General features: G+C 59.2%; 47 protein-coding genes and 12 pseudogenes. 28 read left to right on the top strand and 31 right to left on the bottom strand.

What is annotated here, in order from left to right; translation table 11 throughout:
* Positions 1 to 118: 118 nt before the first annotated feature.
* The 3 genes from IEY28_RS11585 to IEY28_RS11595 are packed head-to-tail and all read left to right on the top strand — an operon-like array spanning position 119 to position 2,330.
* Positions 119 to 1,000, top strand: coding sequence for an ABC transporter permease (locus tag IEY28_RS11585; protein WP_220639446.1), 882 nt, complete (start codon positions 119 to 121; stop codon positions 998 to 1,000).
* The gene (locus IEY28_RS11590) at positions 997 to 1,752 is read left to right on the top strand and encodes an ABC transporter ATP-binding protein (protein WP_188997607.1); all 756 of its coding nucleotides are present in this window, start codon (positions 997 to 999) and stop codon (positions 1,750 to 1,752) included. Before IEY28_RS11585 ends, IEY28_RS11590 begins: the two co-directional genes overlap by 4 nt.
* A complete protein-coding gene (locus tag IEY28_RS11595) occupies positions 1,749 to 2,330 on the top strand; it encodes a DUF8130 domain-containing protein (RefSeq protein WP_188997610.1) in 582 nt (193 codons plus the stop codon). The genes IEY28_RS11590 and IEY28_RS11595 overlap by 4 nt, the downstream gene beginning before the upstream one ends.
* Positions 2,331 to 2,769: 439 nt before the next feature.
* On the opposite strand, the gene IEY28_RS11600 is transcribed toward IEY28_RS11595, so the two are convergent.
* Positions 2,770 to 3,663, bottom strand: a complete 894-nt coding sequence (locus tag IEY28_RS11600; RefSeq protein ID WP_188997612.1) for a prohibitin family protein — start codon at positions 3,661 to 3,663, stop codon at positions 2,770 to 2,772.
* A gap of 281 nt (positions 3,664 to 3,944) precedes the next feature.
* On the opposite strand from IEY28_RS11600, the pseudogene IEY28_RS20985 reads away from it, so the two are divergent.
* Positions 3,945 to 4,180 (top strand): annotated as a pseudogene (locus tag IEY28_RS20985) (ATP-binding cassette domain-containing protein); the annotation flags it as partial.
* Here the strand turns inward: IEY28_RS20985 and IEY28_RS20655 are convergent.
* The 8 genes and pseudogenes from IEY28_RS20655 to IEY28_RS11640 form a co-directional block, all read right to left on the bottom strand.
* Positions 4,170 to 4,382, bottom strand: a pseudogene (locus IEY28_RS20655) (thioredoxin reductase); the annotation flags it as partial. The pseudogenes IEY28_RS20985 and IEY28_RS20655 overlap by 11 nt on opposite strands.
* 3 nt (positions 4,383 to 4,385) lie before the next feature.
* A complete protein-coding gene (locus tag IEY28_RS11610) occupies positions 4,386 to 5,618 on the bottom strand; it encodes an ABC transporter substrate-binding protein (RefSeq protein ID WP_188997614.1) in 1,233 nt (410 codons plus the stop codon).
* Positions 5,615 to 6,796 carry an ABC transporter substrate-binding protein gene (locus IEY28_RS11615; RefSeq protein WP_188997616.1) on the bottom strand — a complete coding sequence of 394 codons (1,182 nt, stop codon included), beginning with the start codon at positions 6,794 to 6,796 and terminating at the stop codon, positions 5,615 to 5,617. Before IEY28_RS11615 ends, IEY28_RS11610 begins: the two co-directional genes overlap by 4 nt.
* Positions 6,797 to 7,104: 308 nt before the next feature.
* On the bottom strand, positions 7,105 to 8,235 hold the full coding sequence (locus IEY28_RS11620; protein ID WP_188997619.1) for a FecCD family ABC transporter permease: 1,131 nt from the start codon (positions 8,233 to 8,235) through the stop codon (positions 7,105 to 7,107).
* Positions 8,236 to 8,237: 2 nt separating this feature from the next.
* Complete coding sequence (locus IEY28_RS11625; protein WP_188997621.1) at positions 8,238 to 9,167, bottom strand: NAD(P)/FAD-dependent oxidoreductase; 930 nt, start codon at positions 9,165 to 9,167, stop codon at positions 8,238 to 8,240.
* 2 nt (positions 9,168 to 9,169) lie between these two features.
* Positions 9,170 to 10,423, bottom strand: a complete 1,254-nt coding sequence (locus tag IEY28_RS11630) for an ABC transporter substrate-binding protein (protein ID WP_188997623.1) — start codon at positions 10,421 to 10,423, stop codon at positions 9,170 to 9,172.
* A gap of 2 nt (positions 10,424 to 10,425) precedes the next feature.
* Entirely contained in the window at positions 10,426 to 11,673 is a 1,248-nt protein-coding gene (locus IEY28_RS11635; protein WP_188997625.1) for an ABC transporter substrate-binding protein, read from the bottom strand.
* A gap of 59 nt (positions 11,674 to 11,732) precedes the next feature.
* Complete coding sequence (locus IEY28_RS11640; protein ID WP_188997627.1) at positions 11,733 to 12,743, bottom strand: HEAT repeat domain-containing protein; 1,011 nt, start codon at positions 12,741 to 12,743, stop codon at positions 11,733 to 11,735.
* A 124-nt stretch (positions 12,744 to 12,867) separates the two neighbouring features.
* Here IEY28_RS11640 and IEY28_RS11645 point away from each other — a divergent pair, with 124 nt between their 5' ends.
* Positions 12,868 to 13,065, top strand: a complete 198-nt coding sequence (locus IEY28_RS11645) for a hypothetical protein (protein ID WP_188997629.1) — start codon at positions 12,868 to 12,870, stop codon at positions 13,063 to 13,065.
* Positions 13,066 to 13,260: 195 nt separating this feature from the next.
* Here the strand turns inward: IEY28_RS11645 and IEY28_RS11650 are convergent.
* A pseudogene (locus tag IEY28_RS11650) lies at positions 13,261 to 14,027 on the bottom strand (transposase); the annotation flags it as partial.
* Positions 14,028 to 14,124: 97 nt separating this feature from the next.
* On the opposite strand from IEY28_RS11650, the gene IEY28_RS11655 reads away from it, so the two are divergent.
* On the top strand, positions 14,125 to 15,135 hold the full coding sequence (locus tag IEY28_RS11655; protein ID WP_188997631.1) for a hypothetical protein: 1,011 nt from the start codon (positions 14,125 to 14,127) through the stop codon (positions 15,133 to 15,135).
* 155 nt (positions 15,136 to 15,290) lie between these two features.
* On the opposite strand, the gene IEY28_RS11660 is transcribed toward IEY28_RS11655, so the two are convergent.
* Positions 15,291 to 15,719: a DUF7970 domain-containing protein gene (locus IEY28_RS11660; RefSeq protein WP_188997633.1), complete on the bottom strand. Its 429-nt coding sequence runs from the start codon at positions 15,717 to 15,719 to the stop codon at positions 15,291 to 15,293.
* Positions 15,716 to 16,555: a ParA family protein gene (locus IEY28_RS11665; RefSeq protein WP_188997635.1), complete on the bottom strand. Its 840-nt coding sequence runs from the start codon at positions 16,553 to 16,555 to the stop codon at positions 15,716 to 15,718. Before IEY28_RS11665 ends, IEY28_RS11660 begins: the two co-directional genes overlap by 4 nt.
* Before the next feature lie 352 nt (positions 16,556 to 16,907).
* Between IEY28_RS11665 and IEY28_RS11670 the strand changes: the two genes are divergently transcribed.
* Together IEY28_RS11670 and IEY28_RS11675 are read left to right on the top strand one after the other, a co-directional pair.
* The gene (locus IEY28_RS11670) at positions 16,908 to 17,351 is read left to right on the top strand and encodes a DUF6788 family protein (RefSeq protein ID WP_188997807.1); all 444 of its coding nucleotides are present in this window, start codon (positions 16,908 to 16,910) and stop codon (positions 17,349 to 17,351) included.
* A gap of 247 nt (positions 17,352 to 17,598) precedes the next feature.
* Positions 17,599 to 17,982, top strand: coding sequence for a hypothetical protein (locus tag IEY28_RS11675; RefSeq protein WP_188997638.1), 384 nt, complete (start codon positions 17,599 to 17,601; stop codon positions 17,980 to 17,982).
* A 324-nt stretch (positions 17,983 to 18,306) separates the two neighbouring features.
* Here the strand turns inward: IEY28_RS11675 and IEY28_RS11680 are convergent, their stop codons facing one another.
* Positions 18,307 to 19,221 carry a DNA-3-methyladenine glycosylase family protein gene (locus tag IEY28_RS11680; RefSeq protein ID WP_188997641.1) on the bottom strand — a complete coding sequence of 305 codons (915 nt, stop codon included), beginning with the start codon at positions 19,219 to 19,221 and terminating at the stop codon, positions 18,307 to 18,309.
* A gap of 51 nt (positions 19,222 to 19,272) precedes the next feature.
* Complete coding sequence (locus IEY28_RS11685) at positions 19,273 to 19,896, bottom strand: TetR/AcrR family transcriptional regulator (RefSeq protein WP_188997643.1); 624 nt, start codon at positions 19,894 to 19,896, stop codon at positions 19,273 to 19,275.
* A 172-nt stretch (positions 19,897 to 20,068) separates the two neighbouring features.
* On the opposite strand from IEY28_RS11685, the gene IEY28_RS11690 reads away from it, so the two are divergent.
* From IEY28_RS11690 to IEY28_RS11705, 4 genes and pseudogenes are all read left to right on the top strand, one after another.
* The gene (locus IEY28_RS11690; protein ID WP_188997645.1) at positions 20,069 to 20,452 is read left to right on the top strand and encodes an antibiotic biosynthesis monooxygenase family protein; all 384 of its coding nucleotides are present in this window, start codon (positions 20,069 to 20,071) and stop codon (positions 20,450 to 20,452) included.
* A 24-nt stretch (positions 20,453 to 20,476) separates the two neighbouring features.
* Positions 20,477 to 20,957 (top strand): annotated as a pseudogene (locus IEY28_RS11695) (hypothetical protein); the annotation flags it as partial.
* Positions 20,958 to 21,368: 411 nt separating this feature from the next.
* Positions 21,369 to 22,562 carry an ABC transporter substrate-binding protein gene (locus tag IEY28_RS11700; protein WP_188997648.1) on the top strand — a complete coding sequence of 398 codons (1,194 nt, stop codon included), beginning with the start codon at positions 21,369 to 21,371 and terminating at the stop codon, positions 22,560 to 22,562.
* 2 nt (positions 22,563 to 22,564) lie between these two features.
* On the top strand, positions 22,565 to 23,530 hold the full coding sequence (locus tag IEY28_RS11705; RefSeq protein ID WP_188997650.1) for an aldo/keto reductase: 966 nt from the start codon (positions 22,565 to 22,567) through the stop codon (positions 23,528 to 23,530).
* A 188-nt stretch (positions 23,531 to 23,718) separates the two neighbouring features.
* Here IEY28_RS11705 and IEY28_RS20870 read toward each other — a convergent pair.
* The 3 genes and pseudogenes from IEY28_RS20870 to glnA2 form a co-directional block, all read right to left on the bottom strand.
* Positions 23,719 to 24,002: pseudogene (locus tag IEY28_RS20870) on the bottom strand (aspartate aminotransferase family protein); the annotation flags it as partial.
* Positions 23,999 to 25,228, bottom strand: coding sequence for an MFS transporter (locus IEY28_RS11715; protein ID WP_188997653.1), 1,230 nt, complete (start codon positions 25,226 to 25,228; stop codon positions 23,999 to 24,001). The pseudogene IEY28_RS20870 and the gene IEY28_RS11715, both read right to left, overlap by 4 nt.
* Entirely contained in the window at positions 25,228 to 26,589 is a 1,362-nt protein-coding gene (gene glnA2, locus IEY28_RS11720) for a gamma-glutamylputrescine synthetase (RefSeq protein ID WP_338071851.1), read from the bottom strand. The genes IEY28_RS11715 and glnA2 overlap by 1 nt, the downstream gene beginning before the upstream one ends.
* Positions 26,590 to 26,806: 217 nt before the next feature.
* Here glnA2 and IEY28_RS11725 point away from each other — a divergent pair, with 217 nt between their 5' ends.
* On the top strand, positions 26,807 to 28,672 hold the full coding sequence (locus tag IEY28_RS11725; protein WP_188997657.1) for an IucA/IucC family protein: 1,866 nt from the start codon (positions 26,807 to 26,809) through the stop codon (positions 28,670 to 28,672).
* Positions 28,673 to 29,022: 350 nt separating this feature from the next.
* Here the strand turns inward: IEY28_RS11725 and IEY28_RS11730 are convergent, their stop codons facing one another.
* Entirely contained in the window at positions 29,023 to 29,940 is a 918-nt protein-coding gene (locus IEY28_RS11730; protein WP_188997660.1) for an ABC transporter permease, read from the bottom strand.
* Positions 29,937 to 31,001 (bottom strand): ABC transporter ATP-binding protein, encoded by a 1,065-nt coding sequence (locus IEY28_RS11735; RefSeq protein ID WP_188997662.1) that lies wholly within the window; start codon positions 30,999 to 31,001, stop codon positions 29,937 to 29,939. Before IEY28_RS11735 ends, IEY28_RS11730 begins: the two co-directional genes overlap by 4 nt.
* 136 nt (positions 31,002 to 31,137) lie before the next feature.
* On the opposite strand from IEY28_RS11735, the gene IEY28_RS20990 reads away from it, so the two are divergent.
* Both IEY28_RS20990 and IEY28_RS20850 read left to right on the top strand, forming a co-directional pair.
* Complete coding sequence (locus IEY28_RS20990; protein WP_188997665.1) at positions 31,138 to 31,833, top strand: helix-turn-helix domain-containing protein; 696 nt, start codon at positions 31,138 to 31,140, stop codon at positions 31,831 to 31,833.
* A gap of 712 nt (positions 31,834 to 32,545) precedes the next feature.
* Positions 32,546 to 32,683, top strand: a pseudogene (locus IEY28_RS20850) (RNA polymerase subunit sigma-70); the annotation flags it as partial.
* Here the strand turns inward: IEY28_RS20850 and IEY28_RS11745 are convergent.
* Positions 32,678 to 33,461, bottom strand: a pseudogene (locus IEY28_RS11745) (ThuA domain-containing protein). The pseudogenes IEY28_RS20850 and IEY28_RS11745 sit on opposite strands and share 6 nt — an antisense overlap.
* A gap of 7 nt (positions 33,462 to 33,468) precedes the next feature.
* On the bottom strand, positions 33,469 to 34,611 hold the full coding sequence (locus IEY28_RS11755) for a 3-dehydroquinate synthase II domain-containing protein (protein ID WP_188997672.1): 1,143 nt from the start codon (positions 34,609 to 34,611) through the stop codon (positions 33,469 to 33,471).
* Between the two features lie 442 nt (positions 34,612 to 35,053).
* Between IEY28_RS11755 and IEY28_RS11760 the strand changes: the two genes are divergently transcribed.
* Both IEY28_RS11760 and IEY28_RS11765 read left to right on the top strand, forming a co-directional pair.
* On the top strand, positions 35,054 to 35,731 hold the full coding sequence (locus IEY28_RS11760) for an NADH-quinone oxidoreductase subunit B (protein ID WP_188997675.1): 678 nt from the start codon (positions 35,054 to 35,056) through the stop codon (positions 35,729 to 35,731).
* Positions 35,728 to 37,404, top strand: a complete 1,677-nt coding sequence (locus tag IEY28_RS11765; protein ID WP_188997677.1) for an NADH-quinone oxidoreductase subunit D — start codon at positions 35,728 to 35,730, stop codon at positions 37,402 to 37,404. The genes IEY28_RS11760 and IEY28_RS11765 overlap by 4 nt, the downstream gene beginning before the upstream one ends.
* Positions 37,405 to 37,434: 30 nt before the next feature.
* On the opposite strand, the gene IEY28_RS11770 is transcribed toward IEY28_RS11765, so the two are convergent.
* Together IEY28_RS11770 and IEY28_RS11775 are read right to left on the bottom strand one after the other, a co-directional pair.
* On the bottom strand, positions 37,435 to 37,953 hold the full coding sequence (locus IEY28_RS11770) for a class I SAM-dependent methyltransferase (protein WP_220639447.1): 519 nt from the start codon (positions 37,951 to 37,953) through the stop codon (positions 37,435 to 37,437).
* 246 nt (positions 37,954 to 38,199) lie between these two features.
* Positions 38,200 to 38,817 carry a methyltransferase domain-containing protein gene (locus IEY28_RS11775; protein WP_188997681.1) on the bottom strand — a complete coding sequence of 206 codons (618 nt, stop codon included), beginning with the start codon at positions 38,815 to 38,817 and terminating at the stop codon, positions 38,200 to 38,202.
* 221 nt (positions 38,818 to 39,038) lie between these two features.
* Here IEY28_RS11775 and IEY28_RS11780 point away from each other — a divergent pair, with 221 nt between their 5' ends.
* From IEY28_RS11780 to IEY28_RS20855, 3 genes and pseudogenes are all read left to right on the top strand, one after another.
* On the top strand, positions 39,039 to 39,797 hold the full coding sequence (locus IEY28_RS11780) for a hypothetical protein (protein ID WP_188997683.1): 759 nt from the start codon (positions 39,039 to 39,041) through the stop codon (positions 39,795 to 39,797).
* A gap of 56 nt (positions 39,798 to 39,853) precedes the next feature.
* Positions 39,854 to 41,161: a cytochrome P450 gene (locus IEY28_RS11785; protein ID WP_188997685.1), complete on the top strand. Its 1,308-nt coding sequence runs from the start codon at positions 39,854 to 39,856 to the stop codon at positions 41,159 to 41,161.
* A 257-nt stretch (positions 41,162 to 41,418) separates the two neighbouring features.
* A pseudogene (locus tag IEY28_RS20855) lies at positions 41,419 to 41,767 on the top strand (Cdc6/Cdc18 family protein); the annotation flags it as partial.
* 158 nt (positions 41,768 to 41,925) lie between these two features.
* On the opposite strand, the gene IEY28_RS11795 reads toward IEY28_RS20855, so the two are convergent.
* Positions 41,926 to 42,360 carry a PIN domain-containing protein gene (locus IEY28_RS11795; protein WP_188997687.1) on the bottom strand — a complete coding sequence of 145 codons (435 nt, stop codon included), beginning with the start codon at positions 42,358 to 42,360 and terminating at the stop codon, positions 41,926 to 41,928.
* Positions 42,361 to 42,612, bottom strand: coding sequence for an AbrB/MazE/SpoVT family DNA-binding domain-containing protein (locus IEY28_RS11800; protein WP_188997689.1), 252 nt, complete (start codon positions 42,610 to 42,612; stop codon positions 42,361 to 42,363). It lies immediately after the preceding gene.
* Positions 42,613 to 42,980: 368 nt separating this feature from the next.
* Between IEY28_RS11800 and IEY28_RS11805 the strand changes: the two genes are divergently transcribed.
* The 3 genes and pseudogenes from IEY28_RS11805 to IEY28_RS11815 all read left to right on the top strand — a co-directional run.
* Positions 42,981 to 43,730, top strand: a complete 750-nt coding sequence (locus IEY28_RS11805) for a class I SAM-dependent methyltransferase (protein WP_188997692.1) — start codon at positions 42,981 to 42,983, stop codon at positions 43,728 to 43,730.
* 128 nt (positions 43,731 to 43,858) lie between these two features.
* On the top strand, positions 43,859 to 44,734 hold the full coding sequence (locus IEY28_RS11810) for an alpha/beta fold hydrolase (RefSeq protein WP_188997694.1): 876 nt from the start codon (positions 43,859 to 43,861) through the stop codon (positions 44,732 to 44,734).
* Positions 44,735 to 45,327: 593 nt separating this feature from the next.
* Positions 45,328 to 45,616: pseudogene (locus IEY28_RS11815) on the top strand (transposase); the annotation flags it as partial.
* Between the two features lie 31 nt (positions 45,617 to 45,647).
* Here the strand turns inward: IEY28_RS11815 and IEY28_RS20670 are convergent.
* Positions 45,648 to 46,085, bottom strand: a pseudogene (locus IEY28_RS20670) (transposase); the annotation flags it as partial.
* Between IEY28_RS20670 and IEY28_RS11820 the strand changes: the two are divergent.
* A pseudogene (locus tag IEY28_RS11820) lies at positions 46,065 to 46,181 on the top strand (integrase core domain-containing protein); the annotation flags it as partial. The pseudogenes IEY28_RS20670 and IEY28_RS11820 overlap by 21 nt on opposite strands.
* Before the next feature lie 58 nt (positions 46,182 to 46,239).
* Here the strand turns inward: IEY28_RS11820 and IEY28_RS11825 are convergent.
* The 3 genes from IEY28_RS11825 to melA form a co-directional block, all read right to left on the bottom strand.
* Positions 46,240 to 47,583, bottom strand: coding sequence for a sulfatase-like hydrolase/transferase (locus tag IEY28_RS11825; protein WP_188997696.1), 1,344 nt, complete (start codon positions 47,581 to 47,583; stop codon positions 46,240 to 46,242).
* 57 nt (positions 47,584 to 47,640) lie between these two features.
* Positions 47,641 to 48,426, bottom strand: a complete 786-nt coding sequence (locus IEY28_RS11830) for an IclR family transcriptional regulator (RefSeq protein WP_420842337.1) — start codon at positions 48,424 to 48,426, stop codon at positions 47,641 to 47,643.
* Positions 48,427 to 49,109: 683 nt separating this feature from the next.
* On the bottom strand, positions 49,110 to 50,417 hold the full coding sequence (gene melA, locus IEY28_RS11835; RefSeq protein ID WP_188997698.1) for an alpha-galactosidase: 1,308 nt from the start codon (positions 50,415 to 50,417) through the stop codon (positions 49,110 to 49,112).
* Between the two features lie 301 nt (positions 50,418 to 50,718).
* Here melA and IEY28_RS11840 point away from each other — a divergent pair, with 301 nt between their 5' ends.
* From IEY28_RS11840 to IEY28_RS11855, 4 genes are read left to right on the top strand one after another with little or no spacing between them, the layout of a single operon-like run.
* Positions 50,719 to 52,041: an ABC transporter substrate-binding protein gene (locus IEY28_RS11840; RefSeq protein WP_244995634.1), complete on the top strand. Its 1,323-nt coding sequence runs from the start codon at positions 50,719 to 50,721 to the stop codon at positions 52,039 to 52,041.
* Positions 52,042 to 52,046: 5 nt separating this feature from the next.
* Entirely contained in the window at positions 52,047 to 53,207 is a 1,161-nt protein-coding gene (locus IEY28_RS11845; RefSeq protein WP_188997702.1) for an ABC transporter ATP-binding protein, read from the top strand.
* A complete protein-coding gene (locus IEY28_RS11850) occupies positions 53,197 to 54,216 on the top strand; it encodes a carbohydrate ABC transporter permease (RefSeq protein WP_188997704.1) in 1,020 nt (339 codons plus the stop codon). The genes IEY28_RS11845 and IEY28_RS11850 overlap by 11 nt, the downstream gene beginning before the upstream one ends.
* Positions 54,216 to 55,076, top strand: coding sequence for a carbohydrate ABC transporter permease (locus IEY28_RS11855; RefSeq protein ID WP_188997706.1), 861 nt, complete (start codon positions 54,216 to 54,218; stop codon positions 55,074 to 55,076). The genes IEY28_RS11850 and IEY28_RS11855 overlap by 1 nt, the downstream gene beginning before the upstream one ends.
* Before the next feature lie 22 nt (positions 55,077 to 55,098).
* On the opposite strand, the gene IEY28_RS11860 is transcribed toward IEY28_RS11855, so the two are convergent.
* Both IEY28_RS11860 and IEY28_RS20995 read right to left on the bottom strand, forming a co-directional pair.
* Positions 55,099 to 55,725 carry a hypothetical protein gene (locus IEY28_RS11860; protein ID WP_188997708.1) on the bottom strand — a complete coding sequence of 209 codons (627 nt, stop codon included), beginning with the start codon at positions 55,723 to 55,725 and terminating at the stop codon, positions 55,099 to 55,101.
* Between the two features lie 955 nt (positions 55,726 to 56,680).
* Positions 56,681 to 57,013: pseudogene (locus IEY28_RS20995) on the bottom strand (hypothetical protein); the annotation flags it as partial.
* Between the last annotated feature and the right edge of the window lie 129 nt (positions 57,014 to 57,142).

Here is a 57,142-nt window from a genome sequence, read left to right on the forward strand (position 1 = left end):
GGCGACGATGTCGGTTGATGGCAGAGGGTCGAGTTTCATTCAGATAGAACGCAAGACGGGAGAGCGGACACCGCGTACAAGAGGTAGGCTTTTGTGACGGCTATTTGTCTGTTCTGCCATGCGGTGGTCCCCGCTTGCACGCAGCGAATACCGGACAGTGCTCACCTCAAAGGGAGCGTGGATACTCGCTCTCCTCGTCGTCCTTTGGGGGTTCCGACCGACCTACGCCGGGTGGGACGCGGTCGGACGAAATATCACCATCGGATACATCCAGATCGGCGTCGACCTGTTCCTCCCGATCGGTGCCCTCCTCCTGTCGTATCAGTCACTCATCGGTGAGCGAACCACTGGCAGTATCAAGTTCCTCCTCGGGTTGCCACTGACGCGGACGCAGGTCCTCTTCGGGAAGACGACTGGGCGGTTCGTGGGCGTCGGGACGGCGATCGTCGCGGCAACGCTCGTTCTCGCCGGCATCGGCCTACTCGAACACGGCACGTTCGGTCTGCTTCCCTTCCTCGGGACGCTCGTCGCGACGCTGTTACTTGCCAGCGCGATGGTCGCTGTCGGCGTGTTCGTCTCGACGGTCACTCGACGAACCGTGACTGCCGCGACAGGGGTATTCGCGTACTTCTTCGTGACGCTGTTCTGGAGTCGGATCGTCACGTCGCTCTATACTGCCGTCACCGGCATTCCGGTCAACCCATACGATGCGCCGGCGAGTGGGCCGCTCTTTCTCGCGCTTAGATTGACCCCCGATGGCGCGTACAACGTCCTAACGAACTGGTTTCTCGACGTCGGCAACTCGACAGAGCTGTTTCACATCGTCTACACCAAACTCGCTCCAGGTGTCTCTGTGAACGCTTTCGTCGTCGAGGCAGCATTCGACGGCGGCGGTCCATGGTACCTCCACCCCGCACTGAGCCTGGTCGTCCTACTCGTCTGGGTGGTGGTGCCGGTAGCTCTCGCTCGCCGTGTCTTCAACAGAGGTGACGCATTATGAGCTCGTCAGAGCCCGCAATCGAAGCCAACGCGGTGACCAAGGAGTACGACGACGTCCACGCCGTCGATAACCTCGATCTGACAGTCGAGCGCGGCGAAACGTACGGGTTTCTCGGCCCGAACGGCGCTGGCAAATCGACGACGATCGGACTGTTGCTCGATTACCTGCGACCGACTTCAGGAACGGTCCGCGTCCTCGGTCGCGATCCACGACGTGACATCGTCGAGGTTCACGACCGAGTCGGGGTGCTTCCGGATCGATTTGGCCTCTACGAGGGGCGATCCGCACGTCAGCACGTCGCGTTCGTCGCAGAGACGAAACGCGACGACGACGATCCGGCAGTACTCCTCGAACGCGTTGGACTCGGAGATGCCGTCGACGACGATGCGGGTGACTTCTCACGTGGAATGGAGCAACGGTTGGCGCTCGCGATGGCACTCGTCGGCGACCCCGAACTGCTCGTCCTGGACGAACCGTTCAGCGGCCTCGATCCACACGGCGTCCGACGGGTACGGGAAATCGTCCACGAGGAGAACCAGCGTGGTGCAACGGTGTTCTTCTCCAGTCACGTTCTCGGGCAGGTCGAACTGGTCTGTGACCGGATCGGTGTCCTCCACGAGGGGCAGTTGGTTGCCGAGGGAACGCTCGACGAACTCCGAAATCGGACTGCGTCACCCGACGACGCGACGATGGAAGACGTGTTCGTCGAACTCACCGACGCTCGTATCGACGACGAGGGCGAGCGGCGATGAAGCGCCGAACGTTCTTGACGGCGAGTACGCTGTCCATCGCTGGTCTCTCCGGGTGTGTCGGTGATACTGAATATCGAATCTCCAACACGGCGACGGAGACGTCTCTGGACCCGCTCTCGCTGTCAGTACGCCTCGCAGTCGCTGACGCGACGATCGAACAGCCGGCCGCACTCACGCTCACACTGGAGAACACGGCCGACGACCCGATTCGAATCCGTAGCTACGGCGTCTGGCCCTTCGGCGTCCTCGCACTCGCCCTGTCGCCGACGCCCGGCGAAGACACGTGGAAGACGACCCTGTTCTCTCCATCATACGAAACAACCGACCGCGTAGAAGTCGACCGTGGCGGGTCGTCGATGTCGTTGGATGGGGAGCCGATAACCCGGCCGCTCGATCCCGGCGAGAGTGTCAGCAGACGATACGAACTTCGCGGCGACGACCTCCCAAGCACAGGGACACACTACATCGTGGAGAAGTTCGATGGACGAGCCTCACGGTACTCGAGGGATGACGACTGGGAAACGCTCGAGTACCAGATCCGTCTCAGTATCGAAGAAAAACGACGATTGCCGATGTAGGAGTGGCACCTCGATACAGGGCCTGCTCCGAAACCCGAACGTTTTCGTTTCGTCTACCCGACTGCCACAGTCGAATCGACCCCACCTCTGGCGAGATGTATTCTTCCGAAAACGAGGACGCGGAGTTCTCGATGGATATCGCGGCGCTCACCCGCCCCTCCCGATCTGTACCTGATTCACGGGGGCTCGTCTTCGAGAGCTGAACTGCTGTGGACTCGGTCCGTTCGAACGTCCCCGACGCGAGCCGTGGAGACGGTGAGGAGGACCGGTCACGATCTGGCCAACGACGTCTCCGAGTCCCAGACGCAGACCGAGTACCGGCGATAGCAGAGAAATCCTGACGTCCGAGCCATCGCCACCACGTCACGAACACAACGACGATGGCCGTCGCGACCGTAACGTAGCGTCGTATCTTGACTTTCCTGCGGTAGTCTGAACGTTAGCTCTCGCTTTCGTTCGTGGAGACGCTGGTCTGGTTTGTGGTCGCGCCGTCGTCGTTCCGGTTGGCGGTCGTCTCACGGTCGTCGGTCACGTCGCGCGTGAGAGTGACGCCACCGTCTGCGGGGACGTAGATGGTGTTTTCGTTCTCTCGTAGCGCCTCGATGTAGCGCAGGTCGAGCACTTCGGGATTCTGTCGGAGCGCTTCTCCCTTGATGCGAATCTGTTCGGCCTCGGCCTCGGCTTCGATCACTTGGCGCTCCTTGTTCTTCTCGGCGACCTGAATCTCGTACTCCGCTTCCTCGATTTTCTGTTGTTTGACCTTCTTCTGTTCGATGGACTTCGCATACTCGGTCGGGAGTCGAACGTTCCGAACCTGGACGCTCTCGATGACGATACCGCTTCCCTCGGTCTCGTTCTTGAGAGCACCCTCGACGGCGAGTTTGAGTCGCGTCTGTCCCTCACCGGTGTAGATGTCCGTCACGTCGATGTTCCCTCCCTCCGTTCGCAGTACCGAGCGGACTGTTGGGCGGATAAGACGTGTTTCCGCGGTCGGGAGATTCCGATACTCTTCGTGAAAGCGTGGTGCGTCGCGAGGCGTGACGCGGTAGCGGACAGTCACGTCGACGTCGACGTGCAGGCCGTCTTGGGTGAGAACGCGGACCGAATCATCCTGGTTCGCGTTGTCGCCCTCACCGCTCTGATGACTCATCGTGTAGGTTTGCGGCCGCGTCGGAATACTGACGGTTCCCTCGACGACCGGTGTGATGAAGTGCCAGCCTGGTTCGAGAATCTTACCCGTCACTGCACCCTGGTTCTTGACGACCTTCACGTTCCCCTCGTTGACGCCTTCGAAGGCCATCACACCGCCGACCATCGAGACGAGGAGTATCAAAACGAGACCGATTACCGTGGCGGACGTAGCAAGTCCACCAATATCTAATGGAGGGCTATCGCGCATATCTCATATCGTCCTCCGAATCAGTTGCGTATAATACTGACTACTCACGTGAGATATTTCGGTAGATAACACGAAATTAACCAGCTTCCAGTTCGGGAACCGACGTACACTGCGTCCACAGTGATCGTGGGCACGACGATGCCCAACCGAAGCGGCTCCCCTTTCAGCGTCCGAAACGGATAGGAGTCGTTTCACGGACCTGTTCTGTAGTCCCCATGCCCTCCGCAAATGACGACGTTGCCATCGAAGCGATCGATCTGAAGAAGACGTCTGGCGCTGAAACTGCGCTCGATGGGGGTTCGCTAATCATCCCACCGGAACAATCGATGGCTTTCTCGGTCCGAACGGCGCCGGAAAGACGACGACGATGCGACTCCTGACTGGGCTTTCCACACCGACCTCCGGTGGGGCCCGTATCTCCGACACGTCAGTCGATAATCGGCGTGCTCTTCGAGCAGGTCGAGCAATTGCCGGCCGTTGACGCCGGCAAGGAAGCCCGGGAAGTTCTCGAGGTGGGCGTTCCGTCGGAGGGTGGGCTCGCCTGCGTCGACGACGAGCGTGTCCAGCCCGTGGCGAGCCGTGAAGACGGCTACCGAGAGGCCAGCGACGCCGCCGTCGATACCTGCAACTTCCGATGGGCTGGTTGTACTCAGTGGTCAGCTGTCCCCGTTGATGATGTCTGCGAGCCGCTGCCGGTCGAACAACTGTTCACTCTCCGAGATTTGACCATAACCAGGATACGATCCGAATTCGTCGGGGTACAGCTGCTTTGCAGCCATTTCCGTCTGGAACATGTTGATAATCGGGCCCTGATACGGAGTGCCGCCGACGTAGAGATCGTCGTTCTGGACGGCGGTCACCTCACTTCCGACTGGATGGTCCTGAAGGACCTCCCGCTGCCTTTGGATCAAGTTCTCTCCCTGGAAGTCACGATACGTGAGTCCAAAGTTGAAGATGATGACGTCCGGGTCGTACTCCAACAGTCCCTCGAAATCCACCTTGACGGAGGATTGACCGCTGTATGCGCCTTCGAAGGCGTCGACGACGTTCAAATCGCGGTATTGTTTCTTTCCCCACGTCTTTTCGACCTCCGACTTCGGATTGTAGATGACCCACCCGTCCCGGTTTTCGGGGTTGTACCGTCCGTTCACCAGCGCCAAGGACCGACGTTCGCTCTCCGGCGGCACACGCGACCGAACGTCTTCGATGAACGGTTCGTAGAGGTCAAGCAACGCGTCGCCGCGTTCCTCTTCACCAAATAGAGCGGCGTACTTCGGGATGTATTCGGACAGAGATAAATATGGATACGGTTCGCCGACCGGCCAGTAGGTCCACCCGTCGAAGCGCTTTCGTCGACTCTCGTTCCCGAACCAGGGTGCGACGTTCTCGCGAACCTCCTCCGCCTCTCCTTTATCGAGGCCGTAAATCGCGATGATGGGGTTCGGGTCGACGGCCATCAGATCTGGGTCGAGTTCGTACAACACCTCAAGATCGGTATCACGTTCCTCTGTCGTGAATTGGGCGAGGTCTTCTTTCGCGGGTACCATCACACCGTCGAGAAAGTCATAGAACCCTTGATACCAGAACCGAGGGTCAGCCATACCGACAGCACCGTCCGCTTGGCCGAGAGCGGTCAACACGTCCGCAGTGAACCCAAGACCACCAACCCACGAGGACGGTGGTTCATCGAGGGTAAGTTCACCAACCGGCGGCATCGTCGCTGTGTAGGACTTTTCATCTGTGGGCGTGCTTGTGGACTCCGGCGTCGATCCGGAGTCCGACTGACTGGCACAGCCGGCGAGCAGGCTACCACCGACGACTGCGCCGCCGTACTTGACATACTCTCTGCGCGTCGGTGCCCGACTCGTGTTAGTATCGTTACCACTCATCGGTAGACGTCTCCGTCGATGATGTCCGCCACCCGCTGGCGGTCGAACAGCTGTTCTTCTTCGGGGATCTCGGGGTACGGCCCGCCATCTGATTTCGGCCACTCGCCGAACGTCTCGGGGTAGAACTGCTTCGCGCTCATCTCCAACTGGAAGAGGTTCAGAATCGGTCCCTGATAGCGTGCGCCCTGCGGGAAGACGCGGCCGTCCTGGACTGCGGTGACTTCTGAGGCGACGGAGTGTGACTCCAGCGTCGACCGGAGGTCAGTCATACTCACGTTCGGCTGCATCCCGCTGAGGTACAGAATCACGTCCGGGTCGGCCTCCAGTAGCGCCTCGAAGTCGATGGTGGAGCCGGACTCGAACGAGCGTCCGAACGGGTCACGCGGGCCGAGCGGGCGTGTGTGTGCCGTCAGGAACCCCGGATTATCCACCCTGTACGCCCATATTTGCTTTTCGACGTCGGCGGCGGTGATCATCGCCACGGACGGCCGCTCACTCTCCGGCGGAAGGTCGGCCTCGATAGCTCCGATGACGTCTGCGTGGATGCTGGCGAGGGCTTCGTACCGCGCCTCCTCTTGGAACACCTCGGCAACCGTCTCGAACTGCTCCCACAGCCCGTAGTACTCGTAGTCGCTGGCCCACTCGCCGGTCGGCTCCTGATGACGATCGCTCAGCGAGTTCCCGAACCACGGCGCGACGTTGTCGGTCACCTCTTCGATGTCGCCCATGTCCCACTGGTCGAGTTGGACGACCCACGCGGGGTCCGCGAGGTGGACGTCGCTCTCGAGTTCGTAGAGCTGCTCCTTGCTTGGCTTCCAAGACGCGTACGCATCTGCCCAGTCGACCGAGATGCCGGGGAGTCGCTCGGTGAACTGCGCCCACGTCGCGTCGTAGTACGCCGGACCGTTGACTGCGTTGACGTCGTCGCCACGGCCGAGCGCGAACGCCATTCCGGCGTGATGTGAGAGCCGGGTGAAAATTCGCTCGGGCACCTCCTCGAACTCGACGGTGCCGACTGGCGACATCGTCACCGAATAGCTCTCGTTCTCGGTCGGTGTCGACCGGGAATCCGATTGCCCGGTACACCCGGCAAGTGCCCCGCCAGTGATGACTGCCCCGCCGTACTTCACGTACTCTCGTCGCGTCGGTGCCTCGTGTTCCGTGGCGTCGTCTGCCATGCGTTTTAGGCCCGCCTAAAGCAACATAGTGATTCCGGTTTTTAGGCCAGCCGAAAACCAATGTTCGGCGGACGGCCGCTTCGTCCGCGCGAGAGTGCCTCTGGTGGTGACTCGATCTCGCCGGCCTGTACGCCCCAGAGGGTCGCGTACATCACGCCGTGAGCGAAGTCGTTGATCGCGACGCCGCGAACCCACTGGAGCACCGCGCCGGCGACGACTGCCGTCGGTCTGGCTGGCTGGACGCACGTCGTCAGTCTCTGCTGGACTGCTGCCGTTCGTCCGTGGATCGACGGTTCGCTCCTGTGACATCAGATTTCGCCCATCTGCTCCTGCTTGCGCATCAGATAGAGGAAGTACGGGCCGCCGACGAGTCCGGTGACGATGCCGACGGGAATCTGAGTGTCGGAGCCGACGATCACGGCCATGCTGAGTCGCGCGCCGACGTCGGCGGCGACCATCAGCGCGGGACCGGCGAACACACAGCCGACGACGAGTTTCTTGTAGTCGCTCCCGACGACGTTGCGCACCATGTGCGGGACGATGAGGCCGACGAAGCCGACGATGCCCGCGACGGCGATACTCGCAGCGGCCGCGAGCACTGCGACGCCCGAGAGGGCGAACCGGACCTTCTCGACGCTCATCCCGAGCGAACTGGCAGTCCGCTCGCCGAGCAGCAGGACGTTCAGCTGTCGAGAGCTGACGAGCGCGAGCAGCATTGCCACGGCAGTCCAGGGCAACGCCATCCGCACTTGTTTCCAATCTGTACCTGTGAGCGAACCGGTGGTCCACGCTATCGCGGATTGGACGACGCCGATGTCGTCGGCAAAAAAGAATAAGGCCGTCTGGAGGCTCCCGAAGGCCGTCCCGACGATGACGCCTGCCAACACCAGCCGGACGGGCGAGGTGCCGTTCTTCCACGCGATGGCATACACGATCAGGAACGCGACCGCGCCACCGATGGAGGCGATGAGCGGCAGGAACGCGGCCAGTCCCGAGAACACGACCAGCGTCAGCAGGATCATCAACCCCGCCCCGGAGGAGACGCCGAGAATGAACGGACTCGCGAGTTCGTTCCGGGTGACTGCCTGGAAGATCGCCCCTGAAACGGCGAGGTTCATCCCGACGAGCATCCCGACGAACACGCGCGGCAGCCGGATGTTCCAGACGATGAGGCTCCGCTTGTTCATCTCGGGGATTTCCCCGCCGAGGAGCCACGCTTCCCAGGCTCGGATGTTGAGGACGACGTCCGGGTTGAACACGGCCTGCCACGCTTCAACGATACTCATCGAGAACGCGCCGAAGCTCACCTGAACGAGCCCGCCGCCGATCACGACCGCGAGACTGCCGACGATGAGCGTGAATAGCGAGCCGTCGAACCGCGAGAACCAGCGCTCGCGACGCGAGGTGGTCGAGGTGTCGGTGACTGATTCTCCGGCCATGGTCAGTTGCTCACCTCGCTCGGGTGGCGTTCGGCCTCGATCTCGCGCGCCGCATCGAGGATGAGGTCGTCGTCGACGTGGTCTAGCAGGCGCTTTTGTCCGCGCACGCCGCGCTGCTCGATTTCGTCGTCGGAGAGGTACGTCTCGAACGACCGGTCGATGTCCTGCTCGCGTAACTTGACGCGATGGTCCTCCTCTAAGTCGTGGTCGTCGGGGAGCTGCTCGTCGAACCAGTCGCGCCAGCGGTCACGGTCGCTCCACTCACCGTCGAGCGTGGACTCCTCTCGCATCCAGTCGTAGTGGTCGGCGACCGCCTCCGGGTAGCCGCGTTCCTCGCGGGCATCCGCGACGACGCGGAGCCCGACGCGTCCCCCGCGTCCGGCGGCCATGATTGCCTGTCTGTCGGCTTCCGCTGACGGTGAGGCGACGTATAATCCGTCGACCGGAGTCGTGCCGTCGTGGTCTGCGTACTCGCTGTCGAAGGTCTCGTGTGTCTCCCCGTCGTGTTCGTATGCTTCGAACATCGCCGAACAGTCGTCGAGTCCGCGCATGTACTCGCCGTCGTAGCGGGTCGCGGCGACGACTCGCTGCGCGGAGACAGGGTCGCCCTCCTGGGGCTCGACGACGAACCCGTCGCCATCGACGGCCCGGTCGACCGACTCGACGAGGTCGGTGACGATCTCACAGCCCGCCTCCTCGGCGTGGTCGTGCATCAACTCGTACAACGTTTCGACGTCGATGCCCGCCGGAAAGCCGAGGTAGTTTTCGAGGTGCGCACACCGCTGGATCGAGGAACGCCCGCGGTCGAAGACGGCCGTGTCGAGGCCGTACCGGGCAGTGAAGACGCCTGCCGAGCAGCCTGCCGGGCCGCCGCCGATAACGACGACGTCGTGGTCGTGCCCGTGTGTCGCTTCGAGTTTCGTGCCGGTCATGTTCAGATGTCGCCGTTGACGATGTCCGCCACCCGCTGGCGGTCGAACAGCTGGTCGTCTTCGGGAATCTCGGGATACGGTTCGCCGTCGACGTACCCGGGCCATTCGCCGAACTGGTCCGGGTAGAGCTGTTTGGCCGTCATCTCAAGCTGGAACAAGTTCATGATCGGCCCCTGATAGCGTGCGCCCTGGGCGTACACCTCCCCGTTCTGGACCGCATTTATCTCCGATGCGACGGCGTCGTCTTCCAGTCCCGTACGGATGTCTGCGATGCTGTGGCTCGACGCCATCGTGAACAGCACGAGGATTACGTCCGGGTCGGCGTCGAGCATCGCCTCGTAGTCGACCTGGGTCTGTGGCCCATCGAACTCGGTGTCGTCGAAGGCGTCGATGGCCCCAAGCGGCCGGGTGTGGGCGTTCAGGAACCCGTCGGCGTTCAGGTGGTACACCCAGAACGTGTCGTCCTCCCCCTTGAACGTGAACGCGACCGAGGGGCGTTCGCTTTCCGGCGGCAGTCCCGACTCGATCTCGGACCGTATCGACGAGTGGACCTCTCGGAGAGCACTCGCACGGTCACCGGCACGGAACACCTGTGCGACGCGCTCGTATATCTCCCACAGCGAGAAGTACTCGTAGTCCTCGGCCCATGCTTCAGGCGGGTCGCGCCGGCGGTCGCTGTAGTAGTTGTTGAACCACGGCCCGATCTGGTTCCGGATCTCCGTCACGTCGTCCCGGTCGAGGTTCTCAAGGGTCGACGCGTACGCCGGGTCCGAGAGGTGCACGTCACTGTCGAGTTCGTAGAACCCCTCTTTGCCGAGGTTCCACGAGTCGTTCAGCCCCTCGTACTCGAAGCTGACACCGTCCAGCCGGTCGTAGAAGTGGTTCATCAGCGTCCCGTGGTAGGTCGGGTAGTAGATCGAGTTGATCGCGTCGGCCGCCCCGGATGCGATGGCCATATCCGCGCCGTACGGGAGCCCGGTGTAGACCGATTCCGGGACGGACTCGAACTCGACCGTACCCATCGGGGCCATCGACACCGAGTAGCCGTCGTCGACCGCAGCCTCGGTTGCGGTGTCGGTCGCCGTCTCAGTCTCGGTGGCAGTCGCGGTCGCTGTGTTCGTCGTTTCCGGCGTCGCTCCGGACTCGGACTGGCTCGAACACCCAGCGATCAGTCCACCGCCGATGACTGCGCCGCCGTACTTCGCGTACTCGCGCCGTGTCAGTTCTTCGGTCGTATTGGCGTTGTTGTCGCTCATGCTCAGAACTCTCCGTTGACGATGTTCGCGACGCGCTGGCGGTCGAACAGCTGGTCGTCTTCGGGAATCTCGGGATACGGTTCGCCGTTGATGTAGCCGGGCCATTCGCCGAACTGGTCCGGGTAGAGCTGTTTGGCCGTCATCTCAAGCTGGAAGAGATTCAGTATCGGTCCTTGTCGTCGCGCACCCTGGGCGTACACGCGGCCTTCCTGTACAGCCGTGATCTCACTGGCGACCTCGTCGTTCTCGAGTCGCTGCCGAATCTCGTCGAGGTTGAAGTGCCCTGTCATGGGCCCCAGGACGAGCAAGACCTCCGGATCCGCCTCCAGGAGCAGTTCGTAATCGAGCGTGATGTTCCGCCCGTCGTCGCCGTATGCCTCGCCGACGGCGTCTGCCAGCGCGTCCTCGGCACCCATCGGTCGGGTGTGGGCGGCGTAGTAGCCGGGGTAGTTCAGCTTGTACCCCCAGCCGCTGTCCTCGTCAGCCGAGAGCAAGACGAGCGCCGCGCTCGGCCGGTCGTACGTCGGCGGAACGTTCTCCTCGATAGTCTGACGCACCGAGTCGTGTATGGACGCGAGCGCCTCGTACCGTTCTTGCTCCTGGAAGACCTGCGCTATCTTGCCGAAGATCTCCCAGAGCGAGTAGTACTCGTACCTGTCAGTCCAGCCCTCCGGCGGTGTGCGGTTCGTGCCGCTGAGGGTGTTGCCGAACCACGGCGCGACGTTTTCGCCGATCTCCCGGACGTCGCCGTCGTCCCAGCCCTCACCCGTCGTCACCTTGGCCGGATCCGCGATGTGGACGTCGCTGTCGAGTTCGTACAGTTTCTCTTTCGTCGGGGGCCACGACGAGTACAGCCCCTCCCAGTCGACGGAGACGCCGTCGAGGTGGGCCACCAACTTCTCGTACAGCGCCTGGTGGTAGCCGGGGCCGTGCATGGCGTTGATGTGGTCCCCCCGCCCGAGTGCCAGCAGCATGTCTGCGTGGTGGCCGAGGATGGTGAAGATATCTTCTGGGACCGCATCGAACTCGACCTCGCCCATCGGCGCCATCCGCACTGAATAGGAGTCGTCTTCGGTCGCGGTCTGGGAGGGTGTCGCGGTGCCGGTGCCCGTCTCCGACGACGTGGGCGCGCTCTCCGAATTGGAGTCACTGGCACAGCCAGCCAGCAACCCGCCGCCGACGACTGCGCCGCCGTACTTCACGTACTCTCGTCGCGTCGGTGCCTCGGTCGCGTTGGAATCGTCTGCCATACGGTTTAGGCCTGCCTAAATATACAAAACAGTTCCGGACTTTAGGCCAGCCAAAACCCTCAACGAGGGACTCCACAGCGTGGACACATTGGCGGACCGCCCGCCGGCAGCGCGAGCCCGCAGTGCGGACACTCTCCCTCGTCGGGTGATAGCATCTCCTCGACCACGGCGTCGGTTCCCTCCCGAATCGATTCGATCGTGCCGACGCCCGTTGGAGGTGACTCGGAGTACTCGTCGGCCACCCGTCGCCGACAGAATCGCACGCGGTCGGTCAGGAAAGACGGCGTCTCGCCGCCCTCGGCGTCGGTGTCGTCGAGAGCAGGAGTCGACTCAATCTCGACGTCCGACGCTGTGAGCACTCCGAGTGCCTCGGCCGCCCGTCCCCGAACGTACGGGCTCTCGTCGGTCAGTCGCTCACGGAGCATGTCCTCGGCGTCGGCCAGCTTCGCCGGGTGTGCACAGCCGACGACCACCAGCGCCGTACAGAGGTGATACCGGACGAGTTTATTCTCGTCGTTGAGGTGCTCGGCCAGCGAGTCGACTTGGTGGCGAAGCCGATCCGGATCGCCGAGTGCGACGTACGCCAGCGCCTTCGCGAGTTTCTCTTTGACCTCAGGTTCGTCGAACGACAGCCCGATGCGGAGATCGGCCAGCGTTCCCGGGTCGGTAACCTCCGCAGGTGAGTCGACCGCGACGTACCCCAGCGCCTCGGCACAGCGGGCTCGAACGTAGTAGAACTCCTCGTCGTCGGCTACCCGCTCGGCGAGTGCGTCACCGACGAGCAGGACGGTCGCAGGCTCGGACTGAGCCAGCGCGACGAACAGTTTCGCGGTCGTCAATCTGACAGCACGGTCCTCGTCGGTCAAGAACGTCGAAAGCGGACCAACGAGCTCTTCGAAGGAGCGTGACGGCTCCGCAGCGACAGCCCGAACCGCTTGCAGCGCACGCTTGCGAGTCTCAGCATCAGCCGCGCCGAGGCGGTCGAGACACCCCACTGCCACCTCGTGCGCTCCTTCGTTGAGGAGTTCGGGTAGGTGGTCTGGCGCTGGCGGCTGGTCTGGGTCACTCATCGGTTTGGTTGCGTATGTGGATCGCATCCACTATCAGTCGCTTCAATCCGGTGGTTCCGACCTGGCTTGTGAACTCTCTCCTGAGCATCTGTCTCGACGAACGAGGATCGCTGTTCGTGCGTTCGTGACCGTCGCCGCCCACTTCGTCGTCAAAGCGACCCACGGCTACGGACCTACCGTCTCCGCCGTTCGTCCGAAGAAGGTGGTCACCGACTCGAAACCGGAGTTGGCCGAAGACGATGAGCAGGACGAGTACAGAGGCGTTGAGTTTCGTGTTCGCGGTCTTGCTCTCTACGTCTGTCGCTCACGGAGTTCCTGTTGAAAGCTGGCGTTGACGGCGAGATCGACTACGCGCCCGTGTTGACCGCGGGTGAGTGTGTCGAAGTCGTCGTCTCGGCATTGATACCGTCTGACTGAGCGACGAATGCCCCGTTTGGGCTCGCCGATCGAGAGTGGCAACGCTCTGTAGGGGCACCAAAGTCAACACGATCTCCATGTCCGCTCAATTCCCTCGTCCCCGCTCCCTATTGGACTCATGGATGAAGCTGCGATCCCCCTCGGGCAGCCAAGTTCTCGCGTAGCCAGAGATACGTCTGGAGGTCCCAGTAGGCGTTCTCGTGGATCTCACACCCCTCACCACGTCCAGTGAGAACGCTGGGAAAGCAACACGACTTACGTGGTTAGTGACTGGCTCTGCCTGTTTCAGTACGGTCTGGTCATCTGGGTCCGATTCCGCATTCTCGTCAACGTGTCTGCGGTTCTGTCGTTCTGGCTCTCGTGGAACAGCAACACCCGCATTCTGGGCGTTGATGAGGATCGTTCGCGCTGCTGTCTCGACCGTGTTCCGGAGATCAGCAGTGAAGCGGTGATGCCAACTGCGCCACAGGGTTGATTGGTTCGGCACCGACTCCAAGCCTATCTGTTCGCAGAAATCGGGGTGTTGGGTGAGGTACTCGACGAGCGCGGTTGCGCGGTCCCAACCGTAGATTTCTTTCAGCAGGAACAGGCGAATCAGCGTCTCCATCTCGTAGCTCGTTGAACCTGCGTAGTGGTCGTGGGCATCAAACCGGACGTATGCGAGCGGTAACGAGTGGACGAATGATCGACTGCTTCGTGTTCGTCCCGCTTGAACCACGCTTCTGCGACGACGCGGACATCCGACTCTAGCGCCGGGAGCGAGGTGTGATCGAACAACGGCGTAGAACCGTACGCTGGCCAGTCGACGTACGACCGCTGGGCAATCTGTTGGAAGACAGCGCGGCGAGACTCGCGAACCGTAGTCACTACCAGATACTGGCCGCGACACGCTCAAGAACCCCTCTAACTGTTGAGTATGAAACATCAGCAGAAGACATATACCACTACAATTGGGTGCAAAAACATGGAACAGCCCTCCCGAAGACAGGTTATCTCGGCCCTCTATACAGGTGGTGGTGCCCTCCTCGCTGGCTGTACGGCCGGGCCAAAAGAACCGAATGACACGAACGAAACCGACACAACGACGACAGGGGATGGTGAAACGACGCCCTCTGGATCGAACCAATCGATTCCGGACCTTCCCGAGGATACCACCTCAAACGCGTGCCCACCGTTCGATGGCACCGAACAGGTCATCTGTTACGAGGCAGTTGATCCCGGGGAGGTGCCAATTGTACTCGTTCCAGATGCCCAATCAGTCCAACCGGATCAGCCGAGCGAGTTCACACTCAGAAACCAGAGCGAACAGCGGTTCGAGACCAACTTCTATCACTGGCAACTGTACAAGCGCGTCGACGGCGACTGGTACTATATCGCGCCCCGGTCTTGGCCGGAACCACTAACGCCGCTGGAGGCCGGCGAAGAGCACACCTGGACCGTAACGGTAGAAGCCGGTCGCATCAGTGACGGAGACCATGTCAAACGTGTAGAAGGAATGGAATCACTGACGATTGCCGGCCTCGGCGGTGGTCACTACGCGTTCGGGACTGACGGATGGTTCGCGGCCAGCTCCCACGAGGAGAGTATCGCGCTCGCGTCAGGATTCGAGTTGAACGCCGACCCACTTCAGCTAGTGCCGACGGAGGCAGTCACAGAGACAGAATGGGACGGCGAGACGCTCGTCGCACGTTCGACGCGCGGCGAACCCGATGGAGAAACTGACCAACGCGATACATACATTCTCGAACGAATTGACGGCTCCACGACTGACGCAGAGCAGATAATCATCGAGCAGGTCGTTCGCAGCGAGCAATTGCGTGACGCCATCGCTCTAAGCAAAAAACACGATGCCAGTCGGGTACGTCTAGAAGAGTTCAGCCGGTCGATACCGCCATTCAGACTTCAAGATGCCCACACGTACGCATTCCAGGGAGATCGCTACAGGGTGACGGCAATCGAGGGAGGATCTTCGTAGTATCGAGAGAGACAATCTATGGCTCAAATCGTATGCATTGAGACGGGCGATCTCAACTACCCAACCTGTCACGATAGATATAGCGTTCAGCAGTTTACAGAGGGTGAAGACATCCTTCTAGTAGCTGCCTGACGGTGAGCTGCCCAGAGAGCGACTCATTTGTTCTTCATGCCGTATCCCCACCGGCGAAGCACGGCTGCGGGCGTCGACCCTTCGGCTCCGGCGACGAGCATCGCTTCGACGACGTCTGTCTTGTAGACGTCTTCGTCGAATTCGATCTCCATCTCGTCGACAGTGTCGTCGATGAGTTCCTCGGTGGCGTCCTGCAGGAACATCGGCTGTTGGGTTCGTAACTCCTTGACGCTGTCACGGCGATACTTGTAGGGCAGTTCGGAGACTGTGTCCACCGACCCGGCCCCACGCCTGTCTGTAGTGGTCGTCTCGGCCCGTTCAGTGGCGCGCGACGGTCGGCGATCGTCGTCTCTGTCGGTCCCAACTGCCGACGACTCGGCCTGTTTCTCTGCTGACCCATCGTCTTCGACGGGGTCGTCGGCGAACGGGTCGTCACCGGTGCCCGACTTCATGCTGTCGCCTCCACGGTTCCGTGTAGCTGCCGACTCAGAGACCGCAGCCGCTCTAGCGTTTCGAGTTCGTAGTCCCGTTCACGGTCTCGGTGCTCCTCGATGTACTTGAACGCCGAGCACTGCTGGCGCCAGCACCCCTCGAACAGCGACCCGCGCTCGTTCAAGACCACCGGGACGTCGTATCCCTTGTTCTGAATCTCTTCGAGCATATCCTGCTGGTCGTTCGTCCCCGAGAAGTTGTTCGGGACGATGGCCAGTACGCCGACGTTGATACCGAGGTTCTCTTCGAGCCCGGGAACCAGGTCTTCGAGACCGTCGACGCTCTTGAAACCCTTCCCGCTGGGCTCGAACGGGACGACCAGCGAGCGCGTGGCGTGAATCGCGTTGTAGAGTTTGACGTCGGCCGTCGCCGGTGGATCGATGATGAGCGTGTCGTAGCGGTCTTGGACGTCGTTCTCCCGGAGCACGCGCAGTAACTGGACGTTTCGGTTCCAGTTCTCACCGAAATCGTTTGCTTCCTCCTCCCGTCGCTGGAGGTGTTTACCCAGCATCGAGAGGCTGTTGTGGGCGGGAATCACGTCGACGCCCTCGCTCGGCCTGATGAGGTCGTCGAACTCCCCACGCGGACGTTCGACGAGGTGACGGACCAGCGAATCAGCCGAGCTATCGTCTCGCTCGTCATCGACGTCAAGCAGGTACGAGATCGAGGCTTCCTGTGGGTCGAGGTCGATGACTAAAACGTCGCGCCCGTCACGAGCAGCGGCGACGGCGAGACTCGCCGCAAGTGTCGATTTTCCGACGCCGCCAGCTTCGGAATACGTCGTAAAGGCCAGCATACCAGTATCGTTGTACCAGGGGACTATAAAACTCAGTCAGACGGTATAGCAAGATAGTATATCTGGTCAGTATAGCTGAGCTGTATATCTGAACAATATAGCCGAACGAGGTAGCTGAATAGTCTGGCCAACCAACTCAGCCAGAATGAACGCATATACTATCTCGCTGAACGGCTCGGCTGTATCGTATCGCTGGCAGGGATATCCAAACAGAATAGCCAGACCGTATGTCTGAGACGTCCAGTTAGACATTCGACTTCGAAGAGCCAACTGGACGGTAGGAGACTGACGCCGACCGGAGCTGACAGCTAGGCACCGACGACGTCGGCACCAGGGTCGACCGCATCGAGCGATGGTTCGAAACGAGGGCGCTGAACGAAGGGTGCCTAAATCACTAAGTGAGTGCAAGAATCGGTTTCTAGGGATGGAGGATAGAGAGCGGGCAATCAAAGCGCGAACCTACCTACACGAAATGGCCACCGGGAAGCACGAGAACGAGGAAGTGCGAGACAGCTATCGACAGGCACTCACGGCGGTCGAAGCGCTGATAGATCAATTATCGGAGGCCACAACAGGACGCGAGCGGAGCGAATCGCCCGCCGAAACACCGGATAACTGGGGAGACGACAAAGACTGGGAAGAAGCGCTCGATTCGGCGTACGAGAAGGCGGGAATCGACCGTTCGACGGGGACGATCACGACGAAAACGATCGACGACCGCGACTACTACTACCTGCAGTGGCGAGAGGGAGATGCAGTGAAGAGCCAGTACGTCGGACCGGTCACTCCCGCCTGAGCGGCACAAATTACCACGCTACCCCACAAACGAGCATCTTCCATGGCGGAAAGAACAGCTACCGATCAGCAACGCAACGGCGGCCGCCTCCTACGGTGTCATCCGTCGGGACGACTGTCGTGGCTTTCGAACCCGTCGCCGATCACGTCTGCGAGTTCGCTGGTCTCGGTATGCGAATCCAGCTGCGAGGAGATACCCGGGGGCACTGTCTGAGCGCCCGCTGTGCGGCCTCGAAGCCAACGATCTGATGGAGATACCCACCCACGCCTCGGCGGGCACCGTGTGGAGTCAGGTACTCCTCGTCTCCCTCGACATGGATATTCCGGCCTCACAGAGCCGTTTGAGGACGCTCCGGACGCCGGTGACCGATATCGACAGTGTCGATTCCCGCCTCACGCACGACATCGAGGACGCCCACATCGACCGCCACGTCGTCCGGAATCCGCGCGTGGGGGGCGTGGAGCGCTGGAAACGCGGGCCACGCGTCGACCGGAGGGTCGCGAATTCGCTCCCACTGTTCGATGGACGGGTGTGCCTAGTCGGGAAGCTGCACGTGGTCACGTTGCTGGTCTTCCGAGGACCTGAGTCAGTGTCGGCGAGGTCGACATCGGCCCACCGTCGCACGATGTGACCGGCCATATCGGCGTACTTCCCCGAACCGTCGAGTTTCTCCATGTCCGAGACGAAGTGTTCGATGGCCGCTGAGAGGGTCTGTCGCCCGTCAGTCGAAGGGGAGCCTTCTGTCGATACCATCCGTGGCCACCGTACGGCGTGGGGCCCCTAAAGCCAGTGTCCATTGCGGAATAATGCATAGTAGGACTATGCCGGCGCTAATTACCAGACTGCGGTACAGTTTGGTAGTTATAAATCATATCCCGCTATACTGAGGCGTGCGATGGGAAGTTGAGACTAGCGCCCTCAATACACGAAACAGTACTGTGCACATACCACGCAGCTACTCGTCCCTCTGAAATGCCCAGACGCGGAGGTAGTGCGCCCAGTACCCTCGCATTGCTCCGTACCTTTCTCCAATTCGGGCGAGGTCGTCTTTACTCACTTCACCCACACCGAGATCATACAGTTCCGCCACGACTGAACGGAGCCGCCGCTCCGAGGACGGAACACGACTGAGTCGTCCGAACCCCCGGAGAAACACGAACTCCGATGACCACTCGCCAAAGCCCCACACTGACTCGAGTTGTGCTACTAGTTCCTCGTCCGGAAGTCCGTGGAGGGCAGTATCCGCGAATAGTTCCGCTGCGCCCAGCACTGTCTTTGACTTCCGATTGTTGTTGAGAGCCGTCTCGATTTCGGGTTGACGGGCAAGTATCATCTCGGGCGTCGGGAAGAGTCGGTGAGTCACTCCGTCGCGTTCGATCTCCCGACCAGCCACCTCCACGAGCGAGCGTTTCTGCGATTTCGCCAGACTCGTCGGCGTCTGCTGGGAGAGCGCAGCCCAACACGCACATTCGAATGGCGTCGGAAATCGAACGTGGTGGAGCCCGTACAGATCCTCGACGACAGCTTGGAACACGTCGTCACCCTCAGCGGCGTCGTATAACGGCCCCAGGTCGTCCTGCAGTGAAAGAAACGCCGTAACCCACGAATCCGCCACCGCTGGGTCGCCCGGTTCGTCGACCCATTCGACTTGTACTTCTAATTCCGTCGTTTCGGCTGGTGGCGTCTCAGGAGCCTCAAGTCGAGCGAGAAACGCCCTTCCGTCCGCAAATCCGCCGATCGTGAGTCGAGCAAGCTCACAGTGATGATCACTGGAACACGGGGTGAACCCATCCAGGAACCGGCGCGATTGAGCGAAGTCGTACGGTGCTGAGACATCGACTGTGAGTGACACGGGAAACTGGTCCGACATCACGTATAATATACGACGGCCCACACATAAACTGGCCGGTTGGCCAGTATCCTAGCTGTCGGACCCTAATGTGGCATACAGCTGTGGGAATATGAAGTGGTCAAGTGCAGCTAGTACGGTTTCGATTGCGTTCTCTTCGCCGAGCGCAAGCTCGAGGTCACGTGCATTGGCGACTGCACTGAGCAATAGAATCGTCGTCATTTCGACGTCGACCGGCCGAAATTGCCCCTGTCGGATTCCATCGCGAATAATCTCTTCACAGGTGGTCTTGAGGAAACTGAAGTTCTCTTGGAGTCTCGAACGCAACGCCTCGTTGTAGGGCGCTTGTGCCCGCAGTTCAAAGATGGCCATATGATAGGCCTCACCGTCGACGCCGTCGAGTGATGGGCCGACGGCGAGCCACTCGATCAGCGTGTCGAGGCGATCACTCGGCGATTCGTCGGCAGTTGCTTGGATCCGATCGGAGAACCGGTCAGAAAGGTATTCAAGCAGCGCGACGATGAGGTGGTCCTTCGAGTCGTAATGGTAGTGGACGAGTCCGCGACTCTTCTCGAAATCAGCAGCGATTTTCCGGAGTGTGAGATCCGCGTACCCGTGCTCGCACAGCGCCGTGTACGTAGCCCGCATCAGCGCTTCGTGAGTTTCCGGTGGTGGCCCATTGCTTGTCTCGCTCATCGGATGGCCAGTTCTCGACGCGCTCCAATAAGGGTATTCAATAGATGGGGCACTCCGGGTCGGAGACGTCAGGGGATACTGAATAATCGCCGGATTTATGACTATGCCTTCTACATACGTACTTGCCATTTGGCAAGTAACTTCCGGAGTAAAATACTATGACATGTCGAGTATGGAGAACCGAAAGTCGCATCGTCCAGTCAAGAACCAATATTACGAACGGGGGTGGGAACTTGTGACTACTATCTCTGAAAACGACGACGTAGTAACTCTGATTAACGTTTTCACTGTGGAACCAAGCGATCAGCAGCGACTTGTCGACTTGCTGGTGACCGCCACCGAGGAGGTAATGCGGCACCGACCTGGCTTCGTATCGGCAAACATTCACGCCAGCTTCGATGGCAAACGCGTAGTCAACTACGCCCAGTGGGAGAGTCGGGAGGACTTCGAGGCCATCTTCGAGGACGATGATGTCGAGTCACATATGACCGAGATCCAGGCCATCGCAGACGCGGATTACCACCTGTACGAAGTCAACCAGATAGAGTCATCGTGAATTTCTGATTTAATTCACATATTAGTACTGATGATGAGGGAGCTTCACAGTTGGGAGCATGAGACAGCACTCCTCAAGTACCTCGAAAACCATCCCGATCTCTGTGAGCCTCTCGAATTGGGTACTATCCCCGATCAATCGACACTCTGGCGCAGTTGGCACATGCGCTTCAGTAGTGTTACGCGAGAACCTCGCTGCTAACGAGGGTGCTCGCAGTTTCGTCCACGAGTCAACACGGAAGCGAACACCACTTGGACACGCCCATCGCGAGCACATTCGAGACCTTTCGATACCGGTAATTCGAGAGATGTACCGACAGGCAATCCGGCGCCTCATCGACGAGGTCGCCGAGACGGAGGAGTTCTTCCGCGCAGGCATCGTCGCTATCGATATCACTGAGGCCGACCCCTTTACCGGCGACCGCACGGGCCACGAGGACGAAATAATCGGGACGAAAGAGAGGAACGACGAGTACGCCTACCAGTGGGCGACAGTCCAGCTGATCGATCTCCTCCGCGAAGGCACGCACGAGGTGGCAGTGGCGTGCCTCGACGGCGCGGCTGATGCTGAGGCCCGTAAGCCTACACTACAGGCGGTCCGAAACGTAATCCAAGAGCGACCGAAGATCTTCGAGGAACTCACTACTCCCTTTTCGATGTTCCTGACCGACGAGGACCGCGCGGTCAGGCTGACGACCGCGAAACGGTTCGTCACGCTGGCTCAGTCGGAACTGGCGGCCGTCTTGCCCGCTGTCGACACGCTCGCCGACCGCCTGGCCGACGACGGGGAGTGTCCGCACTGCGGGCTCACGCTCCCTGACAGAGTCCGATTATCCACGCTGTGAAGCCCCCTGCTGATGGATTCGGTTGGCCTAAAATTCGGAACTGTTTTGTATCTTTAGGCTGGCCTAAAACGTATGGCGGACGAATCCAGAGAACACGAGGCACCGACGCGGCGTGACTACATAAAGTATGGCGGCGCAGTCATCGGTGGAGGGCTACTCGCCGGCTGTACTGGTGACAGCGACGGTGGCTCTGGGGCGGACAGCTCGACAGAGACGACAACGGAGGCTACAGCTGGTACGACGGAGACCACGACGACCGAAGACAACGCCTACTCAGTGACGATTGAGCCGGCAGGCGAGATATCGTTCGACGCGGTCCCGGAAACGTGGGTCGCCGAGAACGCGAGCTGGGGCGATATGGGTGTCGCCCTCGGGTTGGACAAGCCAAGCGCCGTCGTTCTCACCGGCGAGTACCGAACGTGGCACTACGAGGATATCCCCGGCCTCACGACGAGCAAAGGGGACATGGTCTCCCTCTGGCAGGACGGCATCTCGAAGGAACTCTTCCTGGAGATCGATGCGGGGGTCCACTTCATCGATCCGAACTATATGATCAACCTCATTCCGAACTGGGAGCGTTCGGACGTCGACGAGATGAGCGAGCGGGTCGCGCCGTTCTGCGGGAACACGAGCTTCTCAGCCTACCCATGGCACGAGAGCTATCCGTACTACTCACTGTACGAGGCGACCGAGAAGGTCGCCGAGGTGTTCCAACGAACGGACCGTTTCGAGGCGCTCCGAACGCTTCACGACGAGACCATCTCAGGTATACAAGACCGACTGCCACCCGAGAGCGATCGTCCGGAAATCGGGCTGCTGTCCCCTGGCTCGACCGAGCCAGATAAGTTTTATCCGTATCGAATCGGTGACATGACAGCATACAAACACTGGCACGACCTCGGGGTGAGCGACGCCTTCGAGGGCTCGAATATCAAGAGTTTCACGTCGGATCGCGGCTCGATCGACTACGAACCGCTTCTGGAGATCGACCCGGAAGTCCTGATGTTCTACACCGACAAGCACTGGACGCGCTCGGATTTCCGCGACACGTATCTCGCGTTCTTACAGGACCACGACACGGCAAGCCAACTCACGGCGGTCCAGAATGGCGATGTCTACCCAGCGGGGGGGATGTATCAGGGCCCGATTATCAACCTCTCGAAGACTGAGCGCGCCGCAAAACAACTATTCCCCGACGAATTCGCCCGAGACGAACGACTCTACGATCGTCAGCGCATAGCGGACATCCGAAGCGGCAACGTCTAACAATGGAGTACACCTCGCTCGGAAACACCGGGCTCTCCGTGAGCCGTATCTGTCTCGGCTGCCTGGGATTCGGCGGCGGAAAGGAGTGGATGCTCGACGCCGACGAGAGCCAGGCGATCATCGACCGGGCAATCGACCTCGGAATCAACTTCTTCGACACCGCCAACGTCTACTCGGACGGCGGTAGCGAGGAGACACTGGGAGAAGCTATCAGCGACTATGACCGCGATAGTCTGGTAATCGCAACGAAGGTATTCGGCGAGATGGACGAGTCGAACCCGAATGCACGCGGACTCTCGCGTAAGGCTATTGAACAGGAGCTCGAAAATAGCTTAGACCGTCTTGGAGTTGACACGATTGACCTGTACCAGACCCACCGGTGGGACGACGAGGCGCCGATCGAGGAGACGCTCCGGACGTTCGACGACGCCGTCCATCGTGGTTCGATCCGCTACGTCGGCGCCAGTACGACGCTGGCTTACCAACTCGCCGAAGCACGCCGGTTGAGCGAGGACCGTGGGCTCGAGCCGTTCGTCTCGATGCAGAACCACTACAACCTCCTATACCGGGAGGAAGAACGCGAGATGCTCCCGTACTGTCGCGAGAACGGCGTAGGGGTGCTTCCGTGGAGTCCACTAGCGAAGGGATATCTGGCGAGACCCCACGAAGAGCTGACCGATACTGCGAGAGGGCAACAGAACGATTACACCGACCTGTATCCGTACCTGGAAGGTAACGGCCGCGAAATAAACGAGCGGGTCCAAGAGATCGCTGCCGAAAAGGGCGTGACAATGGCACAAATAGCGCTCGCTTGGCTCCTCCAGAAAGACGTCGTCGACGCGCCTGTCGTCGGTACGACGAGCGTCGAACATCTGGAGGAGGCCGTCGAGGCGTTGGAGATTTCGCTGTCGGACTCTGACGTTGCGTACCTCGAGGAGCCCTACGAGCCACTTCGGCACACGCTCTGACATCTGGGTGCGTCTTTTCGATCGCGGTGTGAGGGTGTCCGGGGTCGTCATACTGGTGGCTGTAACAAACTGCAGTAATTCGCCACCCCGGGGTGGCGAATATCTTTGCGAACTTACAGCCACCAGTATCAGTCGTCCACGGTGTGGTCGACTTCGTCCGGGTCGGACGACGCTCGGCCCGGCGCGTCGCTGACGAACGACGTGGGCGAGAAGTCCCGAGATACCGTGTCCTCGTCGAGCGTGTGAAGCGGCCGGTCCGCCGCGAGGAGCCGCTCCAGTTCTTCGGTCACTTGATGGTGATTGTGACCGAGTGCGAGGGTCCCCGCGCCAGCGAGGCAGTCCAGGTACCGTTGCCGTCGGCGTCGGCGACATCGAGCCCCTGTGCGTGTGCGATCGCGAACGGGAGTGAGCGGGGATACGTCCGTACACTCGATTCCCTGGCGCTCTGGCTCGCCCGCAATTGGCGTCTCAGCCACTCGTCACGTCCGGGATCTCGTCGTACGTGGTGTAGAGACCGGCCATGACCGCGGTGGCGGCGACGACCGGAACGAACGCCGTTAGTCGGTACAGGGACGGGAACCCGATGAGTCCCGCGAGCGGGAGCGAGACGAGTAGCCCGACCGAGGCGCCCAAGTCACCCAACGCGTTGTAGGTCCCCGTAGCACGACCCATCCGGCTGTCGGCCGTCAGGTCGCCGAGGAGCGAAACGAGCGGGCCTCCGACCCCACCCTGTCCGGCCCCCAACAAGAGGACGGCCGTGAGGAGGACCGGGAACGTCGTTCCCACTGCCAGGAGTACCATTCCCGCGGACAGCCCACCGAAGCAAGCCAGTATCACGGGAAGTCGGTGTCCCATAACATCGCTCACCTTCCCACCGGCTACCGAGAACACCGAACCGGTGAGAACGCTGGCGCCGATGAGTACGCCGGAGGTGCCCTGCGCCCCGACGGCGACGCCGCCCGCCGGGACGGTATCGAGAAACGAGACGAGCGTCGCGAACACGACGCCGTTATAGGTCAAAAGGAGCGCGAAGTTGGCGCCGCCGGTGATCAGTGCGGGTGAGCTGAAATCCAGATCGCGGAGTCCGACACCGCCCGACCGGTCGGCGGCGTGCGTCTCGGGAACCGCAAGGTACGTGACGCAACAGGCCACAACCGACAGACCGGTCGCGGTTGCGAACGCCGCGTTGGCGCTGTACACCTCACCGATGATCCCACCGATAGCCATGCCAGCGGGGAATCCGAGCGACGTCCCGCCGCGGACGATACTCATTGTCCGCCCTCTCGATTCGGGCTCGCAGACATCGGCCGCGATGGTGTACGCGGTCGCCAAGACGAACGCGCTCCCGAGTCCCCATAGCACGCGCGCGCCGAGGAACCACGCCGCCGGCACGGCGCTCCGGAGGGCGACCAGATAGCCGACGGTCGCGACGGTTTCTAAGACGACGCCGGCGACAAACGGGGTCCGCGTACCGACGCGGTCCACGACAGTCCCCACAGGAGCGTTCGCGAGGAGTCTGACGACCCGGTTCGCGCTCAGGATGACCCCGACGACGACAGGCGCGATGCCGACGACCGCGCCGAGATTGGGCAGGATGGGGAAGATGACCCCGCCCCCGAACCCGAGAAAGAACGTGCTGACGAGGACCGCTACAACGGCGGGCTGAACCCCCAGCACGCCGAGTCGCCGCGTCGTCATCAGTAGACGCTCCGGAGCCGCTCTCGCTCCCAGGAGACCGCGCTATCGGTGAACTGCGCCCAGTGGCTCCGCTTGACATCGAGGTACGTCTCGAACAGCGTAGACCCCATCGCCTCGCGCATGACGCTGTTGTCCGCGAGCGCGTCGAGGGCAGCCCCCAGTGTCCGGGGGAGCCGCTCGACGTCGCGGGCCTCACACTCGGTCTCCGAGAGCGTTCCCGGGTCGACCGAAACCGGCTTCGGCGGGTCGAGTGCGCGCTCGATACCGTCGTATCCGGCGGCGAGTAGACCCAAGAGAGCGATATACGGGTTCGCCGTGCAGTCGGCGGCTCGAAACTCGACCCGGGTCGCCGTCGCCGGGTCCGACTGACCGACCGCCGGCACCCGGACCAGCGCTTCGCGGTTCCCGTGCCCCCAGCAGCGAAATGCGGTCGCACCGAGTTGGGGGCGCAGTCGGGTGTACGAGTTGGCCGTCGGCGCCGTCAGCGCGACGAGCGCGTCAGCGTGGTCGAGAACGCCAGCGACGAACTGTCGCGCCGTCCGGCTCAGGCGGTCGCCCTCGGCGTCGTGGAACCGGTTGTCGTCGTCCCACAGCGACAGGTGAATGTGACACCCGTTCGTTGAGTGGTCGAACGGTTTGGGTAGAAACGTCGCTTCGTACCCGTGCTCGTGCGCGACGCTCTCGACCGTCTCGCGAAAGAGGACGTGCTCGTCGGCCGAGCGCACCCCCGGGGCGTGTCCAGTGACGATCTCGTGTTTCCCGGCGGCGTACTCGGGATAGTACTTCTCGACCGGCACCTCTTGGGCCTTCAGCGCGTCCGTCATCGCCAAGATTACCTCGTGGGTTTCGCGGGTGCTCTCGGTCACGTAGGCACCGCGTTCGTCGACCCTGCGAACGGACCCGTCGGCGTCGCGCTCGAACAGGTGAAACTCGCTCTCGAACGCCACCTCCGGGGCGAACCCCGCGTCTCGCATCTCGTCGACGAACGACCGCAGCGACGATCGCGGGTCAACGGCCCACGGCTCGCCGTCGACGGTCTCGATGTCACAGAGCATCGCACCGGCTCGTTCGGCGTAGGGAACCTCTCGAAACGTATCCGGGTCGGGACAGAGCCGTACCTCCCCGGCGGCGTCGAAACGCCCGCTTTTGTCGCGGATTCCGAGCGCGTTGTACGTCTGGACGAGCTGCGAGAGCATCACTCCGTCCGCAACGGCGGACTCCACCTTCGAGGCATCGACCGCGTGCGTCCGCACGACCCCGCTCTGGGTGACGAATAGCAGTCGCACTATAGCGCAGTTCCCATTCCGACACCGTTCGACCGCCGTGTGTTCTGTCGTCATCGGTAGTTCCGTACCCACCATTATTTTAGGCTTGCCTAAACATTAACGGAGTACCGTCGGAACCGCAAAACGGCGCCGGTCCAAATTGGCTCCGGACCGAGGGTACGGCGTCCACGGTTACTTCGTAAACGGAAACGCTTATAAAATTTTAGGCTGGCCTAAAAAATATGCGTAGACAGATCGATCTGTCGGTTGCACAGTGGCAGAACCGAGTCCTCACAATCGAGAGAGGCCAGCAATGAATGGCGTCGAGACCCTTCAGGCGTCACTGCGGGCGGACGTCTGGACGACAGTCAACCGGGAATTGTTCCGAGAGGTGTTGGCGGAGTTCATGTACGAAGAACTAATCACACCGACGCCGACGGAGACCGTGCGAGTGCCCGGTGCAGCGGGCGACGACGCTCGGTGGACGCGATACGTACTCGCTCTGACAGACGGCCTCGAGTACCGCTTCGACGCACAGGAGCGACCGCTCGACAGCTACCGAATCCGAGCGGGTTCGATCGAGCGTCGAGAGCGTGGGGGCGAGTGGAAACCGGCTACCGACCCAGTCGCGTTCGTCCTCGATGCGCGCGAGTACATCGGGATCGATCCGACGACGGCGGCCCATCTGGTCCGAGAGTACAACAACACGCTCGTCGCCGACGCGCACATTCGGGCACGGAAGGAAGACCGCGAGGGCTCGCTGCTAGACCTGCCCTACGCCGAGATCGAGGGCGAGATGGAGGGTCACCCGTGGTTCACGTACAACAAGGGGCGCGTCGGCTTCGGATACGACGACTATCGCCAGTACGCACCCGAATCGAAGCGTCGGCAGGGGCTCTCGTGGATCGCGGCGAGACGGAACAGAGCGACGTTCGCGGCGGTCGATGGGCTCGACCACGCCGGCCTCATCGACGAGGAACTCGGTGACGCCGCCGAAGCGTTCCGGGCAACTCTCGAAGATGACGGTCTCGATCCGGCGAACTACTACTTCTTGCCGGTGCACGACTGGCAGTGGTCCGACAATATCGTCCAACTGTTCGCCGAAGACATCGCCACCGACGCCATCGTGCCGCTCGGTGAGGCACCGGACGAATACCTCCCGCAGCAGTCGATCCGGACCTTCTCGAACGTCTCGAACCCCGAGAAGCGTCACGTCAAGCTCCCCGTTCGCGTGCTGAACACGAACGTCTACCGCGGTATCCTCGGCGAACAAGCGGAGGCCGCCCCTCGCGTCACCGAGTTCATCAAGTCCATCAGAGACGGGGACGCGTTCTTGCGTGACGAGCGGCGACTCCTCCTGCCCGGTGAAGTCGCCAGTGTCAACTACGAGCACTCGAAGTTCTCCCGGTTCGACGAGGCGCCGTACCAGTTCCACGAGCTGCTGGGCTGTGTCTGGCGCGAGAGCGTCGTGTCGCTCATCGACAGCGGCGAGCGCCCACTTACGCTGGCGGCGCTGCTCCACGAGGACTTCGACGGGACGCCGGTGGTCTCAAAACTGGCCGACCGTACCGGGCTATCGCTGGAGGCGTGGCTCGACGAACTGTTCGAGGTGCTACTCGAGCCGCTGTTGCACTTCCTCTACAAGTACGGCACGGTGTTTATGCCACACGGGACGAACGTCGTCTTGATCCTCGAAGAGGGGGTCCCTTCGCGCATCGCAGTCAAGGACTTCGTCGACGAGGTCGCTATCACTGACCGCGAACTCCCAGAACTCAACGAGGTGCTTCCGGCGGACCTGCGGGACGACAAGCGGTACAAGCACCACATCCTCCACCAGATTGCGCCTGAGCCGCTTTGTCAGCACATCTTCGGCACGCTGTGCGTCGGCGTGTTCCGATACGTCGCAGACCTCCTGGCACGTCACTGCGGCTACGATGAGGAGACGTTCTGGGCGCAGGTGCGGACGGCGCTCGACACGTATCAGGCGCAGTTTCCAGAACTCGAAGACCGCTTCGAGCTTTTCGACCTCACTAGGCCCCGATTCACGAAGCACTGCCTGAACCGCAACCGCATCGTCGACTACGGCTACGACGACTTCAGTACGCGTCCGAAGGTCCGCGGCCACGGGACCGTCTCGAATCCGCTGGCTGAGAACCGATTGGTGGACACTGGTCAGTGAGAACGCAGCGCGCACGAGGGTGACTCAGCACTCCGTGAGAAAGCTGAAGTTGAACGTCGAGCCGACGCACAAACAGAGGGCTACTTGATCACGCCGCCGACGAGTTGATTTACAAACTCGCCCGTGAACTTGACGCCGCAGACGCGAATCAGTAGTTCAAGAAGTGAACTCTGGTAAGTCGAATTTATACTCGTGAGGTCCGTTCTTGGATAGAAGCCACACATCATGTTTAGCCTCCGAGGTCGTGATACGTTGAGACTGGCCGTCTCAATGCATATACTGTGGGCCTTCGTAGTTTCGTTTAGTGGGTCCCGTTAGATCGACTTCCCATGACTGGATGGTGTCTCGGACTACTGTACTTTGATGCTGGCAGCGCGACGCAGTAGACGGATTGCGATCGAACCTAATAGAACGTTGAATCCAACGAGAATGACTACTGCGGGCACGACCGTGTTCCAGATTCCACCGAATGCCGTCATCTCGAAGACCGTCATCACGTCCTGTCCCAGCATGATAGCACGGACGCTGTCGACACCGTACGTGATGGGGTTGAACACGGCGACAGTCCTGATCCATCCCGGGAGTACGCTGAGGGGGAGGAAGGCGCTCGAAACGAATACCAGCGGGAACGTGAGCAGGTTCGTGAACATGATTGTCGCCTCCTGATCACGGGAAACTAAGGCAACGATGTTCGAGTACGCCATGAACGCGCCGCCGAAGATCACTGTGACGAGAACGACGCCAACGATACCAGCGGCGCCCGTACGGAGGTACTGATCGAACGCTGCGCCGTTTTTCAGAACCAATAGGAGATATCCAAGGAGGAGAACGATCACCGTCTGGACGACGATTCGAGCCACTTCGGACAGGACTTTGCCGAAGAACATGGCCGACCGGTTCATCGGTGAGACGAGCATCTTCTCGAACATCCCCTCCTCCATGTCGTCTACGAGTCCGATGCCGGAGGTGGCTGCCGAGGAGAGTGTCGACATGATGATGATAGCTGGCGACAGGTACGTGACGTAGCTGATGTCGGGGCCGAGCGCCGCCGAGAGCGTGCTGCCGGCGATCGCACCGAATACCTCGACGAACAAGACGAAGAAGATGATCGGTTGTACCAGTGACGTGAATATGACGTAGGGATTGCGCAAATTCTTGACCAGCCACCGCTTGAAACTGATGCGAATGTCAGCAGCTACGCTGTTGCCTGAGGCTTCCTGTGCGGTGTCGTCCACGACGGGGCCTTTGTCGGTCGAGTGACTGCTCATGTCGACACCTCCTGAGCGGAGAGCGACGCCATACCTGTGTCTGCCCTGCCAGCGGTGTCGGACGAACCGTCCGTCAGCGCGAGGAAGACATCGTCGAGCGTGGGCGAGCGAACGTCGAAGTCGCTGACCGAAACGCCTGTGCCATCGAGGGCGGCGAAAAGATCACTCGCAGCCTCGCGGGCACGCGCCGATCTGACGGTGAATCCGTCCTCGGTCGTTCGTATCGTCGGCTCGTCGAGTGTTTCGATGCGACGAACGGCCTGCACGGCGCGCTCGATTCGTTCTTCGACGGGATTCTCGAGCGTTATCTCGAAGATATCTGTCCCAAATTCGGACTTGAGTGTCCCCGGCGATCCGGTTGCGATGATCTGCCCGTCTTGGAGCAGGGAGAGTCGGTCACACAGTTGGTCGGCTTCTTCTAGGTACTGCGTCGTCAGAAACACCGTCGTCCCTTGCTCGTTGATCCGTTCGAAGTAGTTCCAGAGGCGCAATCGCGCTTCTGGATCGAGACCGGTCGTTGGCTCGTCGAGAAAGACCACTGGCGGGCGATGCACCAGAACACTCGCGGCGTCCAATCGCTTTTTCATCCCGCCGGAGAACTTCTCCGAACGGGTGTCAGCGACGTCCTGCAGATCCACCAGATCGAGCAGCGCCTCGATGCGGTCCTCACGCTGATCTACCGGGACGCCGTACAGTTTACAGGCCAGCTGGAGGTTCTCTCGCGGCGTCAGCTCTCTGTCGATACTCGTTTCCTGGGCCATGTACCCGATAGATCGCCGGACCTTCTCCGGCTCCGTCGCGGTGTCATAGCCATTGATTCGTACCGACCCCTCCGTTGGATGCAGGAGTGTGACGAGCGATTTGATAGTGGTCGTCTTTCCGGCTCCGTTCGGCCCGAGGAAACCGAAGAACTCGCCTTTCTCGATGCGTAAGGAGACGCCACGAACTGCCTCGGTTCCGTCTTCGTAAGTGACGGTGACGTTCTGTGCGTCAATCGCGAGGTCTGTTTCCTGAGACTGGTTGGCGGCATTCTGTTGAGAGTATGTTTGTCGGCTCGTCATCGCACTGAATCGTTTGCGCCGGGACTGGGTAGCGCCTTCTCGAATTGGCGGTGCTCTTTATAACCCCGCCCTCGCAGCGGGTATCGATGAATTTCTCAACCGCCACCCCCATTATCGTTAATAGAAACCTGTTGGTATGAGACTTGTCGCTGAATTCAAGATCTATTGCGATTCGCTCCCGCTCGTCGACGTAGTCGCAGCGGTACCCGACGCGAGGGTACGTCTCGATCTCCAATACAACCACGGGAAGCGACCATTGTTCCTCATCACTGTGAATGGCGGATCTGAACAAACACTCGAGACTGCACTCACTGATGCGTATGACGTAGGGGGCTGGACTCAAATCGGACAGGCCGGTGATACCCGCCGGTATCAAATCCAACCGGCGCTCAGTTTCGAAGAGCAACTCGGAGACGATATCGACGATCTCGCTGGACTCGAGGAGCTGGCCACAGCAGATGCGTTTATCGACCGGATTACGGTCGAACCGGATGGCTGGCGACAAACGGGCTGGTTCGCCGACCGAGAAGAGTTCAGCAAATTCTCGTCGTTCTGGCAGCACAATGCTGACTTTCGACTCGACCGTCTCAATCGGGTCGAGACGCCAGAACCGCCAGGAGAAGGGCTAACTAATCGGCAATACGAGGCCCTCCGGATCGCTTACGAGCGGGGGTATTTCGAGATTCCGAGACAGGTCTCACTCGAGGCGATCGCTACGGAGTTAGATATCACTGCCTCGTCGGTAACAGAGCGGTTGCGCCGTGCTCAAACACAACTCATAGAGGAAACAGTAGCGACGACGTGGCCGACGCTCCCTGAGTCTCCCCAATAGCAACGGGAGTGCTGTCTGAAGAAGCAGCGGCTGAACTCTCGTGAGGGCGCACAGAGGAGTTACCGGATATTCTCCGATACTGTGCGACCGAACCGATAGGTGGTAATTGCATAGAAAATCCAACCGAGCGGCATATGACCCCGCGACTGTTCGGTCGTCCGTATTTTGAACCCCTCCCGCGTCCGGCCGCAAATTAGGCCGGATAGCTGCAGCACCCGGGTCGCTTCGCTACGGACTCCGTAGTTGCAACGTCGCCTTACCGATCATCCACGCAAATGTCGCCACTACTTCGGAGGTTGGTACACGAAGAGCCAGAACTGACGTGAATCGAAGGTGTGTCAGAGACAATCGGCGGTCACTGAGTCCACGATCGGCGGCGTTCGACAGCTCACAGTGTTTGAGATCGAGTAAGCCCTTTCAATTCGTAAGCGCGGGCATGGTCGCATCCTCGACAGGAGTGTGTCTAGTCGATCTGTAGTTTCGAACTCTCTAGGTGGCGTGTGGAACACGCCACCGCCGACTGACCACTCGTTCTCGAACGTCTCGGCCGCGGCGTCGGCCAATTCACCCGCTTCGATATGCGAGCACATCTGTCCCGTCGACGACAGGCCCTGGTGTCTGAGTGTGCGTTGGGCGGCCTCGAAGACGTTTCGGTACAGGAACTCCCCGACGCCACGCCGGGCGCCGTGTGGGTGAGATAGTCATTCTCGCCGTCAGCGTCTGGGAAGGGTTTTTCGACGCGTTCGACCTCCCCACCGCATTCGAGAGACAGCCCCGAGACGAGCAGGGCGGACCGCTACAGGTCGTCCTCGATCTACAACCGTCACTCGAAATCGAACACGTCTCAGGCCGATTCCACCGGGGAAGCCCAGTCGACTGCGTTCCGAAGTATCTGTCTGACCTCGTCGTGATGGTAGATGGGATACTCCTCGTCGCCAGGTCGGAAATAGAAGATCTTCCCCGCGCCATGGCGGAAGCAGACGCCGCTCCGGAACACGTCACCACCTTCGAACCAGCTCGTAAAGACGAGGCTGTCCGGTTCGGGAATGTCGAACGGTTCGCCGTACGTCGCCGCGTCGGGAATTTCGATGCACTCGTCTAATCCCCGCGCGATCGGGTGGCTCGGATCAACGGCCCAGAGGTACTCGCGACTCCCGTTGTTGTCCCACTTCGATTCGCCCGTCGTCCCGAGCAGTGACGAGAAGACGGGCGAGTCCTTGGCGGAGTGAAGAAGGATGATCCCCATCCCGTCGCGAACCCGTTCCTCGATACGATGCACCGTTTCGTCGGTAATCTCGTCGTGTGCCACGTGCTCCCACCAGATCAGGACATCGGTACGATCTATAGTAGCCATTGAAAATCAATGCACACCTGACCGCACGACGGCGGTGCGGTCAGTGTGTGAATCGTTTCAATTGTTACTATAGGAGAGGTCGTGGAACCCCCTGCTCTTCCTGCAGAAGCGTGGTCGTCGTCACTTCGTAGTCGGCCGTTTCGAAGATGCTCGCGATCGTCCCGTGGATCCCATCGGGATACCGTTCTGCGACGGATTCGTCCTCGCGCTCGTGCCTGTACTCGTTCCAAACTGTCACCGTCGTCGGTGTCTCCGTTCCAGGTTCGAAGGTCATGGTCGGCTCAGATGGTGTTTTCAGCGTGGCTGTTCGGGTCGTCGATATCCCGCCGTTCTACGCCAGCAGTGGGCCGGTCCAACACTGGCTGTGGTTCGTCCGTCGCGTAGCCGAGCACTTGATCTCCTTCCTCGAGATGCGGTACCGAGACTGACTCGCCACTCTGTCGCAGCAACCGGACGTGACTGTGGTCCTGGACGATCGCCGCGACCGTCCGGGTTTCGCACGTGGCGATGAGCTGCGTCAGCGGGCGCTTCTCCAATAGAATCCTGCCGACGGTGACCTCCCGGATCGAGCCGTCCACGTTGAGACACGCCACGGTGTCGCCCATCCCCAGGTCTGCCAGGTAGTTCCAGCTCGCTTCGTCCGTCCAGACGTACGAGTGGATGGCGCCAGCGTTGACACGAAAGGGGCGGGGGGACGCTTCCGGGGGCGCTCTTGCCTCCGCATTCACGAACAGTCCGCCAGCGTTCGTCGATCCGACGATCATCCCCTCCGCTTTGCCCATCAGTGTCGTCGTGTCGATACAGCACCGGATGCCGGTCCCGAGCTGTTCGATCGTCTCGATCTCGAAGGCCTTGAGTGGGATCGCAGTGTCGGACGGTTCTTTGGTGATGTTCACGTACTCCGAGAACGCCGCTGTCTCCGGAGACGAAATCATGACACCGCCGGAGGAGCCATTCATCGTGTTGACGACGGACTCCGCCTCCGACGGGGATCGAACGCCACTGATAACGGACAGTTCCGTCTCTCCGACTGTCTCGAGCAGTGATTCGAACCGCTCTACCTGAGACGCGTCGGGCACCACGAGATACCGGGCCTGGTCCGGGATCTGCTCGACGAACATCTCGGGGGACGCACTCGAGACGGCGTCCTGATCGAGTCGATAGGCGATCGAACAGCCGTGGCTCAGTGCAGTGCCTATCTGGCCCTCGTCGGAGACGATCGCGATATCCGCCGCGTCGAGACAGTCAGGGCGGTCGGAGTCGTACGGGACGACTCGAGAGATGCTTGCAGGCAGTTCGTACGTGTCGACGGTATCGGCGGACAACACGATAGCGTCAAACGAGAGATCGAACGCTTCGTAAAGCTCGAACTGACTGGTTTCGTCCACGACAGTCGAGTCGAGCCAGCACTGTTTCGCTGGCATGATGTGCAACAATTATCGATAGATCAACTAAATATAAATAAACAACTTTGGAATATTACAAGCATGAGGGGGAAACACCCTATCGACCCACCCGTTATGTCTTTTCTCGGCGGAATCGCCTTTCAAACGTACGCGTGAGACTAGTGTATAGACGATGTCCGAATCGAGGACGAGTAGAGACGGACCCTCGTGACCGGGCCACGGCTCTACGGAGAGAGCAGCGTCCCAGTGTGTCGCTGGTTCCCTCCGAGTGCGGATGGAACCGCAACGGCCGGCAATAGCCATCCGGGGGTCGTCTCAACGGCGAAGACGCCGTGGCGGTGATCACTCGACGGCCCCACTTAGACAGCGGTAGCGGACTTGTTTTATAATGCACCAATCTGGCATTAATAACACAGGGCAACAGTTAGATATTTAAATAACTCTGTCGAAAAGACAAACAATGTCGACAGGTAGTACTAACCACTCACGGGACGAGTATTCTAGAGAACGAGACGATAATGCCAGGTTCAACTCTAAACTGGTAGAGGTACTCGGCTCCACACCGTTCATAGCGACCAAACTGGATACGTTCATGGACTGGGCCCGGTCCTCCTCGATGTTTATGTTCCAGTTCGGAATCGCTTGCTGCACCATCGAGATGATGGGAGGCCTCGCTGTTAAGCACGACATCGACCGGTTTGGGGCCGGTGTTCCCCGCTCCTCACCACGGCAAGCAGATTTACTGGTCGTTCCGGGCACCATCGTCTCGAAGTTCGCCCCTCGGATGCGGCGGCTCTACGACCAGATGCCCGAGCCGAAGTTCGTCGTCAGTATGGGTTCGTGTACCATTTCGGGCGGCCCCTTCCAGGAGGGGTACAACGTCGTCCGGGGAGCGGAGGAGATCATCCCCGTGGACATCCACGTCCCGGGGTGTCCCCCCCGTCCCGAGGCGCTTCTCTACGGGGTCGCCAAGCTTCAGGAACGGACCGCCAACGGCGAGTCATCGCCGGTGACGGCCAAACCGTACGAACTCGAACGGTTCGGCGACCTCGAACAGGACGAACTCGTACAGCACCTCGCGGACGAGATCGACGAGGATGACCTCGTCATGCGGTACAACTGGAGTGAGTCAGCATGAGCCTGGAGGTGCCTGAACCGAGTACATACGACGACGTCGGCGTGACCGAGGACGGACTCGATTACGACGCGCTCGAATCGCTGCTGGGTGAGGCGGTAACCGGTCGCGAATCTCACGCTACCACCGAGGCCTTCGTCGTCCGAGCGGACCGGGTCGCCGACGCGTTGTCGGTGCTGAAAGAGGAGGCTGGGTTCGACCACTGCTCGTGTGTGACGGCACAGCAGTACGAAGACCGCTACGAGAGCATCTATCATCTGAAGAAGTACGAGGACCCGACACAGGAGCTCGCTATCGTCGTTCCGACGAGTACCACGGATCCAGTAAGCCAGAGCGCTGAATCCGTTTACCGAACCGCGGACTGGCACGAGAGAGAGGCCTACGACCTCATCGGCATTGAGTACGACGAGCATCCCGACCTGCGTCGGATCCTTCTGCCCGAGACGTGGCAGGGCCATCCGCTCAGCCTGGACTACAATCAGGACAAACCCCAGATCGTTACCCTCCGCGAGCACGAAAACGCACTCGAGGGAGACAGTCGCGGCGAGAGCGACACGATGTTTCTCAACATCGGCCCGAATCATCCCGCCACACACGGCGTGCTCCATCTCAAAACGACGCTCGACGGCGAACAGGTCATCGACGTCGAATCCGATATCGGCTACCTCCACCGCTGTGAGGAGCAGATATGTCAGCAGGGAACCTACCGGCACCAGATCATGCCGTATCCCGACCGGTGGGACTACGGGTCGGCGGGCATCCTGAACGAGTGGGCCTACGCGCGTACGGTCGAAGACCTCGTCGGCCTCGACGTACCCAAGTACGCACAGGTCATCCGCACGATGGGCGCAGAACTCTGTCGGATCGCCGCACACCTCCTCGCACTGGGGACGTTCGGTCTCGACCTCATCGGCGAATTTACCGCCGTGTTCCAGTATGCGTTTAGCGACCGTGAGACGGTGCTGGATATTCTGGAGGATCTCACTGGGCAGCGGTTGATGTTCAACTATCTTCGACTCGGTGGTGTGGCGTGGGACCTCCCCGAACCGAGAGAGGAGTTCTTCGAGAAAATAGAGCACTTCCTCAACGAACTGCCACACAAACTCGAGGAGTACCACGACCTCGTCACCGGAAACGAGATCCTTCAGATCCGGTGTATCGACGTCGGCAATCTCGATCCGGCGGTCGCGAAGAGCTACGGCTGTACGGGCCCGGTCGCCCGCGGGTCGGGTATCGACTACGACCTTCGGCGTGACGACCCCTATGGATACTACGACCAACTCGACTGGAACGTCGTGACAGACGACGGGTGTGATAACTACTCACGCGTCCTCGTGCGCCTCCGTGAGGTCGAAGAGTCAGCGAAGATCATCGCCCAGTGCGTCGACCTCCTCAGGGATTGGCCCGAAGACGACCGCGAAATCCAGAGCAACGTTCCGCGGACGATCAAACCAGAGAGCGACCGCGAGATCTACCGCGCAGTCGAGGGTGCGAAGGGGGAACTCGGTATCTATATCCGTACCAACGGCACCGACAAGCCCGCGCGGTTCAAGATCCGAAGCCCCTGCTTCTCGAACCTCCACGCGCTTCCCGAAATGGTCGAAGACGCTCACGTCCCCGACCTGATTGCGACTCTCGGGAGTCTCGACGTGATCCTCGGCGAAGTCGACCGGTAAGTTCCGTGGGAACTGACGTGTTCCGGCCTCCTACGGCGCTGGCTTTCGAAAGCGGGCGAAGTAACTGATCCGTCTCCCCACCCGCCGTTCGAATCGAAAGCCGACCGATTCACATCGGTCACGGAGCGTGCCGAACCGGACCATATCCGGATCCGCGATCGATTCGCCCACGACGAGCCGCCCGCCCGGTCGAAGGACACGGTACAGTTCTTCGAGCGCCTGCTCCTGGTCCGGGTCCGGGATCTCACCGATCGTCGACACCATATACGCAGCGTCGAAATTCTCGTCCGGATACGGTGGCTCCTGTGCGTCCGCATGGGTCACAGTGATTCCGTCGACACCCTGCTCTCGGGCTCGCTCTACCGTGTGATCGAGCATTGGCTCTTGCACATCGAGGACGTGTAACGAGCCGTCCTGATCGAGTTCTCTCGCGACGGGGAGGCTGTAGCGGCCTGTTCCAGGGCCGACTTCGAGGATGTGTTCGCTGGATTCCGGGGCAAGCACCTCCTGTAACTGTGATCGTTTCAGGAGACGTGGCAGGTCGAGCACGTGCCGCTGTTCATACGGGAGCGGGGCTGGATCGTTTCGCTTCTTGAGTACGAATGCAACCGCGCTCCCGATAGCGAGAGCAACACCAGTGACGAGAAGTTTCGATCGCCGTCTCATTTGTTTCTCAAAGCAACTTATCGTATTTTAAACTGATAAATCTACTGGACGGATCCCCACTCTAGGCACGAACGGGACGCACTGCCGAGTCGATCTGAGAGCGGGTCGCGGCTGTGGGACGAGGGTCTATCAGTCTGGGTATGCGAGCGTCGTTAGCGCAATCTCGGGGCTGTACGACGGTCCCATGTGGTGATGCTCGAACGATGCGAAGCCTGCGTCATCGAACATCCGGTCTACCTCCTGCTCGTCATAGAACAGCATGATCGCGTCGGCGAGCTTCTGGAAGATGAACGACTCGGGATAGTTCGGACCAACGATGAGTACAGCCCCAGTCGGTTTCACGACCCGGCGACACTCCCTGAGCGCGGTGACAGGGTTCGGCCAGTACTCGATCGAACCGGACGACCAGACCAGATCGAACGAGTCATCCGCGAACGGGAGCCGTTCGGCGTCCCCCCGGTAGAACTGAACGGGGCCGTCTGTGCCGAACTTCTCCCTGGCCTTCTCCAACTGGTGGGCGCTCTGATCCAGCCCATGGACGTCTTCTGTGTGCCGGAGCAGTTCCTCAGTCGCAAAGCCCGTACCACAGCCGACGTCCAGAACGCAGTCGTCCGGTTCTATCTCCACCAAATCGACTGCCTCCCCGCGCATCTCCTCGGTCCAAAACAGCGTGTTGACCGTGTCGTACACCTTCGAGAGATACTTATAGAACAACCGCGCCCGTGCCTTATTTTCGAGTATTCCCATTAGTTTAAGCTAATTCTTCAGGAGTATAAAACTACTGAGCGATCGGCGAACGATCCAGTCCCCAGTACGGAAACGACGCTGCTGTCACGCAGTTTCCCGTCTGGCTACGCAGATGAACGACCGATACACACGCGGGCTTTTCGGAGGCCGTCGAGCACCGATCCGGACTGTTGGAATATACCGACACAACATTCAATAGCAGTCGCTCGTTCGGTTCTTTTATGTCAACCACATCATTGTATGAAAGTATTTTTGGATCGGATAGAAGTGCCCTGTACAGCGTCTACAAATCCATCATAAACCCATACGTCACGTACACGTTGTACCCGATGTCCTCGATGACGCTCGGGTTCCTCATCGCGTCACTGCACCACGGCTGGGACTGGACGATCTGGGTGGTGGCGATGGCACATATGTGGTTCTACGACGAGGGGGTGAAGTCCGTCGACCTCTCGGCAGACGACATCAATCTCGACGTCAACTCGGACATACAGTTCGCCATCGGGGCACTGATGATACTGATCGGTTTCAGTTTGGCAGTCGTACTCGCCTCCTGGACGACCATCTGGTACGTTCCGTTCGTGCTATTCCTGACTTCGTTGGGACTTGCATACAACCTCGAGTGGTTCGGCGGCGTCTTCCACGACCGGCAGTACGTCACTGGGTGGGGTAATCTGGCGTTTTGTCTGGGATGGGCGCCGGCAGTGTGTGGCTACATGCTCCTCGCCCAGAACGTGAGCCTGGGGATCGTCGTGTTCGCTATCGGTCCCATGCTCGTGAAGGGAACGATGGGGTGGATCGAGGAAGACATGAAAGACACGCTCTACGAGATGAAGGGGATCAAATACGACCGAGCGACGCCGACGGACGTCGACCGGATGAAGCGACGCTCGCTCAACAGCCAGGTGCTCAACATCGCTTCCTTCGTCTTCATGGCAATCGGCCTCATGATCGAACTCGACCACGTCGCGGTCGCATAAGTCCCCGGACGTGATCGACGAGACAGATCCACGACAGCCACCACCTGACATCTCCAATGAGCCAGACACCGTCTCGTCTCGATGGCGTTCCGATTCTCGGAAACGCACATCAGGCGATCAACCCGCTGGACTTCGTAGAGCAGTGTCGAGACCACCCGTCACCAGTCGTGCGTGCACACGCTGGACCGAAGACGCTGTACGTCGTCGTCCAGCCACGACTCGTCAGGGACGTCCTCAACTCACGTGACGGCCGCTACCGAAAGCCAGAGCACATTCGCTACGGGATCGACAACTTCGGCGGCGAAATCGACCCGTCGGTGGTGTCACAGACCCGTTCTGCGTGGGAGCCTGTCATGTCGAGCGACGGCGTCCAGGCGTATGCAAAGACGCTGACGGGGCTCGTCGACGAGTTTCTCTCCGGATGGGACACCGGAACCGTCCGAAACGTCCACGAGGAGTTTCGGGAGCTGTGCCTTCGGCTCGCGTGTGAGCTCTTTCTCGACGTAGAGAGTCCACTCACCGGCCCACAGTATTCGGAGATGGTGGACGGGTTTAGCCAACGGTTCTCGCCGAAGAACGTGGCGATCGACGAGGTACTGCCCGACTGGGTCCCGAGGCTGTCACAGCGTGAGCATCGCACGTCCCGTGCCCATCTGAAGACGTTTCTCGACGGTCTCCCCACTGACCCAGAATCGACGAACGGAATGCTCCTCTCGTCGCTCCTCGACGCGTCGGCGGACCCGGACTCGAAAATCAGCGAGTCCCTGGCCCGTAACGAGGTTGGCGTACTGTTGATCGGTGCGATGGAGCCGTTCGCTGTTGGTCTCGCCATCGCCTGTCATCAGATGGCCGTCCGTCCAGACGTTCAGGCGGAGATGCACTGGGAATCCCGGGAGGTCGTGGAGGGCACGACGGCTTCGCTCGGCGACATCCGGGAGTTACAGTACACCGAGCAGGTGTTCCGAGAGACACTGCGGCTTCACCCCCCGTTGTACACGATGTTCCGGGAGACGGCTGCTGCCGTTTCACTGGGGCCGTACGACCTCGAGTCTGGTGCGCAGGTGTGGCTCCCCCAGTGGGCGATCCATAGAGACGCCAGTCATTTCGACGACCCCGAGACGTATGACCCTACTCGCTGGGCTGGTGAGAACGACCACAGTCCGTTCGCGTACTTCCCGTTCGGTGGTGGTCCGCGACACTGTCCGGCCCGACGGTTGTCACTCATGCTCGCCAAACTCGTGTTGGCGACGATAGCGCTCCGGTACGAGGTTACCCCGGCGACTACCGAGACCCTAGCGGTCCGTCCAGAACTCGCCCTTCGGCCGACGAGTGGTGTCGATCTAGTCTTCTCCGGCCGCGAATGAACCCGTTCCGTGCTGAAACCGTCGATCCTGTCCCCGACGCGGGCAGACGCCGACTGGCTGCTGAACGTGCGTGTCGGAACCACAGGAGCGACCGTACTGCTCACACTAGACAGATTCAGCTAGCCGTGTGAGGTGTCATCGTGACCGTATTTTTCGGTTGGAACACGAGAGCCGCAGAGAGAGATCGGTGAACTCACGTTTCCTGTTCCGACTGTTGATCTGGCCTCAGTCCCACAGAGCGAGGAGCCCTCAAAAGGGTCGCGTCATCGGATGAGTGTCTCGAAGATGGTGTCGTCGACCTGTGTGCCGCATACGGGGCAAAAGACGCCGGCGACGCACGACAGTCTCTCGACCTGCTGATGACGACAGGCGACCTGGCCCGAGAGCAGGATACCGACGGTATCTCCGAGAACCTGATCCGGGACAAGAGAAGTGCTGGAACGCGGCCGAATTCACGAGGGTAGTACTGGTCTCACCCAACACGGCCGTCTAGTCCTGTATGCATTACTCACCCTCGAGCGGCAGGACGAAACGCCGGTCCAGTCGAGAGACGTTCGATCTCGATACACCAACGTCGCTGAACAAACCGGTGTCGACCCGCTCGTCACCCCTGATAGCCGGGGCGTCGGAGTCTACCAGAACCTCGTTCGCCAGCACACCCACATCGACTTCGCCGAGTGGGACGAGTTCCTAGAGCTGGCGCTGACTACGAGGTGTGGCTATCCTGAGACCGACCGTCGCTTCCAAACGTGTCGTCTGTGGCGTCAATTCGGGTCGTAAGGATTCGTCGCTGTGTCGAGCCGATAGACGTCCTCGACTGCGTCAAAGTCGTCGTCGAACGCATAAAGGTATCCGAGCCCCTCGGTTTGCATATACGCGATAATGCAGGCATCGACGAAGGAGAGGGGGTCGTGTTGGCGGAATCTGGATTTCCCCGTCGCGAGGGCGTCGGTGGTGAGTGAGTCGATGTGGAACCGGGCGTTTTCTTCGATGCGATCGAGAAGATCGACTGCTGCGTCGTGGCCGGCGTGGGACGTGAGGCCGTTGAGCGTTTCGGCGAGTACGTAGTCGAGGACGACTGCCTCCGGAAGTGTTCCATCGTCGATGCCACGGAGTACCGGGAGCGCGGCATCGTGGGAACTATCCCGTTGGTATGCGGCTGCAAAGAGGACCGTCGTATCGATGAGTGCACGGGGCATTTACTCGACGTCGACGCCCCAGGCGTCGTGGTCGCTGGTCACATCGGTCGTCGCCTCACCAGCGTAGCCATCGAAGTCGGCGAACGTGCCCGTTTGCTGTCGGATAACGTGAACTCGGATGCTCCCGTCGTCTTCGAGATGCCAGCGGAGCTGATCACCGTCGTCGATATCGAGTTCACGTCGAATCCGGGCTGGGATGTTTGCTTGGTTCCCCGATACTTTGCTCTCGGCGTCGACCCTGTCGCTGCTCATACCTACTGGTAGGTGACCGGCCGTGAAAAGTCTAGTGTGCCATCACACTACGTAGTGCTACGAGAGAGATGCCGATAAAGTTGCTCTGTTGAATAGAGGGATGGCGTCGGGATCATAGTGCAGAGGAGGGCCGTTCGATGTTGGAGACGGCGAATTTGAGAACGCATTCTCGGAACACACGGTACCAGGCCTGCGCTCGCCCGGTGGATCGTGCGAGCGCTTGACCACGGAGAAGCACGTCTCTGCCATCCATCGCTTGTTGTACAGAGATCACAGCGGTATACGCACAGGAACGATTCTCCCCGGTGAGCACAACGAGACATATTCGACCGAAAGAACAATAGATCAGTCTGACAGTCATCGGCGATATGCACGCTGCTAAAGGATTCTTCGACAAGTGGGCGGCTTTCTACGACGACGATTACGAGGAACAGGCGATCGGGGACGTTGAGTTCTATGTTGACTTGGCTCGTCGTGTGGATGGTTCTGTGTTGGAAGTCGGTTGTGGGACGGGACGGATCTATCTTGAGCTATTGCAGGCGGGCGTAGATGCGTATGGGATCGATATCTCCGAAGAGATGCTTGACGTCTTAAAACGGAAAGCCGCGGACGCTGGGCTCACTCCGAACGTTTGGCAAGCCGACATGACCGACTTCACTCCACAACGAGAGTACGCGCTGGTCATTGTCCCATTCCGCACGTTCCTCCACAACATCACGGTGGCGGACCAGCAGGCTGCATTACAGAACTTCCATCAAGCGCTCGGATCAGATGGACGTCTCGCGCTCAACTTCTTTGTCCCGAGTTTCGAGGTCATCTGTGAGAACTATGGCGAACCGGAGACACGAACGTTCACACAGGACGGCAAGGAGTACGTCGTCACGGATGTGACTGATATCGAAAACGAAATCGAGCAGATCGTCAAAGCAGAGCGAACAGTCAAACACGACGACGAGGTGCTTCAAGAGGCGACGTTCCGGTTGACCCTCATTTCGAAGACCGAATTTGAACTCTTACTGGAGACGACGGGCTGGAGTAATTGGACAGGATACGGCGGGTTCGAAAGGGAACCCCTCGATGATGGGGCCAAAGAGATGGTCTGGATCGCTGAAAAGTGAGCACCAGCCATGTCCAGCTACGACGCACTGCAAAATTCACGCTGTGTATTTAGCAAGACTGCTGAAACCTATCACCGATTGAGTATTTCAACAGAGCTACACCAGCCGAAACATACTACCATCACGTTATGTTCGAAGAGTTTGAGCAGGAATATATCGAGACCGACAGCGCCGATATCGCTCTTCGACGAGGAGGTAACGGCCCACCATTGGTATTGCTCCACGGATACCCCGAAACTGGGGCAATGTGGAATGAGGTCGCACCACAACTAACCGACCAGTTTTCGGTCGTTATACCTGATCTCCGTGGGTACGGCCGCAGTAACGGGCCAGTGTCCCCCTCGACAGCAGATTACTCGAACCGGGCGATGGCTGAGGACGTAGTCACTGTCATGAACGAACTTGGTTACGACCGGTTCCAAATGGCTGGTCATGACCGCGGCGGTCGGGTCGCCTATCGTCTCGCACTTGATCGTCCTAATCATGTCGAGCGTCTCGTTACTTTAGACATGATTCCGACGCTAGAATCAGTTGAGCGGATGACGTGTGAAGCAGCATTGGTGAGATTTCACTGGTTTTTCATGGCCCAGCCCCACCCGTTCCCAGAAACACTCATCGGAACCGATCCCGAGTACTATATTGAGTACATGCTCGGGAGGTCCGGACTTGATATCTTTGCCGATGAGGCACTTAACGAGTATCGCGAATGCTTTGACGACGATGACGTTATTCGTGCCACTTGCGAGGATTACCGTGCTGGGTTTAGCATCGATCCCGAACACGACCGGGCAGACAGAGAAGCGGGGAATCAAATCGAGTGTCCGATGTTAGCGCTCTGGGGTGAGACTGGGTCACGGAAAGGACGACCGACGGATATACTCGGAATTTGGGAGTCGTGGGCAAAGGATGTTCGAGGTCACCCGCTCGATTGTGGCCATTACTTGCCTGAAGAGGTACCGGACGATGTGGCACGCGACCTCAGGTCGTTTTTCCAAGGGAGATAAATGGATTTTCACTGGCTAATGGCGTGGTTTTCGGGGTTAATATTGACGATGTAATGGTCAACGAGAAATCCTACTGGACCACTCCAGATTGAAAAAGTTCAGATATCGTTGGGTCCGAGTATCCAGCGTCCGTGGATATGGTACACATACCTCCACCAAGTTCAGGAACTGACTCGCGCGTTTGACGTGGTGGCTCTGAGAATTCAATAGGGAAAGCCGACTCATTTCTACTCCACTCCCTTCTGTCACTAATTTTTCCTTTTTGTACTGTATATATTCCTCTACCTTGGATATATTTTGTTCGAGTTCAGATGAATTACGCCTTTTAGATTCTATTTGGACTAGCTCGGCGTTGATACTGTCTCTCTGGACGTCTAACTTCCAAAATTCTCTTTAATTTCGTCTGTGTCGACTGATCGCATGATAGTTTCTCGGAGATCGCCTCCTCTGGCAACTGAGTGACGTGCTTCACTGGGTTCTAATACTGGTGCCTATAATTCACATGATTCCAGACACAAAAGAAGGTGTAGCGACGTTGGGGAACGTCTCCGTCGAAGACTCCCACAATATCTTGGCGGAGGTCGACGATGACGACGCAAAAGGTACTCTCGACGCTGATCTACGCGTGGTTTCCCGAAGGAAAGCGCCCGTCACTGCCGGAGACGGGCGCGTAAGATAGTATCAAGCTCCGTAATGCGGTCAGAAACAGCGGTGAGGCGTTCTCTCACCCGTGTGCAGGGAACTTCAACAGCGACACGACGCCGTTGGCTCGACATACGCCAGACCGAGTTCGACGAGAAAGTCTGCGCTGGCTTGGACAACACTTCAGATTTCACTGCCAACAACGTGCAGGAATTCGTCGAGGATACACCGTTTAAACTGCGTCGTTCTTGTGGCGCAGATTGTTGGTGAGTCAGAGCGCAGTTTCGAGGCTGATTTTGGGCGCTTCTTTCCATGGTTTTCGGTAGACGCGACCGCGGAGCTGGAACGCGTGAAATACGGTGTGAGCTTGGCCTTGGAGACGCCTCGATGCGCGAGAGCCACGTGTCGCTGGCGCTATGGTGGCTCTCGAACGCATTCACGTGTGCGTCGACGTCGGCGTATTCACCGTCTCCGTGGACGACGTATTCGTGGTCGAACGCGTCGTTCTTCTCGAGTGTCTCATGGGACCGAAAGCAGTCAGTATAGACGGTGAGCGACTCCTGCTGGCGGTCGGTCAGCAGGAGTCGATTCGTCGGCGGCGTTCGCTGGGAGCACGTAGCGGGGCTGCTCCCGCGACCGACGAGAATGAACACGGGAGATTGTCCTTACTGTGCGTTCCGCGTCCACGCGTGGAGAGGCCACGAGCGCGAAGCAGTGGTTACGACGGTTCAGACACCACTATAACCACGAACGACCGAACCAAGCGCTAGATGGCCAAACTCCTGCTGAGGTGATTCAGAACTAGACAGTGCCTCGCTATCTATTATCCAAATCAAACACGACCAATGAGACGCCCTCTTTTTTCAGGACTCCGAATATCCACGGTCCTGATGCTTGATGACTGGGTCTGCGTTCTCGAACTCTCTGAGATACTCGAGAAGTCGATCTCTCAGGGAGGTCCTCACGTCTCGGTAGTTCGGTCGACCGGCAAGGTTGACGTGCTCGTCGGGGTCCTCCCAGAGATCGTAGAGGTAGCGTTCAACGTACGTGTCGCTCGCTGGATCACCATTCCCGCCGCGCCAACCGGCCGTTTTCGGAGCTGCGACGGCGTACTTCCACCGATTGGTCCGAATCGCTCTACCGATCTGAGACTCGCTAATTTGAATGAACACGTCACCGTTTTCGTCGGGTTCGTCACCCCTTACGACGGGCAGTATACTGTTACCGTGTAGTTCTTTATCTATCTGCAATCCCGCAGCATCCAGCAACGTGGGTGGGAGATCGATAATACTTCTTGGATTCTCTATGTTAGTACTGTTTTCAAACCCGGGCCCGGACAGTATCGCTGGTACCCTGACAGCAGACTCGTGGGCTGTGCGCTTGTACTCGCCTGGCCGTGTCCGGAAGTGACAACCGTGGTCGGAGGTATAAGCGAAGACTGTGTTCTCACGAATGCCGCGGTTGTCAAGTGCCGTTAGCAGATCGTCGACAGACTCGTCCAATCGCTTGACCATTCCGTAGTAGTCAGGAAGTTCATCGTACCAGTCGCCAGGATATGGCTTAAGATCACTTGGCACGGAAGGGTTCGATCCGTATCGCCCAGCGTAGTCCTCTGGCGCGACAAACGTCCACATATCGTTCTGATGGTGTGGCTCGAGATAAGAGACGACGAGAAAGAATGGCTCCGACAATGTGTCCAGTGCCTCGATACCGAACGCTGTGAAGGCGTCTGTCCGGTACGTATCAAACGTGATTTCATTCCCCGCTTCATCGTAGAGGTAGCCCTCGGTCGGATGGGAAGTGAACTCTGGAACGTCAGCCGCCCGCCAAAAGTCGGTGTATCCACCACGCTGCGACTCTGGAACCGGATCTTCGAATGTCCCTGAGAGGTACCAGCCGCCCACGAAGCCGACGTCGTATCCTGCGTCAGCAAACCGCTCAGGGAGTGTCCGTATTTTTTCATCCAGGGTCAGTCCACCACGCCAGACACCGGTTTCGGTCGCAAACATCCCTGTCTGGAAGGTGGCTTGGAACGGGACACAGGCTGGTTGTGGTGTTATCGCCTGCTCGAGTACCGTCCCACGCTGACCGAGGTCGTCAAGGGTTGGCGTAAGGTCCATTGGGGAATTGTAGAGTCCCAGGGTGTCCCATCGTTGCTGGTCGGTCAGCACGGCCAGCACGTTGGGCTGTGACACTCGCTCACTCATCTGTGATCTTTCCCTTGGCGCATCCGAGGACACGTTGCATCAGAACTAGGTCAGCGTTCATTGTATCACCTTGCCCCTAATGGAACTGGCTGTACTGCCAACGATACTCGGATAGTCGTACTCCGACGACTCTGTACGCATTCGGTCGGCGGGCCCCGAGATCGTCACTGCCCCGATAGCGTTCCTATCCGCATCGGTGATCGGTCCCGCGATACAGTGTCGTTCCGGATTGAACTCGCCCATGTCGTGAGCCAGTCTGTCATCCCGGACTGACTGTAGTTCATCACGGAGGGCGTCTTTGTCGGTAATCGTGCTCTCGGTGTAGTCCGTCATTTCGTAATTGTCCAAGATTGCGTCCCGTTCTTCTTCTGGCAAATAAGCGAGAATTGCTTTCCCTCCGGCAGTAGCAGGTAGTGGTACGTGCTCCCCCTCGAACAGTTCTGTTTTCGGTTCGACTTCGTCTCTAATTCGAACGAGGTAGACACCTCGGGTCCCTTCTTTAATCATGATGCTGGCAACTTTTCCCGTCGCTTCCGCTAACTTCTTCAGCGGCTTATGCGCAACCTTGTATAGCTTCATACGGGCGCGTACACCCCCGCCCAGTTCCATGAACCGGACACTCAATCTGTACCGCCGGTTTTCTTTGACGACGTAGCCGAGTCGTTCGAGTGTTGTGAGGTGCTTGTGGATCGTCCCACTCTGCAGCGATAGTTCGTCGGCCAATTCACTGACACCGACGGACTCACGCCCTGCCATCGCGTCGATAACACGGAAACTTGTCACTGTCGTCCGAGCGACGGGGTCCTCAAATTTGTCCGGGTTCGGGATTAATTGTCTTGACACATCGTAGCGGTCAGTCGCCAGCACAATAAATATATTCATATATTGTGAAGAACCCCTCCTTCGGCAGCAGTCAGCGTCCTTCGGAACCAGAAATCGACGTTAGAACAGCCTACGTAGAGTATATCGACGGTTTGTAACCATATTCATATATCGTGAAAACTCGGTCTCTCCGCCAGAAGTCAACGTCCTTCGGAACCAGTAATCGACGTTAAAACAGCGTACGCCTATAGCGCAGATTGATGGGTTCGTAATCCCGAGAGCCGACACTACTCCGACTGACTCTCGCCGATTGACTCGGTTCCGGGCCGATCGCTGTCGGTGGACAGCTGCCCGAATCAGAATAATGGGAGTACCTGTGTTACGCCAATAGCGGTGTCGTCGTCTACAGGGCGATCGTTGCCCTGTAGACCCGCTCAGTCCGAGCCTGCCATACAGTCTATTCATGATATATGAATGTAGATGCTGCCAACACAATTCCTTGTGATGTCGTATCGTATCAAGCTATTCAGTATCGTCCTGACTCAGATAACCGTGCGAATACGTTCGTGTGGGCCAAGACTGGCACAGCCGTCATTCATGATACGTGAATGATTACTCGGGGATGATCTACGACCAAGGACAAAATGGTCTGTGAGCACCGAACGAGACTGTTCAAAACGGATTCGCTGTCGGTGGCGCGTCGGTTATTCGAGTCGCGGGAGGTACGCTTCGTTGGCGGCGAGCAGTTCTTCGGTCATCTCGTGAATCTCCAGCAGGGTCAACTGGGCTGCCGTGAGCGGGTCCTGTTTGACCGCGCGGTGGATCTTCTCACGGTCGTTCTCCAGTGCGCCTTCGACGGCGAGTTGCTGGACGGCGACGTGTTGCTGGGGGAAGGTGCGGACGGAGTTGGGGAGTTCGCCGACCGAACACGGGTGGAGGCCGGTGCCGTCGACGAGGACGGGGACCTCGACGCAGGCGTCGGTCGGCAGGGACTCGATGGCGTTGGTCTCGTTGCTGACGTTGAGGTTGAACCGGCGGGTGGTGTCGGTCTCGATGGAGTGGATGAGCCGTGAGGCGTACTCCTCGGAGCGTTCGACGCCCACTTCGTCTAGATCGACGCCCAGTTCCGGGTCGTCGCGTTCCTCAGAGCGTTCCTGCCACCCTTCGAGGTACGTCGCGGTGGGCATCCGTTCGGCGTAGTCCGTGCCGGTCAGCTCCTCGATGGTGTCCTCGTCGGTCCGGAAGTACGGGACGTACTCGGACATGTGGTGGGAGGATTCGGTCGGGAAGTAGCCGAAGTGTTTCATCATCTCGAAGCGCACGGTGTCGCGCTCGTACGTCTCGGGGTCGTCGTAGGCCTCGCGGAGGGCGGGATAGACGCTCTCGCCGTCGTGTGTGGCTTCGAGGAACCACGCGACGTGGTTGACGCCGGCGACCCAGTACTCCAGTTCGTCCTCGGGGACGTCGACGTAGTCGGCGATGGCCTCGGCGGTGTGGGGAACACTGTGACACAGCCCGACGGTCTCGATGTCGGTGGCTTCGAACATCGTCTGACAGAGGATGGACATGGGGTTCGTGTAGTTCAGCAGCAGGGCGTCGGGACACAGTTCCTCCATGTCGTTGGCGAGGTCGAGCATGGTCGGGATGGTTCGCAGGCCGCGGAAGATGCCGCCCGGGCCGATGGTGTCGCCGATGGCTTGCTCGACGCCGTACTCCTCGGGGATGCGGATTTCGTTCTCGAAGGGCTCGGTGCCGCCGACGTTGATCATGTTGAGGACGTAGTCGGCGCCGTCGAGCGCCTCGACGCGGTCGGTGGTCGACTCGACCGTCGCGTCGAGGCCTTCGTTCTCGACCATCGCCTCGGCGACGCGGGTCGTCTGGTCGAGTCGATGCTCGTCGATGTCCATCAACGCGATGGTACTGTCGTTCAGGTCGTCGAACGAGAGGATGTCCCCCACGAGTTTCGTGGCGAACACCATACTACCCGCTCCGACGAAGGCAATCTTCGGCATGCATACTACCCTGTTGGTGAGGGGGTAATAAATGTATCCCTGCTGACTCTCCGTTCAGTAGAGAACCTGTGCGATTCGAAAATCTCTGTCGACGGCGGCACGGTTCGAATCTGCGGCTGATGGCTTCTCTATATCAGCGCTCTGCTTCCGGCCTGTATACCTCCGTAATAGAGCTGTGATGGAGCTGATACTGACTGGACACCGGTCGGCTGTGTTTGGGAACTGGCCGACTGTAGGTGTATAGTTCCATGCCAACGTAAAATATAAATGCCTACAATTAGTCTGTCGAGCCGGACAGACAATGTCTAAAAACCGTAGCATTAGCCGTCGGCGTCTAGTAAGTACGATCGGTGCGAGTGTCGCAGCAGGACTTGCGGGGTGTAGCGATTCCAGCGATCGATCAGAAGCAACCAACACGTCTGGTAAAGAGGGGGGCTCAAACAGTACTACGCAAGGTGAAAGACTCAACGTAGCGAGCTGGGGAGGTGACGTCGAGTCAGATATCGTTACGAGTATTCTCGAGGATTACGACTCTTCCAATCCGAATGTCAATGTGAAGTACCAGAACATTCCCTTCGGTGAATACTCGACCAAGCTGAAGACACAGTTTTCTGGGGGAACCGAACCCGAGGTCTTCTACTTAGCGTCGGGATCGGCGCCGCAGTATATGCAAAACAGTGCGCTACTTGCGTTGGACTCCTATGTCGAGAATTCGGATAATTACGCGTACGACGACATTCTGGACAATCTCCTCTCGGCGTTTCAGTATCAGGGGAAGACTTACGGGATTCCGAAGGATTTCACACCGGTTGGTCTCTTTATGAACGAATCGCACCTCGAGGAGGCAGGGGCGAATACCTCACCGGAGACCTGGAGTGGCTTTCGCTCCGCACTTGAGGCGGTTAAGACGAGTACGGACGTCGAGTACCCATTCGCGTTCGGAAGCAGGCCCCGAAACACCCTCGTTCAACTCATTTGGCAGAACGGTGGACGTATCCTCTCCGAGGATAACTCGGAGTGTGTCGTCGGGTCTACGGCCGCTATCGAGGCACTACAGTACCTCCTTGACCTCCGTAGCGATGGGCTCGCGGCAATATATGGGAACGAAATCAGTCCGACTTGGGCTGCGCCCTCGCTCGGCAAAGAGAGAGTGACGGCCGCTATGACAGGTGCGTGGTCGATTTCGACACTGAAGGAAGAATATGGGTCAGTCTCTGACTCTCTCAAAGTCGCGAATCCGATGCCTATCCCGAACGGTGGTCAGCAATCGACGATAGTTTTCACAACGTCTTGGTCAGCTTCCGCACAGCAGGAGACCAAGCAGGCCTCGGCGGCCTTGGTTAAGTCTCTCACCAGCAAGGAGGGCATGTGGAAGTGGACGAAAACCGGGACTGCACTGCCTGCACGGAGGTCACTGCTCGAAAAAGACTTTTACGACGACCGGCCGCTACTCAACGGCCTGGGTAACCTGGCAGACGACGGACGGCCATTCCTCTTCGGGATTCACCACTCTGAGGTCGTCGATACGGTCATGTCCGAAGTCGAAGGTGCGGTTACCGGCGCTAAGTCACCCGACGCAGCGTTGAAAGACGCTGAGCGCCAACTCAACAGTGACGTGTTCTAAACACGATGGCAGACACCACACTTACCGACGTTAAGAAGCGCTTCGAGAGTGATGGAAACGACGTGGTCGCCGTCGACGAACTGAGCCTCGATATCGAGGACGGCGAGTTTCTCGTACTCGTCGGTCCGTCTGGGTGTGGGAAGTCGACGACACTGCGACTCATCGCTGGTCTCGAAACCATTTCCGACGGCGAAATCAAAATCGGTGACGACGTCGTCAACGATGTCAAGCCTAAAGACCGTGACATCGCGATGGTGTTTCAGAACTACGCGCTGTATCCTCAGCGAACCGTCCGCGGGAACATGTCGTTTGGGTTGAAGATGTCTACCGACCTGCCGGATGAAAAAATAACTGAGCGGGTCGAGGACGCGGCAGAGCTGCTCTCGATCACGGACCTGCTCGACCGTCGTCCCAAGGCACTCTCCGGTGGTCAACAGCAGCGGGTAGCGCTAGGCCGAGCCATCGTCCGTGACCCGGAACTCTTCCTCATGGACGAGCCACTCTCGAACTTGGATGCAAAACTTCGGACACAGATGCGTACAGAACTGCAAGAACTCCACCAACAGCTCGGCGCCGCGACTGTATACGTAACCCACGACCAGACCGAGGCAATGACGATGGGAGACCGTATCGCCGTCCTCGACGATGGTCAACTCCAGCAGATCGGCACGCCGATGGAGTGTTACTACGAACCCGCGAACCAGTTCGTCGCTGGGTTCATTGGCTCTCCCTCGATGAACTTTATCGAAGGGGTGTTCGTTGATGGGCTTATCCACTTGGACCTGTTCCGGTATCCCCTCACTGACGAACAGCGGGCGGCGATCGAATCTGAAGACTCGAACTCGGTGACAGTAGGGATTCGACCGGAAGACATCGAACTCACCGACGAAGACGGGCCCCGAACGGTGGAGATGGACGTCAATGTCGTCGAGCCGATGGGGAGCATGAATCTGCTGCACCTCGAACGGAGTGGTGTCGAGATAACCGCTTCCGTCACCGGCGAACACATCGTCGACGAGAGCGACTGTGTTCGCGTCCGGTTCCCCGCTGATCGCATCCATGCGTTCGACCGACAGACTGGCGCCGCCGTATTCAACCGTGAACGGAGTGCTGATCGGCCACCGGGGATTCTCAGTAGAGAGGAGGTGCCTAGCCATGGCCGTTGATGACAAGACCGACTCTGTCACTGTCCGAACGAGAGTCACCCGGTTCAGGCAGTCCCTTCCCAGTTTCGGACATGCCGATCAGAACAACCTCGCCGGGTTGCTTCTCATGCTCCCGAACTTTGTGGTGTTCTCCCTGTTCCTCTTAGGACCGGTACTGTTCGCGCTCTTTCTCTCCACACAAGATTGGAACGTGTTCACAAGTTCGGGAGAGTGGGCGTGGACGACGCTCTTCGGCGTTCGCCTTCCCATCCAGAACTACGTCGAAGTCCTGACTCCGTGGCCTTGGGAGAACAATTGGGCGTCACTGCGGAGTCCGTCGTACAACCTCTGGTGGTTCGCGCTTCGGAACACCATCGCATATGTCGTCGTCGTCGTCCCGACACAGATTATCGGTGCCTTCCTCTTGGCACTGGCGCTCGATATGCGCATCCGTGGAAAGAAACCACTCCGGGCAGCCTACTTCATGCCTGTGATGCTGACGTCCGCCGCAAGCGGCGTCATCTGGCGGTGGCTGCTCGCGAACAAAGGCGTGGTCAACGAGTTCTTGCGCCCGTTCGGGCTCGCGAATGCGTGGGCGAACGATCCGGGGACAGCGCTCGGAAGTCTCATGCTCATCGGCCTCTGGGGCGGTATCGGATTCAATATGATCTTCTATCTAGCCGGGCTCCAGAGCATTCCCGAGGAGCTCTACGAAGCCGCGCGCATCGACGGTGCAACTGGTTGGCAACGAATCAAAGAGGTCACGTGGCCCAACCTACGGAACACACACTTCTTCGTCATCGTACTCTCCATCATCGGCACCTTCCAGGTGTTTGGTATCGCGCTCGTCTTCGCGAAAGGTGGCCCGTATCACGCGACGACGACTACCGTCGTTCTCATCTACAAGACAGCCTTCGAGAACAGTAGTTACGGGAAGGGAGCGGCGATGGCGTTTATGTTGTTCGCTATCGTGTTCGTGTTCAGTTATTATCAGTACCAGCTCAACCAACAGAATGAGGTGTCATACTGATGCCACGCTCGAACTACGACTATCCCGGATACGAACGGTCGGGCACCACCTACTGGACGAAGACGACGCTCCTCTACGCTGGAGTTATTGGCGGAGCACTTCTCTGGTCACTCCCGTTCTGGTGGATGCTAGCGACATCTGTAACGGCGAATCCATCGGCGGCATCGATTACACTGCTGCCATCGAACCCCACACTCGATCACTACGAGGCGCTGTTCAGTACCCAACCAATCGGCAAGTGGTTCTTCAACACTATCGTCTTCGCGGGCTCTGTCACTGCGTTCAACCTCATCTTCGACAGCCTCGCCGGCTATGCACTTGCAAAGGTGGATTTCATCGGCCGGGAGAAATTCTTCCTCCTTTTCATGTCGACGATGATGATACCCGCGATGGTGACCCTTATCCCAGTGTACGTATTCCTCGCCAAACTCGGTTGGGTGAACACCTACCAAGGACTCGTTGCACCGATGATAGCCAATCCGATTGGCATCTTCCTTTTGCGACAGCATTTCAAAGGGATGCCATCGGCACTTGGCGACGCCGCGAAGATCGATGGATGTAACGAACTGCAGACATTCTACAAAGTCTACCTGCCACTGGCAAAGCCAGCACTCGCAACGCTGGGTATCTACACGTTCATCATGACGTGGAACAACTTCCAGTGGCCACTCATCATTGCCAGCGACGACTCCATGTATACCCTTCCAGTTGCGCTATTCAGCGTTCGAAATCAGTTCTTTACCGAATGGGGACTCGTGATGGCCGCGGCGGCAATCATCGTGATGCCGGTGATACTCGTCTTCCTTTCGGCCCAGCGGTACTTCATTCGAGGAATGACCCTCTCGGGTGTCAAGGGCTGACTGGCCCGGTCGTCGCTTTGTATTATCGGCGTACGTATCCGAATCGAATCCTCTCGGCCCCGTCGCCGAATAGTTCTTCGAAAGCAACGGTTTCGGTCACAGCAAGTATTCCGGGACCCAAGAGGACGAAAGCCGGTGGGAAAATCTGCGAGAGTGAAATTACAAACCCGCCCCAGACGAAGTAGAGTACGGTGAATGCAGGCTCTTCAGCGAGGCTGTAAGCAGCGCTCTCCATCGTGTACCGGAATCCCGATCTGTCCTCTGGGACAGATCTCATCCGAATACTGGCAGCCCTGAACAGCCAAATAAGGGCAATGACGATTAGATACAGGCTGAGTAGTGCCCAAAGGAGCGCAAGAATGTTCCCGCTTGTAGCTCCGACTACGAGGTAGAGATATCCACCACCTACAAGTACAATAAGCAGAGCGCTGTACGGCAGGCCAGCGAGTATGTTGTTACGCCACTCAGAGACAAACGTCTCGAAGCGCTCTCGCTCGCTTACAGGTCTCCCTTTCGACTCAGAGGAGATAATCTCGATCCACATCTCACTGAGTGCTAGAATCGATGCACCGAGAGTAACTACTGGAATCGAACCGAGGATGACCAGTGGACTCGACCAACCAATCGTGAGTGCGTCTTTGTAACTCACCCGTATAATGGCACGACATACATCCCCAAGACTGGTATCATGTTGGGCCATCGTCTGTATATCGTTCTCTCCAGTCGATACATCATAGTGTTTGCCATCGTTTGCTCAGAGTGCCGTAGACGAGTAACACACCAAAGGTGGGGTGGGTGCCGAGGTCGAACGCCTGTAGAAACCCGTGAAATGATTCATGCTGTGTTTAGATTACTCTGTTCTGTATCACTCAAATGCAGCAGCCAACTGGCCCGCACATACTCCCGTCAAAGCTTCCGAGCGCGCGAATCCGAGAGATATTCTGTAGGACGACGTCAGCGCTGGCACCGCCCTGTTCGGTCGCCATCTCGTCGAGACTGCCGAGAACGACGTCGAGTGAGGCGGAATAGGCGTCGTACCGGAATCGCCGCCCCATCTTCGGTGCTGGCGACACGCCGTCGATTTCGGCGGGCAAATCCGCACGGTCGGCGAACCGTGTAAACCTGTCCCAGACCGTCCAACGAGAGACTAGCCCACCCGAACGATGTGGAGACGGAAAGAGGTAGCCGTCCCAGTCGTCGTGAGCAGCAAACGCGGCGAGACAGCCTTCGGGTACGTCCTGTCCGTAGCGCAGCGAACCTCGACGGCGAACCCTACGAACTGACACTCACTCGGGGAGATAGTTGCGTTCGACGGCGACTGGTACCTCGGCGACCCTGAAGTTGCTGACCGCTTTGCGTTCCTGTTAGAAGCCAACGAAGCGCGCCAATCGATCGCCAGAGCGGACGATCTCCGAGAGATCATCATGCGTCCCGTCGACGTCGATGAGATTTAAGAGAGGGTTAGAAAGTCGAAAGGACGATATCAACGGCGAATTAGCCCGTACTGAATCCAAAAATCGTGGAATACCTGATCTTGAACAACACTATTCCCAGATTAGAGGAGAAAGCCAGAATAATAGGGAAAGATTAGGGAATAGCGAAAGTTAAATCGAAAAAATGGCACGAAATCGAAGAAGACTGGCAAGATATGGAAGAGTTTGAGGCAAACTCGATGAGATCTCGTCTACCTGCTCGGATATCGGCCCGACACGTCGCCAAATCGAACGCCACTCGCGGGCGCTCGCCCGACTGCCCAGCCGCGAATTATGGAAGCGGTTGATCCGCATCGAGAGGGTATGAACCCATTTCTCGATTAGGTTTTAGTCGGTGTAGTTGACCCGACTGCTCAACCCGAGTCGTGAGAGGGCAATCCGATAGCCGAATTAATCGACGAGAAGCACAGCGTCCGAGAGGTCGTGTTTCTCGCGGAGACGATGTCTGCGCGCATTCTAGCCGATTCACTCGACGACCTGCTCACGTCCCAAACGGACTCGACTAGACAGTGCCCATCGCTCATGTGCAACAGATCCCAACGCCTGTGTGATGAGGGCACGTCCGTCGACCGC

This window comes from Haloarcula pellucida (genome assembly GCF_014647235.1).
Taxonomy (GTDB): Archaea; Halobacteriota; Halobacteria; order Halobacteriales; family Haloarculaceae; genus Haloarcula; species Haloarcula pellucida.

Excerpts from the sequence above, each read along its gene's own strand:
- IEY28_RS11585 (WP_220639446.1), top strand. The coding sequence starts at position 119 with ATGCGGTGGTCCCCGCTTGCACGCAGCGAATACCGGACAGTGCTCACC.
- IEY28_RS11590 (WP_188997607.1), top strand. The coding sequence starts at position 997 with ATGAGCTCGTCAGAGCCCGCAATCGAAGCCAACGCGGTGACCAAGGAG.
- IEY28_RS11595 (WP_188997610.1), top strand. The coding sequence starts at position 1,749 with ATGAAGCGCCGAACGTTCTTGACGGCGAGTACGCTGTCCATCGCTGGT.
- IEY28_RS11610 (WP_188997614.1), bottom strand. The coding sequence starts at position 5,618 with ATGAGTGGTAACGATACTAACACGAGTCGGGCACCGACGCGCAGAGAG.
- IEY28_RS11615 (WP_188997616.1), bottom strand. The coding sequence starts at position 6,796 with ATGGCAGACGACGCCACGGAACACGAGGCACCGACGCGACGAGAGTAC.
- IEY28_RS11620 (WP_188997619.1), bottom strand. The coding sequence starts at position 8,235 with ATGGCCGGAGAATCAGTCACCGACACCTCGACCACCTCGCGTCGCGAG.
- IEY28_RS11625 (WP_188997621.1), bottom strand. The coding sequence starts at position 9,167 with ATGACCGGCACGAAACTCGAAGCGACACACGGGCACGACCACGACGTC.
- IEY28_RS11630 (WP_188997623.1), bottom strand. The coding sequence starts at position 10,423 with ATGAGCGACAACAACGCCAATACGACCGAAGAACTGACACGGCGCGAG.
- IEY28_RS11635 (WP_188997625.1), bottom strand. The coding sequence starts at position 11,673 with ATGGCAGACGATTCCAACGCGACCGAGGCACCGACGCGACGAGAGTAC.
- IEY28_RS11640 (WP_188997627.1), bottom strand. The coding sequence starts at position 12,743 with ATGAGTGACCCAGACCAGCCGCCAGCGCCAGACCACCTACCCGAACTC.
- IEY28_RS11655 (WP_188997631.1), top strand. The coding sequence starts at position 14,125 with ATGGAACAGCCCTCCCGAAGACAGGTTATCTCGGCCCTCTATACAGGT.
- IEY28_RS11660 (WP_188997633.1), bottom strand. The coding sequence starts at position 15,719 with ATGAAGTCGGGCACCGGTGACGACCCGTTCGCCGACGACCCCGTCGAA.
- IEY28_RS11665 (WP_188997635.1), bottom strand. The coding sequence starts at position 16,555 with ATGCTGGCCTTTACGACGTATTCCGAAGCTGGCGGCGTCGGAAAATCG.
- IEY28_RS11670 (WP_188997807.1), top strand. The coding sequence starts at position 16,908 with ATGGTTCGAAACGAGGGCGCTGAACGAAGGGTGCCTAAATCACTAAGT.
- IEY28_RS11675 (WP_188997638.1), top strand. The coding sequence starts at position 17,599 with ATGGAGATACCCACCCACGCCTCGGCGGGCACCGTGTGGAGTCAGGTA.
- IEY28_RS11680 (WP_188997641.1), bottom strand. The coding sequence starts at position 19,221 with ATGTCGGACCAGTTTCCCGTGTCACTCACAGTCGATGTCTCAGCACCG.
- IEY28_RS11685 (WP_188997643.1), bottom strand. The coding sequence starts at position 19,896 with ATGAGCGAGACAAGCAATGGGCCACCACCGGAAACTCACGAAGCGCTG.
- IEY28_RS11690 (WP_188997645.1), top strand. The coding sequence starts at position 20,069 with ATGGAGAACCGAAAGTCGCATCGTCCAGTCAAGAACCAATATTACGAA.
- IEY28_RS11700 (WP_188997648.1), top strand. The coding sequence starts at position 21,369 with ATGGCGGACGAATCCAGAGAACACGAGGCACCGACGCGGCGTGACTAC.
- IEY28_RS11705 (WP_188997650.1), top strand. The coding sequence starts at position 22,565 with ATGGAGTACACCTCGCTCGGAAACACCGGGCTCTCCGTGAGCCGTATC.
- IEY28_RS11715 (WP_188997653.1), bottom strand. The coding sequence starts at position 25,228 with ATGACGACGCGGCGACTCGGCGTGCTGGGGGTTCAGCCCGCCGTTGTA.
- glnA2 (WP_338071851.1), bottom strand. The coding sequence starts at position 26,589 with ATGGTGGGTACGGAACTACCGATGACGACAGAACACACGGCGGTCGAA.
- IEY28_RS11725 (WP_188997657.1), top strand. The coding sequence starts at position 26,807 with ATGAATGGCGTCGAGACCCTTCAGGCGTCACTGCGGGCGGACGTCTGG.
- IEY28_RS11730 (WP_188997660.1), bottom strand. The coding sequence starts at position 29,940 with ATGAGCAGTCACTCGACCGACAAAGGCCCCGTCGTGGACGACACCGCA.
- IEY28_RS11735 (WP_188997662.1), bottom strand. The coding sequence starts at position 31,001 with ATGACGAGCCGACAAACATACTCTCAACAGAATGCCGCCAACCAGTCT.
- IEY28_RS20990 (WP_188997665.1), top strand. The coding sequence starts at position 31,138 with ATGAGACTTGTCGCTGAATTCAAGATCTATTGCGATTCGCTCCCGCTC.
- IEY28_RS11755 (WP_188997672.1), bottom strand. The coding sequence starts at position 34,611 with ATGCCAGCGAAACAGTGCTGGCTCGACTCGACTGTCGTGGACGAAACC.
- IEY28_RS11760 (WP_188997675.1), top strand. The coding sequence starts at position 35,054 with ATGTCGACAGGTAGTACTAACCACTCACGGGACGAGTATTCTAGAGAA.
- IEY28_RS11765 (WP_188997677.1), top strand. The coding sequence starts at position 35,728 with ATGAGCCTGGAGGTGCCTGAACCGAGTACATACGACGACGTCGGCGTG.
- IEY28_RS11775 (WP_188997681.1), bottom strand. The coding sequence starts at position 38,817 with ATGGGAATACTCGAAAATAAGGCACGGGCGCGGTTGTTCTATAAGTAT.
- IEY28_RS11780 (WP_188997683.1), top strand. The coding sequence starts at position 39,039 with ATGTCAACCACATCATTGTATGAAAGTATTTTTGGATCGGATAGAAGT.
- IEY28_RS11785 (WP_188997685.1), top strand. The coding sequence starts at position 39,854 with ATGAGCCAGACACCGTCTCGTCTCGATGGCGTTCCGATTCTCGGAAAC.
- IEY28_RS11795 (WP_188997687.1), bottom strand. The coding sequence starts at position 42,360 with ATGCCCCGTGCACTCATCGATACGACGGTCCTCTTTGCAGCCGCATAC.
- IEY28_RS11800 (WP_188997689.1), bottom strand. The coding sequence starts at position 42,612 with ATGAGCAGCGACAGGGTCGACGCCGAGAGCAAAGTATCGGGGAACCAA.
- IEY28_RS11805 (WP_188997692.1), top strand. The coding sequence starts at position 42,981 with ATGCACGCTGCTAAAGGATTCTTCGACAAGTGGGCGGCTTTCTACGAC.
- IEY28_RS11810 (WP_188997694.1), top strand. The coding sequence starts at position 43,859 with ATGTTCGAAGAGTTTGAGCAGGAATATATCGAGACCGACAGCGCCGAT.
- IEY28_RS11825 (WP_188997696.1), bottom strand. The coding sequence starts at position 47,583 with ATGAGTGAGCGAGTGTCACAGCCCAACGTGCTGGCCGTGCTGACCGAC.
- melA (WP_188997698.1), bottom strand. The coding sequence starts at position 50,417 with ATGCCGAAGATTGCCTTCGTCGGAGCGGGTAGTATGGTGTTCGCCACG.
- IEY28_RS11840 (WP_244995634.1), top strand. The coding sequence starts at position 50,719 with ATGTCTAAAAACCGTAGCATTAGCCGTCGGCGTCTAGTAAGTACGATC.
- IEY28_RS11845 (WP_188997702.1), top strand. The coding sequence starts at position 52,047 with ATGGCAGACACCACACTTACCGACGTTAAGAAGCGCTTCGAGAGTGAT.
- IEY28_RS11850 (WP_188997704.1), top strand. The coding sequence starts at position 53,197 with ATGGCCGTTGATGACAAGACCGACTCTGTCACTGTCCGAACGAGAGTC.
- IEY28_RS11855 (WP_188997706.1), top strand. The coding sequence starts at position 54,216 with ATGCCACGCTCGAACTACGACTATCCCGGATACGAACGGTCGGGCACC.